Origin of the sequence: Pseudomonas sp. NFPP07 (genome assembly GCF_900115645.1) — a bacterium.
GTDB classification, from domain to species: Bacteria; Pseudomonadota; Gammaproteobacteria; order Pseudomonadales; family Pseudomonadaceae; genus Aquipseudomonas; species Aquipseudomonas chlororaphis.
On record NZ_FOXG01000003.1, the window covers coordinates 285,531 to 341,102 of the forward strand.

Consider the following 55,572-nt stretch of genomic DNA (forward strand, 5'->3'; position numbering starts at 1 on the left):
CCGGCGCCTGTTCGAAGTGCCCCAGGCCCAGGTTCAGCACCAGGGTGCTGGCCGCGTTGCCCACGGCAAAACCGATGTGCTTGAGCAGCAGGCCGTCGAATTCGACCAGCGCCTGATCGTGGTCTTCGCGACCGGCCAGGGCCATTTCCTTGAGCACGAACGGATGGCAGCGAATGGCGCCCTGGCCGAAGATCATCAGGTTGCGCGAGAGGATGTTGGCGCCTTCCACAGTGATGAAGATCGGCGCGCCTTGCCAGCTGCGGCCCAGGTAGTTGTTCGGGCCCATGATGATGGCCTTGCCGCCGTGCACGTCCATGGCGTGGCCGATGCACTCGCGGCCGCGCTCGGTCAGGTGGTACTTGAGAATCGCCGACAGCACCGAAGGCTTTTCCCCCAGGTCGACCGCATTGGCCGTGAGCATGCGCGCGCTGTCCATCAGCCAGGCGTTGCCGCCGATGCGGGCCAGGGCTTCCTGGATGCCTTCGAAGGCATTGAGCGGGACGTTGAACTGCTCACGTACCTGGGCATATTGGCCGGTCACCAGGCTGGTGAACTTGGCCGCGCCGGTGCCGACGGCCGGCAGGGAAATGGAGCGGCCGACCGACAGGCAGTTCATCAGCATCATCCAGCCCTTGCCGAGCATTTCCTGGCCGCCGATAAGGAAGTCCAGGGGAATGAACACGTCCTTGCCGGAGTTCGGGCCGTTCATGAAGGCAGCGCCGAGCGGCAGGTGGCGGCGGCCGATTTCCACGCCGGGGGTGTCGGTCGGAATCAGCGCCAGGCTGATCCCCAGGTCTTCATCGTCACCCAGCAGATGGTCCGGGTCGTAGGCCTTGAAGGCCAGGCCGAGGAGGGTGGCGACCGGGCCCAGGGTGATGTAGCGCTTTTCCCAGTTCAGGCGCAGGCCGATGGTTTCCTCGCCTTGCCACTGGCCTTTGCAGATCACCCCGGTATCGGGCATGGCGCCGGCGTCGGAACCGGCCAGCGGGCCGGTGAGGGCGAAACAGGGGATATCGTCGCCACGGGCCAGCCGCGGCAGGTAGTGGTTACGCTGTTCGTCGGTGCCGTAATGCAGCAGCAGCTCGGCCGGGCCGAGGGAGTTGGGGACCATCACGGTGGACGCCAGGTCGCCGCTACGGGTCGCCAGTTTCATCGCCACCTGGGAGTGGGCATAGGCGGAGAAGCCCTTGCCACCGAACTCCTTGGGGATGATCAGGGCAAAGAAGCCGTGTTGCTTGATGTGCTCCCAGGCGGCGGGCGGCAGGTCCATGGACTGGCCGATCTGCCAGTCGCTGACCATGGCGCACAGCTCTTCGGTGGGGCCGTCGATGAAGGCCTGTTCCTCTTCGCTCAACTGCGCTTTCGGGTAGGCCAACAGCTTGTCCCAGTCCGGACGGCCGCTGAACAGTTCGCCGTCCCACCAGACCGTGCCGGCATCGATGGCGTCGCGTTCGGTTTGCGACATCGGCGGCAGGACTTTCTGGAACCAGCTGAACAGCGGGGCGCTGAAGTACTTGCGGCGCAGGTCGGGCAGTAGCAAGGGCGCCGCCACCGCGGCCAGCAGTACCCAGAAGATCAGCAGCAGCCAGCCCGGTGCACGGCTGAAGGCGCCCATGGCCAGCAGGTAGACGGCCACCACGCCCAGGGCGGGCAGGGGCGCAATGCGGCGGTGGGCCAGGTAGGCAATACCGACCAGCAGAACCAGTATCCACAACAACAGCATATTTAATCCTCCGTGAAACCAGGGGCAAAATCACCCACAGAGCTTAGTCGGCATCCGACAAAAGGGGTGACAGGGCAGTGCGCTTGCAGCGGTAAGAAGAAGCGGACGCAGACGTCAGGCATCGGGTCAGCAGCGTGTCGATCTTGTCAGGCTCGAAGCGGCAGCCTCTGATATTTGGCCGAAACGTCGTTATCGCTGGGATGAGGCCGTCGCTAGACTCGGGACTTCACTCGGAGATCATCCCCATGCACGAGTACCTGAGTCCCAGCCGCTTCATCGATAGTGACCACCCCGCGGTGGTGGAGTTCGCGGAAACTCATCGTGGCGCCAGCAGCGATCCGCTGGAGCAGGCGGTAAGCCTCTATTACGCGGTGCGCGAGGCCGTGCGCTACAACCCCTACACCTTCAGTCGCGACCCCGAGACCCTGCGGGGCAGCCATGCCCTGGCTGCGGGCGAAAGTTACTGCGTGCCCAAGGCCACCCTGCTTGCTGGCTGCGCGCGGCATTGCGGGATCGCCGCGCGGATCGGCCTGGCGGACGTGCGCAATCACCTGTCGACCCCGCGTTTGCTGGAATTGCTGCGCAGTGACGTGTTTGCCATGCACGGCTATACCGAGCTGTACCTGCAAGGACGCTGGGTCAAGGCCACGCCGGCGTTCAACCGGAAACTCTGCGAGATGTACGATGTGGCGCCCCTGGAGTTCGATGGCCGCCACGACAGCGTATTCCACCCCTTCAACCGCCAGGGCGAGCAGATGATGGAATACGTGCTGGACCACGGACAATTCGCCGACGTCCCCGAGACCTTCTTCTTCAAACACCTGGAAAAGTGTTATCCGCATCTGTTCGCCGAGCAGATGCCGTTGCGGCTGGGCGACATGCAGAGTGATTTGAGTCAGGTCTGATCCGGCGTAGACTGCCTCGGCATTCATCACTGAGGAGCGGTCATGCTGAAGATCTGGGGTCGGAAAAACTCGTCGAATGTCAGGAAAGCATTGTGGTGCGCCGAAGAGCTCGGGCTGACCTACGAAGCGGTGGATGCCGGTGGTGCCTTCGGTGTGGTGGATACCCCGGAATATCGGGCGATGAATCCCAATGGTCGGATTCCGCTGATCGAAGACGATGGTTTCGTGTTGTGGGAGTCCAACACCATCGTGCGTTATCTCGCCGCGCGCCATGCCGCCGGTACGGCCTGGTACCCGAGCGATGTACAGGCGCGGGCCTCGGCCGAGAAGTGGATGGACTGGACCACCTCGACTTTCGCCGAACCCTTCCGGCACCTGTTCTGGGGTGTGCTGCGCACGCCGGCACAGCAGCAGGACTGGGACAAGATCAATGCCGCGCTGAACAGCTGCGGCGAACTGCTGGCCGTGGTCGACCAGGCCCTGGCCGAACATCCCTACCTGTCCGGCGAGGAAATCGGCATCGGCGATATCCCTCTGGGCAGCTTCATTTATGCCTGGTTCGAAATGCCCATCGAGCGCCCGCAATTGTCTAATCTGCAAGCCTGGTACGCCCGCCTGCAACAGCGTCCGGCCTACCGCAAGGCGGTGATGACCGCGTTGACTTAATACTGACTATCAATACGGGTGACTGTACTTGTGCGGCGTCGGCAAGCACCATTGGGTGTATCCGGCGCCGTTGCAATGCAGGCGGTCCGCCCTTACTTATAATGTTCTCCCTTCTTGGTGCGTAAATCCGATATGAGTTCCGCTCTGTCCATCCGGCAGCTAACCAAAACCTACGGCAACGGTTTCCAGGCCCTGAGTGGTATCGATCTGGATGTCGCCGAAGGTGACTTCTTCGCCTTGCTCGGCCCTAACGGTGCCGGCAAATCCACCACCATCGGCATCCTCTCGACCCTGGTCAACAAGACCAGCGGCACGGTGAATGTCTTCGGCCATGACCTGGACCGCGAGCCCGCCGCGCTCAAGCGCTGCATCGGCGTGGTGCCACAGGAATTCAACTTCAACCAGTTCGAGAAGACCTTCGACATCGTGGTGACCCAGGCCGGTTACTACGGTATCCCGACCAAGGTCGCCAAGGAGCGGGCCGAGCAGTACCTGACCCAGCTGGGCTTGTGGGACAAGCGCGATGTGCCGTCGCGCTCGCTGTCCGGCGGCATGAAGCGCCGCCTGATGATTGCCCGCGCCCTGGTGCACGAGCCGCGCCTGTTGATCCTCGACGAACCGACTGCCGGCGTGGACATCGAGCTGCGCCGTTCGATGTGGACCTTCCTCACCGAGCTGAACCAGAAAGGCATCACCATCATCCTCACCACCCATTACCTGGAGGAGGCTGAGCAGCTGTGCCGCAATATCGGCATCATCGACCACGGCACCATCGTCGAGAACACCAGCATGCGTCAGCTGCTCAGCCAGCTGCATGTGGAAACCTTCCTGCTCGACCTGAAGACCGACCTGAAGGTGGCGCCGCAACTGATCGGTTATCCAAGCAAACTGCTGGACAGCCACACCCTGGAAGTCCAGGTCGACAAAGCCGTGGGCATCACCGCGCTGTTCAGCCAGTTGGCCCAGCAGAACATCGAAGTGCTGAGCCTGCGTAACAAAACCAATCGCCTTGAGGAGCTGTTCGTGTCCCTGGTGGAGAAAAACCTGTCGAAGGTGGCGGTATGAGTTCCGAGCTACGGCCCAACCTTGTCGCGCTGAACACCATCGTCTATCGCGAAGTCCGGCGTTTTACCCGGATCTGGCCACAGACCCTGCTGCCGCCGGCGATCACCATGGTTCTGTACTTCGTGATCTTCGGCAACCTGATCGGCCGGCAGATCGGCGACATGGGTGGCTTCACCTACATGGAGTACATCGTGCCGGGCCTGATCATGATGTCGGTGATCACCAACTCCTACGGCAACGTGGTCTCGAGTTTCTTCGGCAGCAAGTTCCAGCGCTCCATCGAGGAGTTGATGGTGTCGCCGGTGTCGCCGCACACCATCCTCATCGGCTACACCCTGGGCGGTGTCCTGCGGGGGCTGGCGGTGGGGGTGATCGTGACGCTGCTGTCGCTGTTCTTCACCCACCTGCAGGTGCATCACCTGGGCATCACCTTGCTGGTGGTGGTCCTGACCGCGACGATCTTTTCGCTGTTGGGCTTTATCAACGCGGTGTTCGCGCGCAACTTCGACGATATCTCGATCATCCCGACCTTCGTGCTGACTCCACTGACCTACCTGGGCGGGGTGTTCTACTCCATCACCCTGCTGCCACCGTTCTGGCAGACGGTGTCGCTGGCCAACCCGGTGCTGCATATGGTCAACGCCTTCCGTTTCGGCATCCTCGGGGTTTCCGACATCCAGATCAGCGTGGCCATTACCTTCATGCTGGTGGCGACTGTGGTCCTGTACTTCGGTTGTGCCCGCCTGCTGGTCAGCGGTCGCGGTATGCGCCAGTAAGCCCGCGCAGATACAACAACGGCCTCCCTCGGGAGGCCGTTTGCGTTTCTACAGCCGGCTCTGCTTGCGGCGGCGCCATTGCCGGCTGACCCACCAGCGCCAGTACAGCATGGTCAGGCAATAGGCGAGGGCGCCCAGCACCAGGCCGGCCACCAGCGAGCCCAGCAGGAAAGGTTGCCAGAGGGTCGAGAGTTCGCCGCTGATCCATTCCCAGGTCAGCTCGTCGGGCAGGGTCCGGGCGGGTACGTTCATCAACCAGGCACCGATCTGGTAGGTGCAGAAGAACACCGGCGGCATGGTGATCGGGTTGGTCAGCCAGACCAGGCTCACGGCAATCGGCATGTTGCCGCGCACGGAAATGGCCAGCACGGCTGCCAGCAACATTTGCGCCGGGATCGGCATAAAGGCTGCGAACAGGCCGACCGCCATGGCGCGCGCCACGGAGTGCCGGTTGAGGTGCCAGAGGTTGGGGTCATGCAGCAACGTGCCAAGAAAGCGTAAGGACTTGTGTTCCCTGATGCTGGTCGGATCTGGCATGTAACGTTTGAATAGGCGCCGGGGCATAAGGCTTCTCGGTCAGTTCAAGCGGCAAGTATGCCCGGATTCTAGAAGGCGCCCATTCAGACTTTGTGACAAATGATAAAGCCGGCCCCCGGTCCGCTGAGCTAAGCCAGAGAGTGGGAACACTCAAAAACTGCTCAAGGACGGGCTTATGCGCACAGGGATGCTGGCGTTGGCGGCGGGGCTTTTGAGCCTGCGCTTTTTGCCGGCGCTGCCAGCGATCGGATGGCTGGCAGTGCTGCCGGTAGTGGCCTTGATGCTGTTGCCGTTTCGCACCTATCCATTGGCCCTTTTTCTGTTGGGCCTGGCGTGGGCCTGCATCAGCGCGCAATCGGCGCTGGATGATCGTTTGGCGGAACCACTCGACGGGCAGACTCGCTGGCTCGAAGGTCGAGTGGTGGGGCTGCCGCAGCAGGCCGAGGGGCTGGTGCGTTTCGAGCTGGAAGACGGGCGGGCGCGGCGCGGGCGAATCCCGCAACGCCTGCGCCTGGCCTGGTATGGCGGGCCGCCGGTGCACAGCGGCGAACGCTGGCGCCTGGCGGTGAAGCTCAAGCGACCTGCCGGCCTGGTCAATCTGCAGGCCTTCGATCACGAGGCCTGGTTGCTGGCCCAGCGCATCGGCGCCACGGGTACGGTCAAGGATGGGCAATTGCTGGCCGCCACCCGGGAGAGTTGGCGTGCGCGCATTCGCCAGCGCTTGCTGCAAGTCGATGCCCACGGGCGCGCCGGCGGCTTGGCGGCCCTGGTGCTGGGCGACGGCTCAGGGTTGAGCCAGGAAGACTGGAGTGTCTTGCAAGACACCGGGACCGTGCACCTGATGGTGATTTCCGGGCAGCACATCAGCTTGTTGGCCGCAGTGATGTACGCCCTGGTGGCGGGGTTGGCCCGCTACGGCCTGTGGCCCGGACGCAGGCCCTGGCTGCCCTGGGCCTGCGGGCTGGCATTCGCCTCGGCCCTGGGGTACGGGTTGCTGGCGGGGTTCGATGTGCCGGTGCGCCGTGCCTGTGTGATGGTGGCCCTGGTGCTGATCTGGCGCCTGCGCTTTCGCCACCTGGGCGCCTGGTGGCCGTTCTTGCTGGCATTGAATGCGGTGCTGTTGTTCGAGCCGCTGGCCAGCCTGCAGCCAGGGTTCTGGCTGTCCTTTACCGCGGTGGCGGTGCTGATCCTGATCTTCGGCGGGCGCCTGGGAGGCTGGCGCTGGTGGCAGTCCTGGACCCGTATTCAATGGTTGATCGCCATCGGCCTGTGCCCAGTGCTGCTGGCGCTGGGGTTGCCCATCAGTCTCAGCGGGCCGCTGGCCAATCTGCTGGCGGAACCCTGGATCAGCCTGCTGGTGCTGCCGCCGGCGTTGCTCGGCACTTTGTTGCTGGCGGTGCCTTACCTGGGCGAAGGCTTGCTCTGGCTGGCCGGTGGCTTGCTGGACCTGCTGTTCCGCGGCCTGACCCTGCTGGCTGCCCAGTGGCCGGCCTGGGTAGCGCCGGCCATACCGCTCTGGGCCTGGAGCATCAGCGCGCTGGGAGCCTTGCTGCTGTTGCTGCCTGCGGGCGTGCCGCTGCGTCCCTTGGGCTGGCCGATGCTGCTGTTGGTGGTGTTCCCACCGAAAAGCACGCTGCCATATGGCGAGGCGGAAGTCTGGCAGCTGGATGTCGGGCAGGGCCTGGCGGTGCTGGTACGGACTCGCGAGCATGCGATGCTGTATGACGCCGGTCCGCGTTTTGGCGATTCTGACCTGGGCGCGCGGGTAGTGCTGCCGTCCTTGCGCAAGCTGGGCGTCGCGCGCCTCGACCTGATGCTGCTCAGTCACGCCGATGCCGATCATGCCGGTGGCGCCGACGCCATCCAGCGCGGCTTGCCGGTGGCCAGGCTGGTCAGTGGCGATCCCGAGGGTTTGCCGGCCTATTTACCGGCAGAGCCTTGCGCCAGCGGCGAGCAGTGGCAATGGGACGGGGTGCGTTTTTCCCTGTGGCAATGGGCAGGTGCGCAGAACGGTAACCAGAAGTCCTGCGTGATGCAGGTCGAGGCCCAGGGCGAGCGTTTGCTGCTGACGGGGGATATCGATGCCCTGGCCGAACGCGCCTTGCTGGATACCCCGCTGGCCGTCGAGACCCACTGGTTGCAGGCGCCGCACCATGGCAGCCGCAGCTCGTCGTCCGCGGCCCTGCTCAAGGCCCTTGCGCCTTCGGCGGTGCTGATCTCCCGTGGGCACGGCAATGGGTTTGGGCATCCGCACCCGCAGGTCGTCGAACGTTATCGTCAGCAAGGGACCGCTATTTACGACAGTGCGGAGCAGGGAGCGCTGCGGCTGATGCTGGGCACTTACACCGAACCGACGAGCCTGCGGGCGCAGCGGCGCTTTTGGCGCAAATGGCCACTATCTCCTTAAATAACCGAGAGTTATTAAAGCCTGAAGGCATGCGACATCAGGTTCTTCGGTGCATTCGGCCCCTATGTTAGAGTGGCGCACTTTTTCGAGGGGACTGTCACTGTGTGGGAATTGGTCAAATCCGGCGGCTGGATGATGTTGCCGATCATTCTGAGTTCCATTGTCGCGGTCGGCATCATTGCCGAGCGTCTGTGGACCCTGCGGGCCAGCCGCGTTACCCCGCCTCATCTGCTGGGCCAGGTGTGGCGCTGGATCAAGGACAAACAGCTGAACAAGGACAAGCTCAAGGAACTGCGCGCCCATTCGCCCCTGGGCGAGATCCTGGCCGCCGGCCTCGCCAACTCCAAGCATGGCCGCGAGGTCATGAAAGAGTGCATCGAGGAAGCCGCCGCCCGGGTCATCCACGAACTGGAGCGCTACCTCAATGCCCTCGGTACCATCGCCGCCATGGCCCCGCTGCTGGGCTTGCTGGGTACGGTGCTGGGCATGATCGATATTTTCAGCTCGTTCATGGGCTCGGGGATGACCAGCAACGCCGCGGTGCTGGCCGGCGGTATCTCCAAGGCGCTGATCACCACCGCGTCCGGCCTGATGGTCGGTATCCCGGCAGTGTTCTTCCACCGTTTCCTGCAACGCCGGGTCGATGAGCTGGTGGTGGGCATGGAGCAGGAAGCCATCAAGCTGGTCGAAGTGGTGCAGGGCGACCGCGACGTCGATCTGGCCGAGGGCAAAGCGTGAAATTCCGCCGCAAGCCACGGGAAACCATCGATATCAACCTCGCGTCGTTGATCGACGTGGTGTTTATCCTGCTGCTGTTTTTCGTCGTGACCACCACCTTTACCCGGGAAACCCAGTTGCGCGTCGAGTTGCCGGAGGCCGTCAGCGGCTCGCCGGCCGAAGACCAGCAGACCAAGCAACTGGATATCGCCATCAGCGCCGACGGGGTGTTTTCGGTGAACAACCAGGTGCTGCCCAAGAGCGACCTGGCCAGCCTGATCGAAGCCTTGCAGAAGGAGTCGGCGGGTGACACCAACCTGCCGCTGTCCATCAGTGCCGACGGCAAGGCCCAGCACCAGGCCGTCATTACCGCGATGGACGCCGCCGGCAAGCTCGGTTTCAGCCATCTGCGCATGACCACCGTCGAGGCGGCGCCAGCACCCTGATGGCCATGTCCGATCGTTTGCTCGCTGCCTGGTACAACGGCCATCCCGCGCTGAAACTGCTGCAGCCCCTGGAGTGGCTCTATCGCCGGGTGGTGGTGCGCAAGCGCGAACGCTTCCTGGCCGGTGAGAGCCATGTTTACCAGCCGTCGGTGCCGCTGGTGGTGGTCGGCAATATCACCGTGGGCGGTACCGGCAAGACGCCGCTGATCCTGTGGCTGATCGAGCATTGCCGGCGCAGCGGGCTGCGGGTCGGCGTGGTCAGCCGTGGTTACGGCGCCAAGCCGCCGCAGTGGCCATGGCGGGTCACCGCCGAGCAGAGCGCCGCTGTCGCCGGCGACGAGCCTTTGCTGATCGTCCAGCGCAGCGGCGTGCCGCTGATGATCGACCCTGATCGCAGTCGCGCCGTGCGAGCCCTGCTGGCCGCCGAGCCGCTGGATCTGATTCTCTCCGACGACGGCATGCAGCATTACCGCATGGCCCGCGATCTCGAGCTGGTGCTGATCGACGCCGCGCGCGGGCTGGGCAACCGGCGTTGCCTGCCGGCCGGGCCGCTGCGCGAGCCGGTCGAGCGCCTGCAAAGCGTCGACGCAGTGCTCTACAACGGCGCCAGCGACGATCGCGAGGATGGCTTCGCCTTTCGCCTGCTGCCCACCGCCCTGGTCAATCTGCAAAGCGGCGAACGTCGCGGGCTTGAGCACTTCGCGCCGGGGCAGGCATTGCACGCGGTGGCCGGTATCGGCAATCCGCAACGTTTCTTCACTACCCTTGAAACGCTACACTGGCAGCCTGTCCCGCATGCTTTCGCCGACCACGCCGAATACAGTGCGCAGGCGCTGAGTTTCACTCCGGCGCTGCCGCTGGTCATGACCGAAAAGGATGCGGTGAAGTGCCGTGCCTTCGCGGCTCCCGACTGGTGGTACCTGGCGGTGGATGCTGTGCCATCCCCGGCCTTCGTGGCCTGGTTCGATACGCAGCTGATGCGCCTGTTGCCCGCTCGTCTTCTGCCTTAACGCTTCTATCCAGGGAATTCTCATGGACACCAAATTGCTCGATATCCTCGCTTGCCCGATCTGCAAGGGACCGCTCAAGCTCAGCGCCGACAAGACCGAGCTGATCAGCAAGGGCGCCGGCCTGGCCTATCCGATTCGCGATGGCATCCCGGTCATGCTGGAAAGCGAAGCCCGCACCCTCAGCACCGACGAGCGCCTGGATAAATGACCACAGCCTTTACCGTTGTCATTCCAGCCCGATTCGCCTCCACCCGCCTGCCGGGTAAACCGCTGCACTTGATCGCCGGCAAGCCGATGATCCAGCACGTCTGGGAACAGGCCTGCAAGAGCGCCGCCCAGCGCGTGGTGGTGGCGACCGACGACGCGCGAATCGTCGAGGCCTGCCAGGGCTTCGGCGCCGAAGCGGTGCTGACCCGCGAGGACCACAACTCCGGTACCGATCGCCTGGCGGAAGTCGCCAGCCAATTGGGCCTGGCCGCGGATGCCATCGTGGTCAATGTCCAGGGCGACGAGCCGCTGATCCCGCCGGCGGTGATCGATCAGGTGGCCGCCAACCTGGCCGCCCACACCGAAGCGAGCATGGCCACCCTGGCCGAGCCGATCGAAGACGTCGAGACCCTGTTCAACCCGAACGTGGTCAAGGTGGTCAGCGACATCAATGGTCTGGCGTTGACCTTCAGCCGCGCCACCTTGCCGTGGGCGCGCGATGCTTTTGCGAAGAATCGCGACCTGCTGCCGGAAGGCGTGCCGTATCGCCGCCATATCGGCATCTATGCCTACCGCGCCGGCTTCCTGCATGACTTCGTCAACTGGGGCCCGTGCTGGCTGGAGAACACCGAGTCACTGGAGCAGTTGCGGGCCTTGTGGCACGGCGTGCGTATCCATGTCGCCGATGCCCTGGAAGCGCCGCCTGGTGGTATCGATACCGCCGAAGACCTTGAGCGCGTTCGTCGCCTGCTGGAGGCCTGATGCGGGTTTTGTTTGTCTGCCTGGGCAATATCTGCCGTTCGCCGACGGCGGAGGGCGTACTGCGCCACAAGTTACGTGAAGCGGGGCTGGCCGACCGGGTCGAAGTCGCGTCCGCAGGGACTGGCGAATGGCACATCGGCAAGGCGCCGGACAAGCGCAGCCAGCGCGCGGCGCTGTTGCGTGGCTACGACCTGTCGGCCCAGCGCGCGCAGCAAGTCAGCAGCGCGGATTTTGCTCGCTACGACCTGATCCTGGCCATGGACGAGAGCAACCTGCGCAATCTCAAGGCGCTGCAGCCGGCCCAGGGCAAGGCCGAGCTGGACCTGTTCCTGCGCCGCTACGAGGCGGCGTTGGACGAGGTGCCGGATCCTTACTACGACGGTGAGCAAGGTTTCGAGCAGGTGCTGGACCTGATCGAGTACGCCAGCGATCGGCTGGTGATCGAGCTGAAGGGGCGGCTATGAGCTTGCATCTGCAGTCCCAGGTTTCCCTCAAGCCTTTCAACACCTTCGGCGTCGATGCGCGCGCGCAGCTGTTCGCCGAGGCCCACAGCGACGCCGACGTGCGTGAGGCGCTGGCCTATTCGGAGCAGTACCAACTGCCGCTGCTGGTGATTGGCGGCGGCAGCAACTTGCTGCTGACCGCGGATATTCCAGCGCTGGTCTTGCGCATGAGTACCTGTGGCATTCGTCTGCTGAGCGACGATGGCCAGCAGGTAGTAGTCGAAGCCGAAGCGGGTGAAACCTGGCATCCCTTCGTGCAGTGGACCTTGCAACAGGGCTTGTGCGGCCTGGAAAACCTCAGCCTGATTCCGGGGACCGTGGGCGCCGCACCGATGCAGAACATCGGTGCCTACGGGGTCGAGATCAAGGATGTGTTCGCCGGCCTGACCGCTCTGGATCGGCAGAGCGGTGAGTTGCGCGACTTCAGCCTGGAAGAGTGTCAGTTCGCCTACCGCGACAGCCTGTTCAAGCGAGAGGCCGGCCGCTGGCTGATTCTGCGGGTGCGTTTTGCCCTGGCCCGCAGCGAGCATCTGCACCTGGAATATGGCCCGGTGCGCCAGCGCTTGAGCGAGCAGGGCATCGAGCAGCCGACGGCCAGCGATGTCAGCCGCGCCATTTGCAGCATCCGCAGCGAAAAACTGCCGGACCCGGCGGTACTGGGCAATGCCGGCAGTTTCTTCAAGAACCCGGTGGTGTCCGCTGCTCTGGCGGCCGAGATCAGGCAGCAGCATGCGGGGCTGGTGGGTTATCCACAGGCGGACGGGCAGGTGAAGCTGGCCGCTGGCTGGTTGATCGAACAGGCGGGCTGGAAGGGCTTTCGCGATGGCGATGCCGGGGTGCATCGTTTGCAGTCGCTGGTGCTGGTCAACTATGGCGGTGCCACGGGCTTGCAGCTGTTAAGCCTGGCACGAAGGATCCAGCAGGATATTGCCGAGCGCTTCCATGTTCAGCTGGAGATGGAGCCCAATCTCTATTGAGCCCGTTGAGCTAAGCTCAAAGCTCGCCAGCAAAGCCTTGCACGGGTTCACACCCTGCAAGGCTTTTTTGTTAATTGCGGCTTAACTTAGCCTGCTAACAATGCAACTATTTGTACCCCAAAGGCCCGGTGAAGACTCCCCGTCTTCATAAGAGAGCCCATTAGCCTGAGTCGATCTGCTCCTGCAAGTCGTTGTGCTCAACGGCAGATTGCTCGACCCCATAAACGGAAAATATGCGGGCGTGCCCATGATTACCCTGAAACTCAACGGTCAAGATCACCCACTGGATGTCACCGAGGACATGCCGCTGCTCTGGGCTATCCGCGACGTGGCGGGCTACAACGGCACCAAGTTCGGTTGCGGCATGGGCCTGTGCGGCGCGTGCACCATCCATATCGACGGCGCCCCGGCGCGCAGTTGCATCACGCCGATCGGCTCGGTGGTCGGGCAGGACGTCAGCACCATCGACAACCTGCACAGCGACCCGGTCGGCAAAGTCGTGCAGCAGGCGTGGCTGGACAGCGCGGTGGCCCAGTGCGGCTACTGCCAGGGCGGGCAGATCATGTCGGCCACCGCCTTGCTCAAGGTCAACCCCAACCCCAGCGACGAACAGATCGAAGCCGCCATGGTCGGCAACATCTGCCGTTGCGGCACCTACAACCGGATCAAGACGGCGATCCGCCAGGCCTCCACCCACCTGAAGGAGGCCAAGGCATGAGCCAGCTGCCGAATGATTTTGCCTTGAGCAACCTCAGCCGCCGCGGTTTTCTCAAAGGCGTCGGCGCCACCGGCGCATTGGTGCTGGCGGCCAGCTGGGGCTGGCAGGACGCTTTCGCCGAAGAGAAGAAGTTCGGTGCCGACGGCATGCCCAACGGCTGGGTCGATGACCCCAAGGTGTACGTGAGTATCGCCGCCGACGGCAGCGTGACCGTGCTCTGCAACCGTTCGGAAATGGGCCAGGGTGTGCGTACCAGCCTGAGCATGGTGGTCGCTGACGAACTGGAGGCCGACTGGGCGCTGGTGAAGGTCAGGCAGGCGCCGGGCGACGAGGCGCTGTTCGGTAACCAGGACACCGACGGTTCGCGCAGCATGCGCCATTGGTACGAGCCGATGCGGCGCTGCGGTGCGGCGGCGCGGACCATGCTCGAGCAGGTGGCGGCCGAACAATGGAAAGTCCCGCTGGCCGAGTGCCGGGCCCAGTTGCATAAAGTGGTCCACCAGCCGAGCGGCCGTGAACTGGGCTACGGCGCCCTGGCCGCCGCGGCGAGCGCCCTGGCGGTGCCGGCCCGCGACAGCCTGCGGCTGAAGCAACCGAGCGAATTCCGCTACATCGGCAAGGAGGGCACCCGCGCCATCGATGGTGCGGATATCGTCAATGGCCAGGCGGTCTACGGCGCCGACGTGCATTTCGACGGCATGCTCTTCGCGACGGTTGCACGCCCACGGGTCTATGGCGGCAAGGTCAAATCCTTCGATGGCAGCGCGGCGCTGAAGGTGCCGGGCGTGATCAAGGTGGTGCAGATCGAAAGCCGCCCGCTACCTTCCGAGTTCCAGCCGCTGGGCGGCGTGGCAGTGATCGCCAGCAATACCTGGGCGGCAATCAAGGGCCGCGATGCGTTGAAGATCGAGTGGGACGATGGCGTCAACGCCGGCTACGACTCGATTGCCTACCGCAAGGAGCTGGAAGCCGCGGCGCTCAAGCCCGGCAAGGTAGTGCGCAGCACTGGCAATATCGACGACGCCATGAGCAGCGCCGACAGCAGCCTGGAGGCCTCCTACTACCTGCCGCACCTGGCGCAGGCGCCGATGGAGCCGATGGTCGCCGTGGCGCGCTTCCAGGGCGGCCAGTGCGAAGCCTGGGCTCCGAGCCAGGCGCCACAGGTGACCCGCGAACGTATCGCCGAGCGCCTGGGCATTCCCTTCGACAAGGTGACGGTCAACATCACCTTGCTCGGCGGTGGCTTCGGGCGTAAATCCAAGCCCGACTTCATCCTCGAGGCGGCGATCCTCGCCAAGGAAATGCCGGGCAAGGCGGTACGGGTGCAATGGACCCGCGAAGACGACATTCACAACTCCTACTTCCACACCGTGTCGGCGGAATACCTCAAGGCCAGCCTGAACAAGGACGGCATGCCGTCCGGCTGGCTGCACCGCACCGTGGCACCGAGCATCACTGCGCTGTTCGCCCCGGGCATGAACCATGAGGCGGCCTTCGAGCTGGGCATGGGCTTTACCAACCTGGCCTATGCGATTCCCAACGTGCGCCTGGAAAACCCCGAGGCCGCTGCGCATACCCGGGTTGGCTGGTATCGCTCGGTGTCGAACATCCCCCACGGTTTCGCCATCCAGAGCTTTGTCGACGAACTGGCGCACAAGGCGGGTCAGGACCCATTGAAGTACCAGCTCAAGCTGCTGGGGCCGGATCGTCAGATCGACCCACGGACCTTGAGCGAAGAATGGAACTACGGCGAGTCGCCGGAGCGTTACCCGATCGACACCGCGCGCATGCGCGGCGTGCTGGAGACCGCGGCCAAGGCGGCGGGCTGGGGACGCAGTCTGCCCAAGGGCCGCGGCCTGGGGCTGGCGGTGCACTACAGCTTCGTCACCTATGTGGCGGCGGTGATCGAGGTCGAGGTCAAGGATGATGGCACCCTGATCGTGCACAAGGCCGATATCGCCGTGGACTGCGGTCCGCAGATCAATCCCGAGCGTATCCGCTCGCAGTTCGAGGGCGCCTGTGTGATGGGCCTGGGCAATGCGGTGGTGGGTGAGATCAGCTTCAAGGACGGCAAGGTCCAGCAGGACAACTTCCATATGTATGAAGTGGCGCGCATGTCCCTGGCGCCGAAAGAAGTCGCCGTGCATCTGGTGACGCCACCAGGCGATGTGCCGCTGGGTGGTGTCGGTGAGCCGGGCGTGCCGCCGATCGCGCCGGCCCTGTGTAATGCGATCTTTGCCGCCACCGGCAAGCGCATCCGCAACCTGCCAGTGCGTTACCAGCTGCAAGGCTGGCAACAAGCGAGCAAGGCCTGATGGACAGCGTTGATCTGAATGTCCTGCGCAGCGTGCTGGAATGGCGCCGCGCGGGGCAGCGCGTGACCTTGTACAGCGTGGTCCAGACCTGGGGCAGCGCGCCGCGGCCACCGGGGGCCATGCTGGCCTTGCGTGAAGACGGCATGGTGATTGGCTCGGTCTCGGGCGGTTGTATCGAGGACGACCTGATCGCCCGTTTGCACGATGGCCGCCTGCCTCTGGACGGGCCGCCGGTGCAACTGGTGACCTATGGCGTGACCCGCGAGGAGGCCGCGCGTTTTGGCCTGCCGTGCGGCGGCACCCTACGCCTGATCGAGGAGCGGGTTGGCGATCCGGCCTGGGTCGCGGAACTGCTGGCTCGTTGCGAGGCGCATGAAATCGTCGCCCGGGAGTTGAACCTGAGCAGCGGTGAAGTGCTGCTGAAACCGGCCAGCAAGACCGACGTGCTGAGTTTCGATGACACCACCCTGCGGGCGATCTATGGCCCGCGTTGGCGGCTGTTGCTGATCGGCGCCGGGCAGTTGTCGCGGTATGTAGCGGAAATGGCGCGGTTGCTGGACTTCGAAGTACTGATCTGCGATCCGCGCAAGGAGTTTGTCTACGGTTGGGAAGAGCAGCACGGACGTTTTGTACCGGGAATGCCGGACGATGCGGTGCTGAATATCGAGACCGACGAGCGTACGGCCATTGTCGCGCTGACCCATGACCCCCGGCTGGATGACATGGCGCTGTTGACCGCGCTCAATTCCCGGGCGTTTTACGTCGGGGCGCTGGGCTCTCGGGTCAATAGTCAGAAGCGTCGGGAGAATCTGGCCCAGCTGGGGCTGGAGCCGCAGGCCATCGAACGCTTGCACGGGCCCATCGGCCTGCATATCGGCAGTCATACACCGGCGGAGATTGCCCTGTCGGTGATGTCGGAGATCGTTGCCATCAAGAACGGCATCGACCTGTTGCAGAAAAAGCCGCCCCAAGTGGCTGCGCAGGTGAGCGCGTGAGCGAGTCGCTGTGCGCGGTCATCCTGGCCGCGGGGCAGGGCAGTCGTTTCCGACAGGCGGCGGGGGGCGGGCAAGACAAGTTGCTGGCTCCATGCCTGGGACGAGATGCGGTGATCAGGCCGGTAGTCGAGCAGGTCCTGAGGAGCTTGCCCGCATTGCTGGCCCGTAGAGTCCTGGTGACAACGCCGGACCGTACCGAGGTGATTGCCTTGGCTGAAGCCTATGGCTGCCAGGTGGTGCTTCTGGATTCGCCGGGCATGGGCGACAGCCTCGCGGCCGCCGTCGCAGCCTGTGCCGATACCAGTGGCTGGCTGGTGGTGCTGGGGGATATGCCCTTTATCCTGCCGTCGAGTATCGAGAGCGTGGTGCGGGAACTGGGCGAGCAAATGATCCGGGTGCCTGTTTATAAGGGGGCCTATGGTCACCCGGTGGCTTTTGGCGCGGCCTTTGGTCAGGCGTTGCAGGGCCTTTCCGGGGATCGGGGAGCCAGGCCATTGTTTGCCGCGGGGCAGGTTGTCGAGGTGGAACTGGCGGATGCTGGCGTGTTGTGGGACGTGGATGTGCCGCAGGCGTTGGTTTTTACCGATTGAGATCGCTGGGCTCGCTTTCGCGGCGAAGATGTTGATCGAAGAATTGCAGGCATAAAAAAAGCCCCGCCTGGGTGACCAGGCGGGGCTTTTTATCGGGCTAGGAATCAGACGAGGGGTTTAGGCTCGTGCTCTTCTTCCTGGGCCTTGGGCTTGTGCTCTACCACTTCTTCGACGGAGCGCGGGGCTTCGTCGGCGGCAGGCGCAGGTTGCTCGATGATCGGTTCGGCAGCAGGAGCTGCCTCGACCACCTCGGCAACCACCGGCGCAGGCTCGGCGGCCACTACGGCTTCTGCCGGAGCTTCAGCGGCGGCAGCGGCAGCCAGCTCGGCTTCCTTCTGCAGACGCTCGGCTTCGCGCTTGCGACGACGCACTTCACGCGGGTCGTTTGGCGCGCGACCGGTGCTGGTCAGGGCGCTGGCCGGAGCGGCCTCGACAACCGGTGCAGCCACTTCGGCGGCAGGTGCCTCAACCGGCGCTTCCGGTGCGGCAGCCACAGGCTCGGCAACTACAGGTTCAGCAGCCACGACTGCTTCAGCCACAACTTCTGCGACTGGCGCAGGCGCTTCGGCAATGATCGCCTCGGCGGCACGCTCGAAGGCACTAGGCGCTTCCTGGGTTGGTTCTGCCGCTGGTGCTTCGGCGACTGGCGCTTCGACCACTGGCTCGGCAACGACTGCAGGTTGTTCTGCAACAATTGCAGGTTGCGCAGCCTGTTCTTCGTGCTGTTCTTCACGAACCTGGGCGACTTCAACAGCAGGTGCTGCTGGAATCTCTACCGCAGTGGTGGCCTCGACGACCGGTGCTTCGACGGTCGGTGCGGCTTCCTGGACGGCGGCGGTGGCACGTTCGGCCTGCTCGTGAGCCTGGGCTTCGGCCGGGGCGCTGATCACGGTGCTGGCAACGGCAGCGGTTACCGCCAGGCCTGCGGCCAGATCGGCGCTGCTTGGCTCTTCGCTGTTTTCTTCCGAACCTTCGATCACATTGCCGTTGGCGTCACGCTGACGCTCGCGACGGTTGCTGCGACGACGCTGGCCACGGGAGCGGCGGCGTGGACGATCGCCCTCGGCGTTCTCCTGACCGTCTTCCTGCAGTTGCTCTTCGTTCGGCAGCAGCTCTTCTTCAGCTACGGCAGCGGCCTGTTCGGCGCGAGGTTGGCGCTCTTCACGCGGTGGGCGCGGTTGACGCTCTTCGCGTGGCTGACGAGCCGGGCGTTCTTCGGCGGCAGCGACAGCGGCAGGAGCAGCGTCCAGCGGTTCGCGCAGTTCACGCACGCGTTCTTCACGCTCGCCGCGTGGCTTGCGGTCTTCACGTGGTGGGCGTGGTTGACGCTCTTCGCGTGGCGGACGTGGCGCGCGCTCTTCGCGAGCGGTGGCCTGGACTTCCTCGCGAGCCTCGCGAACTTCACGTGGCTGACGCTCTTCGCGGGCTTCGCGCGGTGCGCGCTCTTCACGAGGGGCGCGTTCTTCGCGTGGCTTGCGCTCTTCGTCGCGGCGACCGTTGCGATTGCGGCTCTGCTGACGACCGTTACGGCGTTCTTCGTTGCGTGCAGGACGCTCGGTGGCCGGTTTTTCAACCACGACCGGAGCGGCTGGCTCTTCCTTGGTGGCGAACAGGCTGACCAGGGACTTCACCAGGCCCTTGAACAGGCTTGGCTCGGCAACGGCGGCCGGAGCGGCAACCGGGGCGGCGACCACTTCGGTTGGAACCGGTGCATTGGCACGGGCTGGAGCGGTCTTGACGGCGGCTTCCTGGCGAACCAGGGTGCGGGTCGCGGCGGCTGGCTGGACTTCTTCGGCCTCGGCAGCGGCAGCGGCGATTTCGTAGCTGGACTGGTTGATGCCGGCTTCCGGGCTGTCATCACGCAGACGCTGGACTTCGAAGTGCGGCGTTTCGAGATGGTCGTTCGGCAGAATGACGATACGAGCACGGGTGCGCAGTTCGATCTTGGTGATCGAATTGCGTTTTTCGTTGAGCAGGAAGGCAGCAACCGGAATCGGCACTTGGGCGCGAACTTCGGCGGTGCGATCTTTCAGGGCTTCTTCTTCGATCAGGCGCAGGATCGCCAGCGACAGCGATTCGACGTCGCGGATGATGCCGGTGCCGTTGCAGCGTGGGCAGACGATGCCGCTGCTTTCGCCGAGGGATGGACGCAGGCGCTGGCGGGACATTTCCAGCAGGCCGAAGCGCGAGATGCGACCGACCTGGACGCGAGCGCGGTCGGCTTCCAGGCATTCGCGGACTTTCTCTTCCACGGCGCGCTGGTTCTTGGCCGGGGTCATGTCGATGAAGTCGATGACGATCAGGCCGCCGATGTCACGCAGGCGCAGCTGGCGAGCGATTTCTTCCGCTGCTTCCAGGTTGGTCTGCAGGGCGGTTTCTTCGATGTCGCTGCCTTTGGTGGCGCGCGCCGAGTTGATGTCGATGGACACCAGGGCTTCGGTCGGATCGATAACGATGGAGCCGCCGGAAGGCAGTTCGACGACGCGCTGGAAGGCGGTTTCGATCTGGCTTTCGATCTGGAAACGGTTGAACAGCGGAACGCTGTCTTCATACAGCTTGATCTTGCTGGCGTACTGCGGCATCACCTGGCGGATGAAGGTCAGGGCTTCGTCCTGGGCTTCAACGCTGTCGATCAGCACTTCGCCGATGTCCTGGCGCAGGTAGTCGCGGATGGCGCGGATGATCACGTTGCTTTCCTGGTAGATCAGGAAAGGCGCCGCGCGGTCCAGCGAGGCTTCTTTGATGGCGGTCCAGAGTTGCAGCAGGTAGTCGAGGTCCCACTGCATTTCTTCGCTGCTGCGGCCCAGGCCGGCAGTGCGGACGATCAGGCCCATGTCGGCAGGGGCGACCAGGCCGTTCAAGGCTTCGCGCAGTTCGTTGCGCTCTTCGCCTTCGATGCGACGGGAGATGCCGCCGGCACGCGGGTTGTTCGGCATCAGCACCAGGTAACGACCGGCCAGGCTGATGAAGGTGGTCAGGGCAGCGCCCTTGTTGCCACGTTCTTCTTTTTCGACCTGAACGATGACTTCCTGGCCTTCGCTCAGGACGTCCTTGATATTGACGCGGCCTTCGGGAGCTTTCTTGAAGTATTCGCGGGAGATTTCTTTGAGGGGCAGGAAGCCGTGGCGCTCAGAGCCGAAATCGACAAAGGCAGCCTCGAGGCTTGGTTCGATGCGAGTGATACGGCCTTTATAGATGTTGGCCTTCTTCTGCTCGCGTGCACCGGATTCGATGTCCAGGTCGTAGAGGCGTTGGCCATCTACCAGTGCAACACGCAACTCTTCGGGTTGAGTTGCGTTAATCAGCATTCTTTTCATGTAGTACCGTCGGTTTCCGGGCTGCCGGAAACGGCGTTCGGCACACACGACTTCTCACGGTCGGTGTCAGGTGCGTCAGGAGCGGTTGGCCGCTCCAGTGTCTAGCGAAATCCGGCCAGTTGGGGCGAACTCGCGACTCACGCGTCCTGCTTGCTGGGGTGACAAAAGGCACCTCTTAAGCAAAAGCTCAATCAGGAGGAGGAATCAACCGGCGACTGTGGACGAGATGAAGCGTCTTGATAAAGCCTAATGCTACACAGTCCGACGGTTGTGCATCTCCACCCTACACGTATCCCTGATAATTCGGGTGCTGCCGCGCGCAGAATCCGCAGCGGGTTGGCATTTACCGTGAGCTCCGAAAGGGGAGCTCACGCATCATGGCTAATTTAGGCGGTGTTTCCGAAGCGCTCGCTCGGGTTCGTTCGTAGCTGACTGCACTTTGTGAACTGGCCGTGAATATTTGCTCGAAAGGCGAGTGGAAACTCTGCTTTTCGGCGTGCTTCAGGCCTCATGTCACCTGCGCTTGTTACAACTGCAAAACTCCACCGTTCGTAGCGAAAGCCCCGTAGGACGGCCTCGCATCCTGGTGAATTGCGTTGGTCAGGGCCGGCTGTTGGCCGTTGGTCCGCTGTCCAGGCCGCTTTTGGCGGCGTTCGCGACTATAGCAGTAATCATTAAGTGCTTCAATTCCATAAAAAATTGTTATCATTTGCGCCATGACGACTACTGCCCCCTCGACCCCAGGCGTTCAACTGCTTGAGGTCTCGCCGGAATATGCCGGCCAACGAATCGACAATTTCCTCCTCGCTCGGCTCAAAGGCGTGCCCAAGACCTTGATTTACCGCATTTTGCGCAAAGGCGAAGTGCGGGTGAACAAGGGGCGGATCAAGCCCGAATACAAGCTGCAGGCAGGCGATATCGTGCGCGTGCCGCCGGTGCGCGTGCCGGAGCGTGACGAACCCGTGCCCGTGGCGCAGGGTTTGTTGCAGCGCCTGGAAGCTTCGATTGTCTATGAAGACAAAGCCTTGATCGTGATCAACAAGCCCGCCGGCATCGCTGTGCATGGCGGCAGCGGTCTGAATTTTGGGGTGATCGAAGCCTTTCGTCAGTTGCGCCCGGACGCCAAGGAGTTGGAGCTGGTCCATCGCCTCGACCGCGATACTTCCGGCCTGCTGATGATCGCCAAGAAACGCAGCATGCTGCGTCATTTGCATGAAGCCTTGCGCGGCGATGGTGTCGACAAGCGCTACATGGCGCTGGTGCGCGGCAACTGGGCGACCTCGATCAAGCAGGTCCGTGCGCCGCTGCTCAAGAGCAACCTGCGTTCCGGCGAGCGCATGGTCGAAGTGAATGAAGAGGGCAAGGAGGCCTTGACCGTGTTCAAGGTGCTGCGTCGCTTCGGTGACTTCGCCACCATGGTCGAAGCCAAGCCGGTGACCGGTCGTACTCACCAGATCCGTGTGCATACCCTGCATGCCGGGCATTGCATTGCCGGCGACAGCAAGTATGGCGATGACGATTTCACCAAGGAAATCCGCGATCTGGGCGGTAAGCGCCTGTTTCTGCATGCCTATATGCTGACCGTGCCGCTGCCCGATGGCGGCGAGCTGAAATTGCAGGCGCCGGTGGATGAAATGTGGGCCAAGACCGTGGAGCGCCTGAGTGCACCCTGATTACAAACTGCTGATCTTTGATTGGGACGGCACCCTGGCAGACTCCATTGGTCGGATAGTCGAGGCCATGCATGTGGCCTCCGATCGCTCGGGGTTTGCCCGGTGCGACGATTTTGCGGTCAAGGGCATTATCGGCCTGGGATTGCCGGAGGCGATCCGCACGCTGTATCCGCACATCAGCGATGCCGAGCTGGTAGATTTTCGCCAGCACTATGCCGATCACTACATCGCTCTCGAGGCCGAGCCTTCTCCATTGTTTGCCGGGGTGGTGCAGTCTCTCGAAGCTTTCCGGCGCGAGGGATATCATCTGGCGGTAGCGACCGGTAAGGCGCGTCGTGGTCTGGATCGGGTGTTGAAGGCGCATGGCTGGGAAGATTATTTCGACATCACCCGCGCTGCCGACGAAACCGCGAGCAAGCCTCATCCGCTGATGCTTGAGCAGATCCTGGCGCATTGCGAGGTGCGCCCCGAGCAGGCGTTGATGGTCGGTGATTCCTCTTTCGACCTGCTGATGGCGCGTAATGCAGGCATGGCATCGGTTGCGGTCGGTTATGGCGCGCAATCGCTGGAAGCCTTGCAGGCTTACGAGCCGCGCCTGTCTATCGATAGTTTTCCTCAATTGCATGCCTGGCTTGGCTGGCGGGGCAATTGAGTCTTTTGGGGTAAAAGCATGAGCGACGAATGGAAGGCGCCGAGTAAATCGGCTGCCGACAGTGCTGACGACAAGAGCTGGAAATTGCTGGAAAAGACCCTGTTGGCCGGTGTGCAAGAACAGCGGCGTTCGCGGCGCTGGGGGATTTTCTTCAAACTCCTGACCTTTGTTTATCTGCTTGTGGCCCTGGCGCTGTTTACGCCGTTGATGGATATGGAAAAAACCGCCACCCGCGGGGCTGGTTACACGGCATTGATCGAGGTGGCGGGCGTGATCGCGGACAAGGAGTCGGCGAGCGCCGACAACATCGTGACCGGCTTGCGTGCGGCTTTCGAGGACTCGAAGGTCAAAGGCATTGTGCTGCGTATCAACAGTCCTGGCGGTAGCCCGGTGCAGTCGGGTTATGTCTATGACGAAATCCGTCGCCTGCGTGGCTTGCATCCGGATATCAAGGTGTATGCAGTGATTTCCGACCTGGGAGCTTCCGGCGCCTACTACATTGCCAGCGCCGCCGATCAGATCTATGCCGACAAGGCGAGCCTGGTCGGTTCTATCGGGGTCACGGCGGCCGGTTATGGTTTCGTCGGTACCATGGAGAAGCTGGGTGTGGAGCGTCGTACCTACACCTCGGGTGAGCACAAGTCGTTCCTGGACCCGTTCCAGCCGCAGAAGCCCGAGGAAACCCAGTTCTGGCAGGGCGTGCTGGATACCACTCATCGCCAGTTCATCGCCAGCGTCAAGCAGGGGCGTGGCGAGCGTCTCAAGGACAAGGATCATCCGGAGCTGTTCTCCGGCCTGGTCTGGTCCGGCGAGCAGGCACTGCAACTGGGCTTGATCGATGGGTTGGGGAGTGCCAGCTCGGTTGCCCGGGATGTGGTCGGCGAGAAGGAGTTGGTGGATTTCACCGTGCAGGAGTCGCCTTTCGATCGCTTCTCGAAAAAGCTGGGTGCCAGTGTTGCCGAGCATTTGGCCATGTGGATGGGCTTTCAGGGGCCGACACTGCGTTGATTGCGCTGTTTTAAAAAGAGCCGGCCTTATGGCCGGCTTTTTTAGTGTGGGTGGTCAGGGGATTTCTACGCTTTCGGCGAGCAGCATGTCTACCAGGCGGATCAGCGGCAGGCCGATCAGGCTGCTGGCGTCGCTGCCCTCGGTGCTGCGGAACAGGCTGATGCCCAGGCCCTCGGCCTTGAAGCTGCCGGCACAGTCATAAGGCTGTTCGGCGTGCAAGTAGCGTTCGATGCGGGCAGGGCTCAGCTCGCGCATATGCACGGTGAAGGGTACACAGTCGACCTGGCAGTGGCTGCTCTTGCTGTTGAGCAGGGCCAGGCCGGTGAGAAAGGTCACGCTGGCGCCGCTGGCGGCGAGCAATTGCTCGCGCGCCTTTTCGAAAGTGTGGGGCTTGCCGATGATGCGCTCGCCGAGCACCGCGACCTGGTCCGAGCCAATGATCAAGTGTCCCGGGTGGGTGGCGGCCAGCGCTCGGGCTTTCTCTTCGGCGAGGCGTTTGACCAGGTCGCTGGCGGATTCTCCGGGGCGGTGGCTTTCGTCGATATCTGGAGAGCTGCAGGTAAATGGCAGGCGCAGGCGGGTGAGCAATTCGCGCCGGTAGGCCGAGCTTGAGGCAAGTAATAAAGGCAGCATGCGCATCTCCTGAGGCTGGCCGCGAATTCTAGCGGGGCTTGCAAGTGACGGACAGGGCTGAATTTCCTTTGACATGGCCGGGGGCATCCCTATAATGCTGCGCCTATGTTGAATGACCCGATTCCACCTCACGTTGACCCGCGCAAATTGGCTGACCGTGGCACCACCCTTCAAGGTGAACTGCTGCTGGCCGATTTGAAGAGACTCTGCGACCCGCTTTCCGACGATGTCGGTACGGTGCAGGCTAAATTCGTTTTTGAACGAGATGAACGTAAATCTGTGGTGATCCACAGCTTTATCGACACTGAAGTCAAAATGGTTTGCCAGCGTTGTCTTGAGCTGGTCACCCTGCCGATCCACAGCGAATGCAGTTACGCTGTGGTGAAGGAGGGTGCGAATACCCAGTCGTTGCCGAAAGGTTATGACGTGCTGGAACTGGGCGAAGATCCTTTGGATCTGCAGGCTTTGATCGAGGAGGAGCTTTTGCTCGCCTTGCCCATCGTGCCTGCTCATCATCCGGAAGAATGCCAGCAGCCGGCGGGTCTCGATGAGCCCGAACCGAGCGAGGACGAGGTAACGCGGTCCAACCCGTTCAGTGTATTGGCGCAGTTAAAGCGTGACCCAAACGTTTAGGAGTTAATCAATTATGGCTGTTCAGCAGAACAAAAAATCCCGCTCTGCCCGTGACATGCGTCGTTCGCACGACGCTCTCGAGGCTAGCACCCTGTCCGTAGAAAAGACCACTGGTGAAGTTCACCTGCGTCACCACGTATCGCCAGAAGGCGTATACCGTGGTCGTAAAGTGATCGACAAGGGCGCTGACGAGTAATCCTTGTCCGCTCAAGTCATCGCGATTGACGCAATGGGCGGGGACTTCGGTCCCCGCAGCATTGTTCAGGCCAGCCTTGCTTGCCTGTCTGCCACCCCCTCGCTGCACCTGGCCCTTGTCGGCCAACCTTTCCTTCTAGAAGAACTGATTTCCGGTCATTCGGCTGTGGATCGCGCGCGCCTGACGGTTGTGCCCGCCGCAGAAGTCATTGGCATGGATGAAAAACCTTCCCAGGCTCTGCGTGGCAAGCCGGACTCCTCCATGCGAGTGGCGTTAGAGCTGCTGCGTGATGGCAAGGCCCAGGCCTGTGTCAGCGCCGGCAATACCGGTGCGCTGATGGCGTTGTCGCGTTATGTGTTGAAAACCCTTCCGGGCATCGATCGTCCGGCGATGGTGGCGGCTATTCCAACCCAGCGCGGCTATTGCCAGCTGCTGGATCTGGGGGCAAACGTCGATTGCAGCGCCGAGCACCTGTTCCAGTTCGCGGTCATGGGCTCGGTGGCAGCCGAGACGTTGGGGGTCGTTCGTCCGCGAGTGGCGTTGCTCAATATCGGTACTGAAGACATCAAGGGCAATCAGCAGGTCAAGCTGGCAGCTAGCCTGCTGCAGAATGCCCGGGGTCTGAATTACATCGGTTTTGTCGAGGGCGACGGATTGTATCGCGGCGAGGCGGATGTGGTGGTATGCGACGGTTTTGTCGGCAATATCCTGCTCAAGTCCAGCGAGGGGCTGGCGACCATGATTGCCGCGCGTATCGAATCCCTGTTTAAGCAAAACGCGGTTTCCCGTGTGGTCGGTGCTCTGGCGCTGCCGCTGATGCGGCGTCTGCAGGCCGATCTGGCGCCGGCGCGACACAATGGCGCGAGTTTTCTCGGCTTGCAGGGAATAGTCGTGAAAAGCCACGGTTCGGCAGGGGTTCAGGGTTTCCAGAGTGCGATTCAACGGGCGTTGATCGAGATCCAGGAAAACCTCCCGGAGCGCCTGCATGGGCGGCTCGAAGATCTGTTGCTTTAGGCGTTTGCACTCGGAAATGCTTAAATGTGACCGCTCAGTTCAATTGGCCATCCAACTCTCAGTTTCTTGCGTCCACCACGGTGGGGCGTCAATTCTCCGACGACAAGATCATTAGGGGCTTGTTACATGTCTGCATCCCTCGCATTCGTCTTTCCTGGACAGGGCTCGCAGTCCCTCGGCATGTTGGCCGAGTTGGGCGCGCAGTACCCGTTGATCCTCGAAACCTTCAAAGAAGCTTCCGATGCTCTGGGCTACGATCTCTGGGCCTTGACCCAAGAGGGTCCCGAAGAGCTGCTCAATCAAACCGACAAAACCCAGCCAGCCATTCTGACCGCCTCCATCGCCCTGTGGCGTCTGTGGCTGGCGGAAGGCGGTGCGCGCCCGGCATTCGTCGCCGGCCACAGCCTGGGTGAATACAGCGCGCTGGTTGCCGCTGGCAGCCTGACTCTGGGCGAAGCCGTGAAGCTGGTAGAGCGTCGCGGCCAGTTGATGCAAGAAGCCGTTCCTGCGGGGCAGGGCGGTATGGCGGCGATTCTCGGCCTGGAAGATGCCGATGTGCTGGCCGCTTGTGCCGAAGCCGCACAAGGCGAAGTGGTCAGCGCGGTCAATTTCAACTCCCCGGGCCAGGTGGTGATCGCCGGCGCCAAGGCCGCTGTCGAGCGCGCCATCGAGGGTTGCAAGGCGCGTGGCGCCAAGCGCGCCATGCCATTGCCTGTCAGCGTGCCATCACACTGCGAGCTGATGCGTCCGGCTGCCGAGCGTTTCGCCGAGTCGATTGCCGCCATCAACTGGCAGGCGCCACAGATTCCGTTGGTACAGAATGTCAGCGCCGATGTGGCGCCGGATCTCGAAACCCTCAAGCGCGACCTGCTGGAGCAGTTGTACAAGCCGGTGCGTTGGGTGGAGTCGGTGCAGACCCTGGCCGCCAAGGGCGCTACCCAGCTGGTCGAGTGCGGTCCGGGCAAGGTCCTGGCGGGTCTCAACAAGCGCTGCGCCGAAGGCGTATCGACCTCTAACCTGAACACCCCAGATGCCTTCGCTGCCGCTCGCGCAGCGTTGGTCTGAATTAGGAGAAGCCTGCATGAGTCTGCAAGGTAAAGTTGCATTGGTTACCGGCGCCAGCCGCGGTATTGGCCAGGCCATCGCGCTTGAACTGGGTCGCCTGGGCGCGATCGTTGTGGGTACCGCAACTTCCGCTTCGGGTGCCGAGGGTATTGCTGCCACCTTGAAGGAAAACGGCATTCAGGGCGCAGGCCTTGAGCTCAATGTCACCAGCGACGAGTCCGTTGCTGCTGTACTGTCCAGCATTCAGGAGCAGTTCGGCGCGCCGGCGATCCTGGTGAACAACGCCGGTATTACCCGTGACAACCTGATGATGCGCATGAAAGACGACGAGTGGTACGACGTGATCGATACCAACCTGAACAGTCTGTATCGCCTGTCCAAAGGCGTTCTGCGCGGCATGACCAAGGCTCGCTGGGGTCGAATCATCAGTATTGGTTCGGTGGTGGGTGCCATGGGCAACGCTGGCCAAGTAAACTACGCCACCGCCAAGGCGGGTCTGGAAGGTTTCAGCCGTGCTCTGGCGCGTGAGGTTGGCTCGCGGTCGATTACCGTGAACTCGGTGACTCCGGGTTTCATCGATACCGACATGACCCGCGACTTGCCTGAAGCGCAGCGTGAAGCGCTGCAAACACAAATTCCGCTGGGTCGTCTGGGGCAGGCTCAAGAGATCGCGCAAGTGGTCGCTTTTCTTGCATCCGACGGTGCGGCATACGTGACCGGGGCTACAATCCCGGTGAACGGCGGGATGTACATGTGAGTTAAATGTGACGGATTGCTTCAAAAAAATGTCATACGAGCTGTCTAAAATCCGTTATAAAGCTGCAATCAATTTATAGGCAGGTGGCCAAAGGGTTTGAGGAGTGAAGCTTTCAGTTGAAAAGCTGAAAAGCCTTTCTATACACTTACCCACTGGCCAGCTGCCTGAATTTGTCCATTAGGAGTGAAAACAAGGTATGAGCACCATCGAAGAGCGCGTCAAGAAAATCGTTGCTGAGCAACTGGGCGTTAAAGAAGAAGAAGTTGTTAACACCGCTTCCTTCGTTGAAGACCTGGGTGCCGACTCCCTTGACACCGTTGAGCTGGTGATGGCTCTGGAAGAGGAATTCGAGACCGAAATCCCTGACGAAGAAGCTGAAAAGATCACTACCGTTCAAGCAGCTATCGACTACGTTACCAGCCACCAGGCTTAATCGTATTTAGTCGTCTTTTGCTGTCATGGAAAAACCGCACTGCCGTTACGGCGTGCGGTTTTTTCTTTAGGCCTGATGCAAAGTGTCGTCATTAGAAAAAAGGAGAGTGCTGTGTCGCGTAGACGCGTCGTAGTCACCGGTATGGGTATGTTGTCGCCACTGGGTACGGATGTTCCGAGCAGCTGGCAGGGCATTCTGGCTGGCCGCAGTGGCATTGGTCTGATCGAACACACCGACCTTTCTGCCTATTCCACCCGTTTTGGCGGCTCGGTAAAGGGCTTCAATGTCGAGGAATACCTGTCGGTCAAAGAGGCCCGCAAGCTCGACCTGTTCATTCAATACGGCTTGGCGGCCGGTTTTCAGGCAGTGCGTAATGCTGGCCTGGAAGTGACCGATGCCAACCGCGAGCGAATCGGCGTTGCCATGGGTTCGGGTATTGGCGGTTTGACCAATATCGAGGAAACCAGCCGCACGCTGCATGATTCCGGCCCGCGTCGAATCTCTCCATTCTTCGTGCCTGGCTCGATCATCAATATGATTTCCGGATTCCTGTCCATCCATCTGGGTGCCCAGGGGCCGAACTACGCCATTTCCACGGCCTGCACCACAGGTACCCACTGCATTGGTATGGCAGCCCGCAATATTGCTTTTGGCGAAGCTGACGTGATGATCGCCGGTGGCGCTGAAATGGCCGCTTGCGGCCTGGGCATGGGCGGCTTTGGCGCATCCCGCGCACTGTCGACCCGCAATGACGAGCCAACCCGTGCCAGCCGTCCTTGGGACAAGGGGCGTGATGGCTTCGTGCTGTCCGACGGTGCCGGCGCGCTGGTGCTCGAAGAGCTGGAGCACGCCAAGGCCCGTGGCGCGACCATCTATGCCGAACTGATCGGTTTTGGCATGAGCGGCGACGCCTACCACATGACTTCGCCACCCGCCGATGGCGCCGGCGCGGCGCGTTGCATCGCCAATGCGCTGCGTGACGCCAAGCTGAACGTCGAGCAGGTGCAGTACATCAATGCCCACGGTACTTCGACACCTGCCGGTGACCTGGCGGAAGCCGAGGCGATCAAGACGGTGTTCGGCGATCACGCCTACAAGCTGGCGATCAGTTCCACCAAGTCCATGACCGGCCATCTGCTGGGTGCCGCGGGTGCCATCGAGGCCATCTTCAGCGTGCTGGCGATCAACAGCCAGGCAGCGCCACCGACCATCAACCTCGATGAGCCGGACGAAGGTTGCGACCTGGATTTCGTGCCGCACACCGCGCGCAACATGGACATCGACGTGGTGCTGTCCAACTCCTTCGGGTTCGGCGGTACCAACGGCTCCCTGGTGTTCCGCCGGTTCGCCGGCTGATGGACAGCTGGGTCGACGGTCAGCCGGCTGACGTACTGTCGCTCAAGGACCGCGGCCTGGCTTATGGCGATGGTCTGTTCGAGACCATCGCGGTGAAGGCGGGCCAGCCCTTGTTGCTGGAGCGGCACTTGCTGCGTCTGGCCGAGGGCTGTTCGCGCCTGGCCATCGCTGCCGATCAAGCGTTGATCCGCAGCGAGCTCACCGCCTACGCCTCGCTGCTGGGGGAGGGCGTGCTCAAGCTGATCCTCACCCGGGGTGATAGCCAGCGCGGTTATGCCGCCGACCCGCGGGCGCAGCCGCGGCGAATCCTCCAGGGAAATGCGCCGGCCGCTTATCCGGCGGCGTATGCCGAGCAGGGGGTTCGACTGTTCCCTTGCACCACCCGCCTGTCCGAGCAGCCCTTGCTCGCCGGCCTCAAGCACCTCAACCGACTGGAGCAGGTTCTTGCCCGTTCCGAGTGGCAGGACGGCGAGCATGCCGAAGGCCTGATGCTCGACGTTTCCGGGCGGGTGATCGAGGGTGTGTTCAGCAATCTGTTCCTGGTGCGCGACGGTGCCTTGTTCACGGCCGATCTGAGCCGTTGCGGGGTCGCCGGAGTGATGCGCGCTGAAATATTGTTTCAGGCCGCGTCGTTGGCTATCCCCATGGAAATCGCCGACATCAGTCTCGAACAGTTGCAACAGGCCGACGAAGTCTTTGTCTGCAACAGTGTCTATGGCATTTGGCCGGTGCTTGCCTGTGGCGCACTGCGCTGGTCGGCCGGACCGCTCACCCGTAAACTGCAACGCATTGCCCGCACGCTACTGGATGCCTGATTTGTGAGACGTAAACTATTGCTTCTGCTGGAGACCGGACTGGTTCTGGCAGGTCTGGCGCTGGGCGCCTCGGCCTGGAAGTTGAACTCGGCGCTGGAGCAGCCTCTCAACCTGACCCAAGAGCAATTGCTCGACGTGCCGGCTGGCTCGACGCCAGGCGGTACCTTCAACCGTATGGAAGCCAATGGCGTTCTCAAGGACGCGTTCTGGCTGCGCCTGTACTGGCGCTTCAACATGGAAGGACAACCACTGCACAGCGGCGAATACCGCATGACCCCAGGGATGACCGCGCATGGCCTGATCGGGGTCTGGCAGCGTGGTGAGGTGGTGCAGTACAGCCTGACCCTGGTGGAAGGCTGGACTTTCCGTCAGGTGCGCGCGGCGTTGGCCAAGCATGACAAGCTCGAGCAGACCCTGAATGGGTTGAGTGACAGTGAAGTCATGGAAAAGCTCGGTCACGGCGGAGTTTTCCCCGAAGGCCGGTTCTTTCCCGATACCTACCGTTTCGTGCGCGGGATGACCGATGCCGAACTGCTGGAAAAAGCCTACAACCGCCTGGACGAGGTGCTGGCCAAGGAATGGAACAAGCGCTCGGCCGATGTGCCTTATACCGAGCCCTATCAGGCGCTAATCATGGCCTCGCTGGTGGAGAAGGAAACCGGCGTGCCCCAGGAGCGCGGACAGATTGCCGGGGTATTTGTGCGCCGCATGCAGGTGGGGATGTTGCTGCAAACCGATCCGACGGTGATCTATGGTCTGGGCGAACGTTACAACGGTAAGTTGACCCGCGCCCTGCTGAAGGAAGCGACCCCCTACAACACCTACGTGATCAGTGGCTTGCCGCCGACGCCGATCGCCATGGTCGGCCGCGAGGCGATTCATGCCGCGCTCAACCCGGTGCCGGGCAGCAGTCTGTATTTCGTGGCGCGTGGCGATGGCAGCCATGTGTTCTCCGACGATCTGGAGGCGCACAACAATGCCGTGCGCGAGTTCCAGCTCAAGCGTCGCGCCGATTATCGTTCCAGCCCGGCACCGACGGGCAGCCCGGCGGCTTCCGAAACTCCGGAGTCGACCCCGGCGGCGTCACCCGATACGGCGCCCGAGGCAGTTCCGCAGGAGTCCCCTGAAGAGTCTTCTCAGGAGGCTCCCCAAGTGAGCCCGGAAGTATCGCCGCAAGCACCGCTCGAAACTCCCGTCGAGCCCGAGCCGAAAAGCCCGCAATGACTTTGATTAAGGACTGCCTGTGACTGGCTTGTTTATTACTCTGGAAGGCCCGGAAGGCGCGGGTAAGAGCACTAACCGCGAATACCTGGCCGAGCGCCTGCGCGCCGCTGGCATCGAGGTGTTGCTGACTCGCGAGCCGGGCGGTACGCCCTTGGCCGAGCGGATCCGCGAGGTGCTGCTGACCCCCGGCGACGAGGTCATGAATCCCGATACCGAGCTGTTGCTGGTGTTCGCCGCGCGCGCCCAACATCTGGCGGAGGTGATTCGTCCGGCGCTGGCCCGTGGCGCGGTGGTGTTGTGCGACCGTTTTACCGATTCCACCTACGCCTATCAGGGCGGTGGTCGTGGTTTGTCCGTGGAGCGCATCGCGACCCTGGAGCAGTTCGTTCAGGGTGAGCTGCGACCCGACCTGACCCTGGTGTTCGACCTGCCGGTCGAAGTGGGTCTGGCCCGCGCCAGCGCCCGTGGCCGCCTGGACCGTTTCGAGCTGGAAGGCCGGGTGTTCTTCGATGCGGTACGCCAGGCCTACCTGAAGCGCGCGGCGGCCGATCCGGCGCGTTACCTGTTGGTGGATGCGGCGCAGCCGCTGTCCCAGGTCCAGCAAGCACTGGACGTACTGTTGCCGAAATTGCTGGAGCTGCACCGTGGCTGAGGCCTTTCCCTGGCAGGACGAACTCTGGCAGCAGCTGGCGGGCCGAGCGCAGCATGCCCATGCCTATCTGCTCCATGGCCCGGCGGGCATCGGCAAGCGTGCGCTGGCCGAGCGCCTGATGGCGCGCCTGCTGTGCCAACGTCCGGCCGGGCTGGATGCCTGCGGGCAATGCAAGTCGTGCTTGCTGCTGCAGGCCGGCAGCCATCCGGACAACTACGTGCTGGAGCCGGAGGAAGCGGACAAGGCGATCAAGGTCGACCAGGTGCGCGAGCTGGTCAGCTTCGTGGTGCAGACCGCGCAACTGGGCGGGCGCAAGGTGGTGCTGATCGAGCCGGTGGAGTCGATGAACATCAACGCTTCCAACGCGTTGCTGAAAAGCCTCGAAGAACCGTCCGGCGATACGGTGTTGCTGCTGGTCAGCCACCAGCCGAGCCGTTTGCTGCCGACCATCAAGAGTCGCTGCGTGCAGCAGGCCTGTCCTCTGCCCAGCGAGGCCATGAGCCTGCAATGGCTGAGCAAGGCGCTGCCGGACTGTTCGGAAGAGGAGCGGGTCGAGCTGTTGACCCTGGCGGCCGGTTCGCCCCTGGCGGCTGTCAGCCTGCAAGCCCAGGGCGCGCGCGAGCAGCGGGCGCAGGTGGTCGACGGGGTGAAGAAGTTGCTCAAGCAGCAGCAATCGCCGACCCAACTGGCCGAAGGCTGGAATGCGATACCCTTGCTGTTGCTGTTCGATTGGTTCTGCGACTGGTCGAGCCTGATCCTGCGCTATCAGCTGACGCAGGACGAGGAGGGGCTGGGATTGGCCGATATGCGCAAAGTGGTGCAGTACCTCGCGCAGAAGTCCTCCCAGGCCAAGGTTCTGGAGATCCAGGACTGGATCCTTGCGCAGCGCCAGAAGGTGTTGAACAAGGCCAACCTCAATCGGGTGCTGTTGCTCGAAGCCTTGCTGGTGCAGTGGGCCGCACTGCCTGCCCGCAACTGACGGCGGCGCCTGGAAACAAACCGAATCGCCGGCTGCTGCTCGGGCCGGCCTGTTCATTGACCGAATGTGGTTGTCGCTTCTTATGCTTGTAGATTCCCATTGTCACCTCGATCGCCTCGACCTCGCCGCGCACGACGGCTCCCTGGATGCCGCCCTGGATGCGGCTCGTCAGCGCGGTGTCGGGCATTTCCTGTGCATTGGCGTCAGCGCCGACAATGCGGCCGACGTCAAGGCGCTGGCTGAGCGTTATGACGACGTCGATTGCTCGGTGGGTATCCATCCCCTGGATGTCCAGCCCGGCGCCGCGCCAGCCCTCGACTGGCTGCTGCGGGAGCTGAATCACCCGCGGGTGGTGGCCATCGGCGAGACCGGCCTGGATTACCACTACGAGCCGGAAGCGGCGCAGTTGCAGCAGGAATCCTTCCGCCTGCACCTGCAAGCCGCCCAGCAGACCGGCAAGCCGGTGATCGTCCACACCCGTGGCGCGCGCGCCGATACGCTGACCCTGCTGCGTGAAGCCGCGTTACCGCAAGCCGGGGTCCTGCACTGCTTTACCGAAGACTGGGACATGGCCAAGGCCGCGCTGGACCTGGGTTTCTACATTTCCCTGTCCGGGATTGTCACTTTCCGCAATGCCGATGCACTGCGGGACGTGGCGCGCCAGGTGCCGGCCGACCGTTTGCTGGTGGAAACCGATTCGCCGTACCTGGCGCCGATTCCTTATCGCGGCAAGCCCAACCTGCCGCAGTACGTGCGTGAAGTCGCCGAGTTCCTGGCCATGCTGCGTGGGGAGCCGTACGAGCGTTTTGCCGAACAGACCACCGAGAACTTCAAGCGTCTGTTCCCGCTGGCGCACGTCAAGGGCTGAATCGCAGGCAAAAAAAACCCGGGTTCTGGGGGGTGAATCCGGGTTAAGACCATTAGGAGTAAAACAAAGGCACACCATCCCTTGGTACCTTCATCGGCGCTTCACTTGGGGGAGATGTCACGCCGACATTTCAAGTATTGATCACTATTGAATTCAGTCCAGTTGGCCTTGCTCGTTTCTTAAACAAATTTGGAATACGAGCGCTTCGCTTGAGTTCTCATTGCCGGGCGATGTCAGCCACAATGGCGAGAGTCTCGTCGATCACGCGCTTTTCGGTATAGAAATGCGGTGAAAGTCTAACCCCGGGGCCACGGGGAATACACACCACCTGCTGCTGTTGCAGCGCCTCATGAACTGCCTGATTATCGATGCCATCGATACTGAACGAAAAAATTCCGCCGCGTCGGGCGGGGTTGAGTGGGGTGTGCAGGCGTACGCCGGGGATAGCATTCAGGCCATCCTGGAGCCACTGGACCCGTTCGGCGATCAAGGTCGCCACGTGTTCCATGCCCACTTCTTCCAATAACGACAGGCTTGCTTCCAGGGCCATGGCGCCGAGCATGTTCGGGCTGCCGCACTCGAAGCGCCGCGCGCTCTTGGCCGGTTCCCATGCGTTGCGGCTGTAATCGCCCATGTGTTCCAGCATGTGCCAGCCGAACTCATGGAGCTTGAGCTGCGCGCGCAGCTCGCTGCGGCAATAGAACACGCCGAGGCCTTCAGGCCCCAGCATCCATTTGTGGCCGTCGGCCATGGCGAAGTCGCATTGATAGGCCTGGACATCGAAGGGTTGGGCGCCCAGTTGCTGGATCGCGTCGATGCAGAACAGCACGTTCTGTTGTTTGCAGCCGGCGCCCAGGCGCTGCAGATCCAGGCGCAGGCCGCTGGCGAACTGCACCGCGCTGATCGCCATCAGCCGGGTGCGCGGCCCGCAGGCGGCCAGCAGGGCGCCTTCCGGGTCGTCGCCCTTGAGGCTGACCTGCAGCACTTCCACGCCCTGGCTGGCCAGGGCTTCCCAGACGACGCGGTTGGAGGGGAATTCCTCGTCGCTGATGACGATCTGGTCACCTTGTTCCCAGGGCAGACCAAAGGCGACGAATGAGAGCGCTTCCGAAGTATTTTTGACCAGTGCGATGTCATCCGTTGACGGTGCATTTAGCAGGCGCATCAGGCGTTCGCGCAGGCGTTGTTCAAGGGCCATCCAGTCCGGATAGTCCCGCGCACCCAGTAAAACGTTCTCTTTGGCGAAGCGCGCCACGGCTTCGGCGGCCCGATTCGGCCAGGGGGCGACAGCTGCGTGATTCAAATAACGCAGGCCCGGGGCCTGTACAAATTCATCAAGAAACATAGTCATGGTCGGATGATCCGTGCATTTTGGCGCAATTTAGGCATAATACGCGGCTTCGATTTTGACCCCGACAGACCTTTTCTTATGCAGAAAGAACCTCGTAAGGTCCGTGAGTTTCGTCGCCGTGAGCAAGAAATTCTCGATACCGCGCTCAAGCTGTTCCTCGATCAAGGTGAAGACAGCGTCACCGTCGAGATGATCGCTGATGCCGTTGGTATCGGCAAAGGGACCATCTACAAGCACTTCAAGTCCAAGGCGGAGATTTATCTGCGCCTGATGCTCGATTATGAGCGCGACCTGAACGAGCTGCTGCACTCTGCCGATGTCGACAAGGATAAGGAAGCCCTGTCCCGGGCCTACTTCGAATTCCGCATGCGTGATCCACAGCGTTACCGGCTGTTCGATCGCCTGGAAGAGAAGGTGGTCAAGGGCAACCAGGTGCCGGAAATGGTCGAGGAGCTGCACAAGATCCGTGCTTCCAACTTCGAACGCCTGACCTTGTTGATCAAGGGCCGCATCAGCGAAGGCAAGCTCGAAGACGTACCGCCTTACTTCCACTACTGTGCGGCCTGGGCGCTGGTGCATGGCGCGGTGGCGCTGTATCACTCGCCGTTCTGGAGCAACGTGCTGGAAGACCAGGAAGGCTTCTTCCAGTTCCTGATGGACATCGGCGTGCGCATGGGCAACAAGCGCAAGCGCGACCCCGAGAGCTCCGGCAGCTGATTCATTCGGTGGCCTTATGGCGCCATGATTTCTCTATATGGCGCAGTGTCCCAGGAATATACTCAGGCATGGGACTTGCCAAAACCTGATTTTTGAGTCAGGTTTTGGTCGGTTCACTCTTCCTTCGCCGGAGTCATCCATGATCGTTGACCGTCAAGGCAGGCGTTTTCGCAATCTGCGTATCAGCCTGACTTCTGCCTGCAACTACGCCTGTACCTACTGCGTGCCCAACGGCAAGCGGCTGGTGGCTGCCCAGGACGAGTTGTCGGCCGAGGCCATGGCGCGCGGCGTGGCCTATCTGATCGAGGCAGCAGGCATCGAACGCTTGCGGATCACCGGCGGCGAGCCCCTGGTCAGTCCGAAACTCGAAGCCTTCATGGCGGCGGTGGGGCAAATGGGGCTGGAAGACATCAGCCTGACCACCAATGGCCAATTGCTCGCACGCAAGCTGCCGTTGCTGGTGGATGCCGGTATCCGGCGCATCAACGTTTCCCTCGATACCCTGGACGCCTCGGCTTTCCGCGGCATTGCGCGTGGCGGCGATCTGGCGACCGTGCTCGACGGCATGGACCAGGCTCGCGCGGCGGGCATGAAAATCAAGGTCAATATGGTGCCGCTGCGCGGGCAGAACCTGGACCAGGTAATGCCGCTGCTCGACTACTGCCTGGAGCGTGGCTATGAACTGCGTTTTATCGAGCTGATGCGCATGGGCCACCTGGCCAGCGATTCCAACGCTTTCCTGCAGCAGTTCGTCAGCCTGCAGCAGCTGCTGAGCCTGATCGGCGAGCGCTACGAATACCTGCAGGCCGATGCGCCGGTGGACGCCACCGCAGTGCGCTATGAAATTCCGGGGCAGGGCCATTTCGGCGTGATCGCCAACGAAAGCGTACCGTTCTGCCGGACCTGCTCGCGCCTGCGGCTGTCGTCCACCGGCTGGCTGCACGGTTGCCTGTCGTCGAGTAACCGGCATTACGTCGGAGATCTGCTGGACAAGCCGCGCCACCAAGCCTTGCCGGCCTTGCAGCGCCTGCTGGTCAAAGCCTTGGGCGACAAGCAGGATGTGGCGTTCTCCGGTGGTGCGACGGTGATGAAAATCATCGGCGGCTAAGCGTTCTCCCTGATCCCGCCTCTCTGTAGCCGCTGCCGCAGGCTGCGATCGAGGGCGTAGCCCTCGCCAATCCAGACGCCCCCATTTCTCTCCAGCCAATAGCCTTCACAAGGTTTGTGGCTGCTGCGCAGCCATTCGCAGCCTGCGGCAGCGGCTACAGGCGCCCGAGCTGGCGCGGAAGCTGCATCTCGTGGCCATTCGCCGGTTTTCCGTCACCGGCTTCTGGAGGGAAGGATGCGTAGCCTGGTTTTGCTGCTGGCTTTTTTGGGGCTCGGCGGCTGCATGAATGTCAGCGATATGGGCGAGGGCGTTCGCTATCACATGAGCGATGCGGGTTTTCTCGATCACAGTAATACCCAGCGCTCCAACTCGTTCCGCGTTCAGCCGGACTCGTTCATTTTCATCGCCCAGGGCGCCTTTGCGCCGCCGGGTAGCGCTTACCCGCGCCCCAACGTGGTGGCCGAGGAAGCCTTCAAGGGCTTTATCGAATACTTCCCCATGGTCCGCCGCGCCCGGGCGCCGGAAGGCCTGGACCAGGCCATGGCCGAGGCCCGTGAGGTGGGTGCGCATTACCTGCTGTACACCCGTTTCGCCAAGGCAGACGACCGTATCGGCAACTCCGATGAGTGGTTCGACCAGGAAGCCGTGGATCGCCTGGGGATCGACAACGGCGTGATTCAGATCATGCTGATCGAGACCAGTACCCAGTATCTGATCGACACCGCGCGGATTCGCAGTCGTGGCGGTTTACTGACGTTCCATGACAAAAAGCCGGAAGACCTGCTTGGCCCGCCGCTCGAACAATACGCCCGCAGCCTGTTAGGCTTGAGCGATTAAGCCAAGCACGAGGAGAGCAGCATGAGTGGTCCGGGCAAAGCCAACGATCTGTTGGCGCAGATTCCCAAGGCGCAGAAAGGCTTGCCGCCGGTCCACCTGTGGAATCCCGACTTCTGCGGCGATATCGACATGCGTATCGCCCGCGACGGCACCTGGTACTACCTGGGCACCCCCATTGGCCGCAAACCCATGGTCAAGCTGTTCTCCACCATCATTCGTCGCGACGGCGATGACTATTTCCTGATCACCCCGGTGGAAAAGGTCGGCATCAAGGTCGATGACGCGCCCTTTGTCGCCGTCACCCTGGAGGTCGAAGGGGAAGGCGAGGCCCAGGTCCTGCGCTTTACCACCAACGTCGACGAGCAGGTCAGCGCCGGCAGCGAGCATCCGCTGCGAGTGGTGATCGACCCGCAGACCCAGGAGCCGGCGCCTTACGTTCACGTGCGCAGCAACCTGGAAGCACTGGTGCACCGCAACGTGTTCTACCAACTGGTGGAGCTGGCGGTGAGCCGTCCGATCGACGGTCAGAACTGGCTGGGCGTCTGGAGCGGCGGGGTGTTCTTCCCGATCGGCCTGGAGCCCTGAGCTGCGAAATACCTTGTTTCCCGCATAAATATCTTGCGACGAAGATCCTGTTTCGGGTATCAATTTGTACATGATTAGACATGTTCGATTTGACAAGAAAAAACGCGTGGTCGATGAGCTGATCCGACGCATCGAAAGCGGCCTCATGGAGGACGGTTTCCTGCTGCCGGGCGAGCATCAGTTGGCCCAGGAGTTCTCGGTGAGTCGTGGCACCTTGCGCGAGGCCCTGGCCGAACTCAAACGCCGCAACTACATCGCCACCCAGAGCGGGGTCGGCTCCATCGTCACCTATGACGGTGTGGTGCTGGACCAGCAGAGCGGCTGGGCCCAGGCCCTGGCAGACACCGGTGCGCTGATCAACACCGAGCTGCTGCGCCTGGAAGCGGTGCAGCGTCCCGACCTGCTCAGTCGCTTCGGCACTGACCAGTTCATTGCCCTGGACCGGCGCCGGCGCTCTACCGACGGCACCGTGGTTTCCCTTGAACGTTCCCTGATGCCTGCCACCGGAGGCCTGGAAAGCCTGCCGCGGGTAGGGCTGATCGATGATTCCCTGACCATTACCCTGGCCGCCTACGGCTATATCGGCGAGCGCGGCGATCAATGGATCGGCGCCGAGCCGCTGAACGAAGAACAGGCGCACCTGCTGGGGCGTCCGGTCGGCAGCGTCTTCCTCAAGGCCCTGCGGACCACCTATGACCGTCGCGGACGCTTCATGGAGCAGGTAGAAAGTTTCCTCGACCCGGTGCACTTTCGCCTGCACCTGCAATTCGGGGCGCAGAAATGATCCCGCTGGATCGCGCTCTGGGCGCCTTTTACGGGCTGGCCCTGGGCGATGCCCTGGGCATGCCGACTCAATCCTTGAGCCGGCAGCAGATCAAGCAGCGTTTCGGCGCCATCCATCGCCTGGAAGACGCCGGCCCGGATCAGCCGATTGCCGCCAACATGCCCAAGGGCTCGATCACCGACGACACCGAGCAGGCGATCCTGGTCGGCGACCTGCTGGTCGCGGGCAAGGGCCGGATCGAACCGGCGGCGCTGGCCCACAGCCTGATCGAGTGGGAAGCGGCGATGCAGGCCAAGGGCTCCCAGGACCTTTTGGGCCCTTCGACCAAGCGCGCCATCGAGATGATCCTCGCCGGCCATACCGCGGAAGAGGCCGGGCGCTACGGCACCACCAACGGCGCGGCGATGCGCATCACCCCGGTGGGCATCGCGGCGAACGTCGACGATGTCCAGGGCTTCATCCGCGCGGTGGTGGAAGCTTGCCAGGTCACCCATAACACTACGCTGGGTATCTCCAGCGCGGCGGCGGTAGCGGCGGTAGTGTCCGCCGGGATCAATGGCGTGCCGCTGGGCGACGCCTTGCAGATCGGCGTGCAGATCGCCCTGGAAGCGGAGCGGCATGGTCACTGGGTGGCTGGCGGGCGTATTGCCACGCGCATCAGTTGGGCGCGCACCCTCAGCGTCGAAAGCGACAAGGCGCTGCTGGCCGATCTGCTGTACGACGTGATCGGCACCTCCGTCGCGTCCCAGGAATCGGTGGTGGTGTCCTTCGCCCTGGCGCACCAGGTGGCCATCGGTGAACTGCAGGCGTTCGAGGCGCTGTGCATGGCCGCGAGCCTTGGGGGCGACACCGATACCATTGCCGCCATCCTCGGCGCGATGCTCGGTGCCTGCCAGGGGATGGAGTGCTGGCCGGCCGCCTTGATCGAGCAGATCAAGCAGGTCAACGACCTGGATCTCGAACCTCTGGTGCAGGGGCTGCTGGCCCTGCGTTAAAGACTGGCTGCCTGGCCAAGGCTCCCACCACCTGTGCGCGAGCCGTCGCTGAAGCATTTTTGCCATGGATAGCAGGAAACGGCGAGGAGTGCCGGGATGTCTGATCGACTTCCGAAATTGCCGACAATCACAACAAGGGCAACAGGAGCTTTTTCATGAGTGCATCGAACCCCGGGCAAAGCGCCGGGCAACTGGAAACCCGTGGCATCGAGCCGGTGCCGGAAGGCGAGTGCAACGGCCATCCGCTGCAATTGTTCTGGGTCTGGTTCGCCGCCAATATCAGCATTCTCGGCTTGCCGCTGGGGGCGACCCTGGTGGCCTTTCGTGGCCTGTCGATCTGGCAGACGATCATCGTCGCCATCCTCGGCGCCGCCGGTTCGTTCGCGGTGGTGGGGATCATCTCCATCGCCGGTCGTCGCGGGCGGGCGCCGAGCCTGACGCTGTCGCGGGCGATCTTCGGCGTGCGCGGCAATATCGGCCCGACCCTGGTGTCGCTGATGTCGCGCCTGGGCTGGGAAACCGTCAATACCACCACCGCCGCCTTCGTCCTGCTGTCGCTGTGTTCGATTCTGTTCGGTTCGCCGGTGGCAGCCAAAAGCGCGCCGCTGCTGACCCTGCTGTTCATCGGCATTTTCGTGCTGCTGACCCTGGCCGTCTCCGGCCTCGGCCACGCGACCCTCTTGGTGATCCAGAAGTGGGCCACCTATGTATTCGGCGCGCTGAACCTGCTGGTAGGCGGCTTCCTCTGCGCCACCATCGACTGGAGCGCGGTGTTCAACGCCACCCCGGCGCCGTTGAGCGCGATGATCATCGGTGTCGGCACCATGGCCGCGGGCACCGGTATCGGCTGGGCCAACGCCGGCGCCGACATGTCGCGTTACCAGCATCGCAGCGTCAAGGCCGCGCGCCTGGTGGCGTCGGCGGCCTTCGGTGCCGGCATTCCGCTGGTGCTGCTGATTACCCTGGGCGGCCTGCTGTCGGTGGGCAACGATGACCTGGCCTCGGCCACCGACCCGATCGTGGCGATTCGCGACATGCTGCCGACCTGGATGGCGGTGCCGTACCTGATCACCGCTTTCGGCGGCCTGCTGCTGTCGAACAACCTGTCGGTGTACTCGGCCGGCCTGACCACCCTGACCCTGGGGCTCAAGGTCAAGCGGGTGTACGCGGTGGTGGTGGACATCGTGGCGATCTTCGCCGGCTCGATCTACTTCATGTTGATCGCCGAGAGTTTCTACGGGCCATTCATCACCTTCATTTCGCTGCTGGCGGTACCCATCACCGCCTGGGTCGGGATCTTCGTGGTCGACCTGATCCACCGACACTACTACAGCCCCAAGGACCTGCTGGACGTCAGCCCGAGCAGTGCCTACTGGTATCGCGGCGGAGTCGAATGGCGGGCCTTCGGTGCCTGGGCGCTGGCCATAGTGCTGGGTTTCAGCTTCACCACCATCGGCACCACCGCCGAAAACATCTGGTTCGCCGGGCCGCTGGCCGATTCCTGGCTGGGCCATAACGGCCTGGGCTGGATCGTCACCTTCCTGGTGGCCGGTGGTGTGTATGCGGTGCTGGGCGGGGCCAGGGACCGCCGCGGCGCTTTTGTCGAGAATGCCAATGCCTAGAATGCTGCACACCGGCCAGGTGATGGTCGATCTGGTGATGTCCGTGGAGCGCCTGCCGAGTTCCGGCGGCGATGTGCTGGCGCAATCCGCCAGTTTCGAGGCCGGCGGCGGCTTCAACGTGATGGCTGCCGCCCAGCGTAACGGCTTGCCGGTGCTGTACCTGGGGCGACACGGCAACGGTCGCTTCGGGGATCTGGCACGTGAGGCGATGCGCGCCGAGGGCATCCGGATCGCTCTCGAGGCCAGCCACACCGAGGACACCGGCCTGTGCGTGGCGCTGACCGAAGCCACGGCCGAACGCAGCTTCATTTCCTACATCGGGGTGGAAGGCCAGCTGTCGGCCGAGGACCTGGACGGTGTCGCGGTGCAGGCCGATGACTTTGTCTATGTCAGCGGCTACAGCCTGCTGCATGCCGGCAAGGCCGAGGCTTTGCTGGACTGGCTGCTGGCCTTGCCGCAGGGGATCCAGGTGGTGTTCGATCCGGGCCCGCTGGTGGAATCGCCGGACTCCGAGGCCATGCGCCGGCTGCTGCCGCGTATCGATCTCTGGACCAGCAACAGCGTCGAGGCCTTGCGCTTCACCGGGACCTCGACCATCGCCGAAGCCCTGCGACGCCTGCATGACGGACTGTCGCAGGAGGTGTTGCTGGTGGTCAGGGACGGGCCGCAGGGTTGCTGGGTCAGCCAGCATGGCCATGGCGCCCATGTGCCGGGCTTCAAGGTCCGGGCGGTGGACAGCAACGGCGCTGGCGATGCCCATGCCGGAGTCTTTGTCGCAGCGCTGGCGCAGGGGCTGGAGCCGCTGCAGGCGGCGCGCCGTGCCAACGCCGCGGCGGCCCTGGCGGTGACCCGCTGGGGGCCGGCCACCGCGCCGGGTGCAGCGGAGGTGGATGCGCTGGTCAATGCGGATAGCATCCGCGCCTAGGCGTTTGCCGACTGAACGAGAGCGATCGCGAGCAAGCTCGTTCCTGCCGGGAGTAGGCCTGCTCGCGATCCATGGTTTATCCCGCCTTGCGCAATGCCTCGATCAGTTCCTGCTTGCTCATGGTCGAGCGGCCACGAATGTTCTTCGTTCGGGCCTCCTTCAGCAGGCTGTCCTTCGTCTGGGTACTCAGCGACGTCGTGCTGTTGCGGGCATGTCCTTCACGGCTGGCGACGGCACGCCTGGCCGAGGACTGGCGCGCGGCGGTTTTTTCCGAGGCCGGTGTGCGTTGCCCGGAGCCGCCAGCCCGTTCCCCTCCACCGGACTGCTTGTTCACCGTGGCCCAGGCGCGCGCTTCGGCCTCGTCCTTGGGCACGCCCTTGGCTTCGTAGCCGGCTTCGATATGCGCGGCCTTGCGCTTCTGTTCGGCGGTGTATTTGGCTTTGCTTCCACGAGGCATGAGGGCTCTCCTTTGGCAATGGATACCTGAAGTTGGGGCGGGGAAAAGGCCGATAAGTGCCCGGGAATCGACGAATGGGGCTCTGGATACCCTGCCAGAGGGTGTGATCGCTATCACAGAAGCGCGGCATTTCGCGCAAGAGGGGCAGGCCAGGGCGGCCCGAGGTTTGCCAGGACGGGGGAAGTCTCGCACAATGCCTGCCCCGGAAATGGATGCGTCTGACAAATTTTCAGGCCTTTTCGCGAGTTACTCATGGATGATTCTTACGCCCCAGATCAGGGGCGGCCGATCGACACGGCACACCTGCCGTCAATCCCCTGTTGTGCCCATCCAACCCCGTCACCGGTCTGTCGCTGCCGTGCGGTTGGTCGTGGCCTGTTTTTAAAGGAATGAACCAATGAATACCCGGATGTTTTTGGCTGCGGCCCTGTTGGGCGGCACCGTGCTGTTGGCCGGTTGTGGCGACAAGAGTGAAAAGGTCAGCCAGCCCGTCGCGCAGGTCGATACCCGGCAACAGGAAATAGAGAAATACAACCAGTACGTCGGTGCGGCGAACAGCATCAGCGAATCCTTCCAGACCTTCCTTCAGCGTTACCAGCAGTACGAGGTGCCGGCCCTGGCGGGCAAGGCGCCGATCACTGCCTTCAGCATTGGCAACGATATCCTCATCGATCGCCTGAGCCGGGCCCTGGATGATGCCCTGGCCATCGATACGCCAATCCCGGAAGTGGATCAGGCGGCCCAGGCCTTTTCCGCGGCCCTGAAAACCCTCTCGCCCTTGAGCCATGAACTGCAGAACTACGCCACTTCCAAGGGCTACCTGAGCGACAACGGCGAGCTGGCCCGTCGCCAGAGCCAGGCCTACCTGGCCGCCCTGACCGCAGTCAGCGAGAAGGAGCAGGGCTTCTACGCCGGCCTTGGGGCGCGTGACCTGGCGCTGACCAAGCAGGCATTCGATGAGGCGCCGAAAGACACCGCGGCCTACTACCGTGCCGGGTTGATCTACTACGGCAAACTCAACACCGCCGATGCCGAGACGCTGTTCGCCGAACCGAACGATCCGCAGGCCCTGGCGGCCTTCGAGAAGTCCCTGGCACTGGTGGCCGACGCGGCCGCGGGCTGGAATGGCAAGGTCAGCGCCCAGGCCGCAGAGAGCGGCAAGTCGTGCGGTGGCGGCATGCTGGAAATCAATGAGTTCATCGGCCAGTCGCGTTCGATCGTCCGCGACGTCAAGGACGGGGTGTACAAGCGCGCTCCCGAGGACGCAATGAAGAACCTGCCGGCACACATGCAGAGTTCGAGCATCGTCCGCTCGGCCAACCGCTATAACCGCACCTACGGCAACATGATCAATCGCTTCAACCATCCGACCTGCTGAGTCGGCGCTGACGGCACCCGCGTCGTAACGCGGGTGCCGGTGGGCGCGAACGAACGCCCCGGTCTTCGATCAGGCGTCCAGCTTGCGGGCCGCTTCCACTCCGGAAGCGGTCAGCTTGATCGGCAGGTTCAGGGCATGTTCGCCCGCCGGGTTGAGGGTGACATGGCCCTCCTTGATCAAACCGCGTTCCTGCAACATTGCCAGGGTACTGGCCACGACTCTTTCGCCGCGATAGTTATCCAGCACCTCCTTGCCCAGGCCGTTGGGGTGGGCGTGCAGCAAGCGGGTGAGCACTTCTTTTTCCAGCTCTTTGTCGACGTTCATGCGGACCTCTGTGTGGGGGGAAGGTACGTGCTTGGCTCATTGATCGGTGCCGTGGCCTTCGGAGCCTGTGCCGCCGGTGGTGGTTTTCGGCTTGCTGTCCGGCGGGTCGGTGTCCAGGGTGCCGGCGCGGCCGGTGTCGTTGCCCTGGATGCGCGGATCGGTACCCGTGGCGGGGGGCAGGGTGCTTTCATCCACCTGCGGCGGGTTGATATTGATGTTCGGCGAGCCTTGGGTGGCGGGGGACTTTGGCCGCTCCACCGGATCGGTCGGGCCGCTGGCGCCGGCGAAGGCCGCCGAGGACAACAGCCCGGCCAGGGCGAGGAGCGTCAGCCTGGATTTGATCATGATGTCGCCTCCATTCGTTTTTAGAGTCGCTACCTGATCTTGGGCTGCCGGCGATTTTGATTGGTGCCTGATGAACGACGAACGGTTCAGGCGTTCTGCGCGACCTCTTCGGGTTTCAGCCCGCGCCAGACCAGGCGCCCGACGCTGATCAGCCAGTTCAGCAGGGCGATGCCCAGCACCGTGAGCATCAGCGCCGACATGCCCTGTTCGACGATGATCCGCCCGGCCAGCAGCGGAAAGCCGAACACCCCGATGAAGTAGGCCAGGCTGAACAGCAGCAAGGCTTGCGAGGTGTCGCCGGGCGGTGCTTCGTTGGCGGCCAGGCCATTGATCACCGAGTACGTCAGGCCGTAGCCGACCCCCAGCACCACGGCGGCCAGCAGATAACTCACCGCGTCATCGACCATCAGCTGGAACATCAGGATCGACCCCAGCATCAGTCCCGAAAGCAGGCATGCCGCGCGATAGGCGTCGCGCTTGACCACGAAGCCGGCGATCAGCAGGCGGCTGCCGATGGCGGCCGCCATGAAGCCGAGAAAGAACAGCGAATAGTCCAGCGAGCGGGAGGCCGCGTAGCTGGTCTGGAAACTCGACAGGCCGCCGAATACGCAGCCGCCGAGACCGACCATGAGGATCGGGAACAAGGCCTTGGACGAGAGCACCCGGGCGCTGCTGGCCCAACTGATTTTCGCCGCGCCGGTCCCCAGATGGCTGGGGTGTCTTTTCAGCATCGTGCCCAGGCGCCAGAAGATCAGCACGCCGATCAGGCTGGCGGCCGCGGCAAGCAGAAACGCCATGCTCAACGGGTAGCCCAGGGCATTGGCCAGTCGCCCCAGCAACGGGCCCGAGCCGATGCCGCTCATCATGCTGCCCGACAACAGGGCGAAGAACCGGGCCCGCTGCGCCGGCGCCACCATCATCGCCACGATGATCGGCCCCAGGGTGTAGAACACGCCCCAGCCCAGGCCCAGGGTCAGGCCGAAAAACAGCAGGGCATCGCCGAAGCCCGGCGCCAGGGCAAAGCCCAGGCTGGCGACCACCAGCAGGCAACCGAACAGGGCAATCGAGCGCGCGGCGCCCAGCAGATCCGACAGGTGCCCGGAGAAGATCACGGCGAAAAAGGTGCTGAGCATGGCGACCGAAATCACGCTGCCGGCATCGTGCTCATTGCCACCGCGCGAGCCGATCAGCAGCGAGAGCAGGAAGGTCGAGCCATAGGACAGCGACAGCAGGTAGCTGGCGACGCAGAACAGCCCGAACAGCCTGGCTGGAACCATGGGGGGTGGAGTAGCGCTGGACATGCGCAGGCCTCGTTCTTGTTGGATTCATGAGGCGCCGTTCTACCATGGGCGGCTGTCGCGTTAGTTGTGATCTTGCAGGCTTCAGGATTAGCCCGCAGCGGAGTAAGTCAGCCACCGATCTCGTCGATGAATTCGTCCATGAAGCGCTTCAGGCGGGCATGGCGCACCTGCGCCAGGCGCGCGCCGGTCACGGTCTGGAAACCCTCGGCCAGGTGCAGCAGCTTGGTGTGGAAGTGGTCGAGGGTGAAGTTCAGGTCGTCGTAGCCGCGGTGTTCGGCGTGCGGGTCGTGGGGGTCGTAGAAAGCTCGGTTCAACCGGCCGCCGACATAGAAGGTGCGGGCCACGCCGAGAGCGCCCAGGGCGTCGAGACGGTCGGCGTCCTGCAGGATCTTCGCCTCCAGGGTGTCGGCCTGGATGGCGGCGGAAAAACTGTGGGCTTCGATGGCGTGGGCCACCGCGGCGATCTTCGCTTCGGGCCAGCCCAGTCGGTGCAGCAGGGCCGAGGCCTTTTCCGCCGACAGGCGCGAGGCCTGGGCGCGCAGCGGCGAGCTCTTTTCCACGGCGACGCAATCGTGCAGCAGGGTGGCGGCCAGCAGCACTTGCAGATCGCCGCCGTCTTCCCGGGCGATGCGCCGCACATTGGCCCACACCCGCTGCAGGTGCGACAGGTCGTGGGCGCCGTCGTCGACGGGCTCCAGCGCGTGGGGCAGCAGGGTGTTGGCGAGATCGGGCAGGGGAGCAAAAGCGTCGGAAGTCATTTCAGCCAGGCAGTAAAAATACAGGCGCACACTGTAGCCGCTGCCGCAGGCTGCGATAAGGCCCGCTGGACCTTCGGGCGTCGATAAAAGTGCCGTGCGCTTCGCGACCGATCGCCGGCAGCGGCAGCGGCTACAGGTATCGGGCAATTCCGACATGGACAATCACCCGTCACGACCTCCAGGCATATCCCTGTGAAATACCCGTGCATGTCCTTCCCCTGTCGATTTAATATGGCCGCCTGCCTTCCAACCGAGACCCGCCGATGTCCGTCGAAATCCGTCCAGCCGTGCCCAGCGATGCACCGCAAATCCTTGCCTTCATCAGGGAGTTGGCCGATTACGAACGTGCTCGTCATGAGGTCATCGCCAGCGTCGCCGACATCGAACACAGCCTGTTCAGCGAGGGCGCCACGGCCCACGGCCTGATCTGCCTGCGCGACGGCGTGCCGATCGGTTTCGCGGTGTTTTTCTTCAGCTATTCCACTTGGCTGGGCAGCAATTGCCTGTACCTGGAAGACCTCTACATCACCCCCGCACAACGCGGCGGCGGCGCTGGTAAACAGCTGCTGCGGCACCTGGCGCGGATCGCCTGCGACAACGGTTGCGGGCGCTTCGAGTGGAGCGTGCTGGAGTGGAACGAACCGGCGATCCAGTTCTATAAATCCCTGGGCGCCCAGCCCCAGGAAGAGTGGGTGAGGTACCGCATGGATGGCGATGTGCTGCGCGCGTTCGCCCAGGGCTGACCGGCCGCTTTACCCAACACCGACTGCCGCCCCGGCAACAAGTGACCCACAAGGCCGCCGCTGGCGCAGGGCCTTCGCTGAACTCAAATTCCCCCGTTTCGATGCCCCCAGGGGGCATCGCCTCTGGTCGGCTTAGCTTCGACCTCCTCTGATATATCCGGCGCAGCACGCGCCTAGCCCCCCTGATTAACATCCGCCCGGCCTGCCGACGCCAAGCCCTGTAGCCGCTGCCGAGCTCGCGAGGCTGCGAACGGCCTGGGCGGCATTCCGACGCAGCGGACGCCAGGTCTTGAGATCGCTGGAGGACCTTCGGTCCTATCGCAGCCTGCGGCAGCGGCTACAGGGGGTAATCCCAAAATATGGGAATGATATTTATATATTGAGATTTTATTCGGGTCGGGTTTATAGTCGCCGCCATCAGCTCTTACGCACTCACTGCCAAAAACAACTCACAGGTGAAGCGATGCAGGCGCAATTGATCGCGCTCGATTGGGGAACCACCTCCCTTCGTGCTTACAAACTCGCAGCAGGCGGCCAGGTGCTGGAACAGCGTGCGTTGACCTCGGGGGTCATGCAGTTGCCGAAGGTGGCGCGGATGATTGCCGGCCAGCGCTGCGACGATGGTTTTGAACTGGCCTTCGATGAGGCCTGCGGCGACTGGCTCGACGCGCAACCGGGACTGCCGGTGATTGCCTGCGGCATGGTCGGCAGCGCCCAGGGCTGGCGCGAGGCCAGTTACTGCGAGACCCCGGCGGATGTCGCCCAGCTCGGGCAGGCCCTGGTGACCTTGCGCAGTCGGCGCGGGGTGGACGTGCATATCGTGCCGGGGGTGATCCAGCGTTCGCGCTTGCCGAACGTGATGCGGGGCGAAGAAACCCAGGTGCTGGGGGCGCTGCCGCAGCTGCCGGACGGGGCAGGGAACGACGTGCTGATCGGCCTGCCCGGCAGTCATTCCAAATGGGTGCAGGTGGCCGATGGCTGCATCGTCCATTTCGACACCTTCATGACCGGCGAGCTGTTCGCCGTGCTCAGTCAACACAGCATTCTCGGCCGCACCCAGGAGCGGGGCGCGGCATTCGATGTCGAGGCCTTCGACCGCGGCGTGCAGGTGGCCTTGTCCGCCGAGGGCGAGATCGGCCCGCTGTCGACCCTGTTCAGCGCCCGCAGCCTGGGGTTGACCGGCGAACTCAGCAGTCGCGCCCAGCCGGACTATCTGTCGGGCCTGCTGATCGGCCATGAACTTTGCGCACTGGCCTCTGTGCAGCGGCGCCGGCGCCACAGCGACCCATTGCCGTCGATCGTGCTGATCGGCAATTCCCAGCTTTGCGCCCGTTACAGCCGGGCCTTGTCCGCCTGCGGTTTTCCCCGGGCAATCCTGGCCGAGCAGGCCACCGAACGCGGTCTATGGCACCTGGCCGAAGCGGCCGGGCTGCTGGCGCGCGTCCCTTGCGCTCACCCTTGAAAAGAGGTCCGACATGCTCAAGCAAGCACTGGCACATAACGGCCTGATCGCCATTCTCCGGGGGCTGCGTCCGCCAGAAGCGGCGGCCATAGGCGAGGTGCTGTATCAGGCGGGGTTTCGGGTTATCGAGGTGCCGCTCAATTCGCCGCAACCCTTTGACAGCATCCGCATCCTGCGCGACGCCTTGCCCGCCGATTGCCTGATCGGCGCCGGCACGGTGCTGACCCCGGAGCAGGTCGGGCAGGTCAAGGCCGCGGGTGGCCAGGTGATCGTCATGCCCCACAGCGATCCCAAGGTGCTGCGCGCGGCCAGGGCCGTCGGCCTCTATCTGTCGCCCGGCGTGGCCACGCCGACCGAGGCCTTTGCCGCGCTGGCCGAAGGCGCCGACGTGCTCAAGCTGTTTCCCGCCGAGCAGATGGGCCCGGCGGTGGTCAAGGCCTGGCTCGCGGTATTACCGGCCGGCAGCGTGTTGCTGCCGGTGGGCGGGATCACCCCGGACAACATGCAGGTGTTCGTCGACGCCGGGGTCAAGGGCTTCGGCCTCGGTTCCGGGTTGTTCAAGCCAGGGATGAGCGCCGCCGAGGTGGCGACCCGCGCCAAGGCCTATGTCGCCGCCTGGAATGCGCTGCGTTAAGACTTTTTGGCGCCCTCGGCGCTGCATCCGACAAGAGAGACAAGAAGATGAAAATCACCAAGTTGACCACCTTTATCGTTCCGCCGCGCTGGTGCTTTCTCAAGGTCGAGACCGACGAGGGTGTCACCGGCTGGGGCGAGCCCGTGGTCGAAGGGCGGGCGCACACGGTGGCCGCCGCTGTGGACGAACTGGCCGATTACCTGATCGGCAAGGACCCGCGCAATATCGAGGACATCTGGACCGTGCTTTACCGCGGCGGCTTCTACCGCGGCGGCGCTATCCACATGAGTGCCCTGGCCGGGATCGACCAGGCGCTGTGGGACATCAAGGGCAAGGCCCTGGGGGTGTCGGTCAGCGACCTGCTGGGCGGCCAGGTGCGGGACAAGATCCGCGTCTATTCGTGGATCGGCGGCGACCGTCCGGCCGACACTGCGCGTGCCGCCAAAGAGGCGGTGGCGCGTGGTTTTACCGCGGTGAAGATGAACGGCACCGAGGAGCTGCAGTTCCTCGACACCTTCGACAAGGTCGACCTGGCCCTGGCCAACGTCGCCGCTGTGCGTGACGCGGTGGGCCCCAATGTCGGGATCGGCGTCGACTTCCATGGCCGGGTGCACAAGCCCATGGCCAAGGTGCTGATGAAGGAACTCGATCCCTACAAACTGATGTTTATCGAAGAGCCGGTGCTCAGCGAAAACTACGAGGCCCTCAAGGAACTGGCGCCGCTGACCAACACGCCGATCGCCCTGGGCGAGCGGCTGTTCTCGCGCTGGGATTTCAAGCGGGTGCTCAGCGAAGGTTACGTCGACATCATCCAGCCGGACGCTTCCCATGCCGGCGGTATCACCGAAACCCGCAAGATCGCCAACATGGCCGAAGCCTACGACGTGGCCCTGGCCCTGCATTGCCCGCTGGGGCCGATTGCCCTGGCCGCCTGCCTGCAACTGGACGCGGCCTGCTACAACGCCTTCATCCAGGAGCAGAGCCTGGGCATCCATTACAACGAAAGCAACGACCTGCTGGATTACGTCAAGGACCCGCGCGTCTTCGACTACCAGCAAGGCATGGTGAAGATTCCCAACGGCCCGGGCCTGGGCATCGAGATCAACGAGGAATACGTCATCGAGCGCGCGGCCATCGGCCACCGCTGGCGCAACCCGATCTGGCGCCACGCCGACGGCAGCTTCGCCGAATGGTGAGTTGATTCATTGCTTGTAGGAGCGAGCTTGCTCGCGATGCAGGCGACAGGGGCTGACTTCTTATCGCTGTGAAGCAACCGACGCCATCGCGAGCAAGCTCGCTCCTACAGGTACAGAGAAACATTGCCCTCAATAACCATAAGAAGAGGCATTCCCATGCAACCGCAGACCTTCATCGGGCAGGCGTCGCTGGTCGCGCCGAGCCGCAAGCGTTTTTTCATCATGGTGCTGTTGTTCATCACGGTGGTGATCAACTACCTGGACCGCAGCAACCTGTCGATCGCCGCGCCGGCCTTGACCCGCGACCTGGGCATCGACCCGATCCACGTCGGGCTGATTTTCTCGGCCTTCGGCTGGACCTACGCCGCCATGCAGATCCCCGGTGGCTGGCTGGTGGACCGCGTACCGCCGCGCATTCTCTACACGGCGGCACTGCTGCTGTGGTCGCTGGCGACGGTGATGCTCGGCTTCGCCGCCAGCTTCATCGCTCTGTTCGTCCTGCGCATGGCGGTGGGCGCGCTGGAGGCGCCGGCCTATCCGATCAACAGCCGGGTGGTGACCACCTGGTTTCCCGAGCGCGAGCGCGCCACGGCCATCGGCTTTTACACTTCCGGGCAGTTTGTCGGGCTGGCTTTTCTCACCCCGGTGCTGGCCTGGCTGCAACATGTCTTTGGCTGGCATATGGTGTTTGTCGTCACCGGTGCGGTGGGCATTCTGTGGGCGGCGATCTGGTACGCGGTGTATCGCGAACCACGGGATTTCAAGGGCGCCAACCCGGCGGAAATCGACCTGATTCGCCAGGGTGGCGGCCTGGTGGATATCCAGCGTGAGACGGCCAGGAGCAAGGCGCGTTTCAGCTGGACCGACCTGGGGATTGTCCTGAGCAAGCGCAAGCTGTGGGGCATCTATCTGGGGCAGTTCTGCCTCAATTCGACCCTGTGGTTTTTCCTCACCTGGTTCCCCACTTACCTGGTGAAGTACCGCGGCATGGATTTCATCAAGTCCGGCCTGCTGGCGTCGCTGCCGTTCCTCGCGGCCTTTGTCGGCGTGCTGTGTTCCGGGTTCTTCTCCGACTGGCTGATCCGGCGCGGCGCCTCGGTGGGTTTTGCCCGCAAGCTGCCGATCATTGGCGGGCTGCTGATTTCCACCTCGATCATCGGTGCCAATTTCGTCGAGTCGACACCGCTGGTGATCGCCTTCCTGGCGCTGGCGTTCTTCGGCAATGGCCTGGCCTCGATCACCTGGTCGCTGGTCTCGACCCTGGCGCCGGCGCGGTTGCTGGGGCTGACCGGCGGGGTGTTCAACTTCATCGGCAACCTGTCGGCGATCGCCACGCCGATCGTCATCGGCTTCCTGGCCAGCGGCGACTCCTTTGCCCCGGCCATTACCTACATTGCCGTGCTGGCGCTGGCGGGGGCCCTGTCCTACGTGCTGCTGGTGGGCAAGGTCGAGCGTATCGAGTTGTAGTGGCGGGGGGCGGGCGACCATAATGCCGCCCGTTCTCACCCTCGGAAGGCTGGATATGCAGGACGACGCAGCAAAGACCGCCAAGGATGCCGCCCCCACCGGTACCCAGACATTGCTCCGTGGCCTGGCGGTGGTGCAGGCCGTGGCCAGCGGTGCCCGCGACCTCAAGGAAATCGCCCGGCTGATCGGCACCACCCGCAGCACCACCCATCGCCTGGCCAGTTGCCTGGTGGACGAGCGCTATTTGAGGGTGATGCCGCAGGTCGGCTACCTGTTGGGGCCGAAGCTGATCGAGCTGGGTTTCCAGGCCCGCGAGGCCTTGCCGTTGGTGACCCTGGCCAGGCCGTTTCTCGACCAGCTGTCGGCGTTGACCGGCGACACCATTCACCTGGCGATCCGCGAAGACGACGATGTGCTGTACCTGCACAAGAACCCGGGGCGCAACGGCCCGGAAATGCGCTCGCGGGTCGGCCATCGCATGCCGCTGGCGCGCACCGGGATCGGCAAGGCGCTGCTGCTCGATAGCACGCCCCAGGAGTGGCAGCGCTTATATGAAGCGAGCCTGCCGGCGGGCGGCAGGAATGCGCTCTGGCCGCAGCACGAAGAGCCGACCTGGGAGCAGTTCCAGCAGCGCATGCAGGACTATGTGGCGGGGGGGTATGCCTTCGATCTGGAGGACAACGAACCGTCGATCCGTTGCGTGGCGGCGCCGGTCCGCGATGCCAGCGGCCAGATCGTCGCCGGTATCAGCATCGCCAGCACCGTGCCGTACATGCCGCTGGAAAAAATGGCCGAACTGATCCCGGTGATCAAGCAGGCCGCCGCTGGCATCTCCGCCGAACTCGGCGGCTGACTCAGGCTTCCATAGGCGAAGCTTGCCCGCGATGGCATTTTTCCAGGTCCATCGCCATCGCGGGCAAGCCTCCTACGGGACTGCGTTTATTGCTTGAGGGTGGCCATGTCGATGACGAAGCGGTATTTCACATCGCCGGCGATCATCCGCGCGTAAGCCTCGTTGATCTGGCGGATGTCGAGCATTTCGATGTCGCAGGTGATGTTGTGCTCGGCGCAGAAATCCAGCACTTCCTGGGTTTCGGCGATGCCGCCGATCAGCGAGCCGGCCAGCACGCGACGGCCCAGCACCAGCTTGGCCGCGTGTACGGGCGGGTCCACCGGTTCGATCAAGCCGACCAGGATGTGTACGCCGTCAAAACGCAGGGTATCCAGGTAGGGGTTGAGGTCGTGTTGCACCGGGATGGTGTCCAGCAGGAAGTCGAAGCGGCCGGCCGCGGCCTTCATCTGCTCGGCATCGGTGGAGACGATCACATGATCGGCGCCCTGGCGACGGGCTTCCTCGGCCTTGCTCGCCGAACGGGTGAACAGGGTCACTTCTGCGCCCAGGGCCTTGGCGAACTTGATGCCCATGTGGCCCAGGCCACCCATGCCGAGAATGCCCACCTTGTCGCCGGCCTTCACCCCGTAATGCTTGAGCGGCGAGTAGGTGGTGATGCCCGCGCAGAGGATCGGCGCGGCGCTGGCCAGGTCGAGTTTCTCGGGAATGCGCACGACAAAGTGCTCGCTGACCACGATGCTGTCGGAGTACCCGCCCATGGTGTTGCTGCCGTCGACCCGGTCCGGAGTGGCGTAGGTCATGGTCGGGCCTTCCAGGCAGTATTGCTCCAGGTTCGCGGCGCAGGCTTCGCAATGCCGACAGGAGTCGACCATGCAGCCGACGCCGACCAGATCGCCCACCTTGTGCCTGGTCACTTGGGCGCCGACCGCGGTGACCTTGCCGACGATTTCGTGGCCCGGCATCAGCGGGTACACGGCGATGCCCCATTCATTGCGGGCCTGGTGGATATCGGAGTGGCAGACGCCGCAGTAGAGAATCTCGATCGCCACGTCATCCGGGCGCGGGCTGCGGCGCTGAAAGCTCATGGGGGCGAGGGGCGTGGTGGCGGACTGGGCGGCGTAACCGATGGCTGTGTA

Annotated in this window: 57 protein-coding genes (2 of these 57 running past the window's edge); 46 read left to right on the forward strand and 11 right to left on the reverse strand. The window is 63.2% G+C overall.

From position 1 onward, the window contains the following. Window positions 1-1,723, reverse strand: partial view of an acyl-CoA dehydrogenase gene (locus BM019_RS09425; protein WP_092418111.1) — the 5' portion only. Its footprint begins 725 nt before the window's first position; the window shows 1,723 of its 2,448 coding nt (coding positions 1-1,723); the start codon lies at window positions 1,721-1,723; its stop codon lies off the left edge, out of view. Between the two features lie 245 nt (window positions 1,724-1,968). On the opposite strand from BM019_RS09425, the gene BM019_RS09430 reads away from it, so the two are divergent. From BM019_RS09430 to BM019_RS09445, 4 genes are all read left to right on the forward strand, one after another. Next, entirely contained in the window at window positions 1,969-2,628 is a 660-nt protein-coding gene (locus tag BM019_RS09430) for a transglutaminase-like domain-containing protein (protein ID WP_092418112.1), read from the forward strand. A gap of 42 nt (window positions 2,629-2,670) precedes the next feature. After that, window positions 2,671-3,294 (forward strand): glutathione S-transferase family protein, encoded by a 624-nt coding sequence (locus BM019_RS09435; RefSeq protein ID WP_009042835.1) that lies wholly within the window; start codon window positions 2,671-2,673, stop codon window positions 3,292-3,294. A 132-nt stretch (window positions 3,295-3,426) separates the two neighbouring features. Beyond that, window positions 3,427-4,359: an ABC transporter ATP-binding protein gene (locus tag BM019_RS09440; protein ID WP_007931649.1), complete on the forward strand. Its 933-nt coding sequence runs from the start codon at window positions 3,427-3,429 to the stop codon at window positions 4,357-4,359. Continuing rightward, on the forward strand, window positions 4,356-5,135 hold the full coding sequence (locus BM019_RS09445) for an ABC transporter permease (protein WP_007931651.1): 780 nt from the start codon (window positions 4,356-4,358) through the stop codon (window positions 5,133-5,135). The genes BM019_RS09440 and BM019_RS09445 overlap by 4 nt, the downstream gene beginning before the upstream one ends. Before the next feature lie 48 nt (window positions 5,136-5,183). Here the strand turns inward: BM019_RS09445 and BM019_RS09450 are convergent, their stop codons facing one another. Continuing rightward, window positions 5,184-5,699, reverse strand: a complete 516-nt coding sequence (locus tag BM019_RS09450) for a DUF2062 domain-containing protein (RefSeq protein WP_007931653.1) — start codon at window positions 5,697-5,699, stop codon at window positions 5,184-5,186. A 148-nt stretch (window positions 5,700-5,847) separates the two neighbouring features. Here BM019_RS09450 and BM019_RS09455 point away from each other — a divergent pair, with 148 nt between their 5' ends. The 12 genes from BM019_RS09455 to BM019_RS09510 all read left to right on the forward strand — a co-directional run bounded on the left by BM019_RS09455 (window position 5,848) and on the right by BM019_RS09510 (window position 17,319). Then, window positions 5,848-8,079, forward strand: coding sequence for a DNA internalization-related competence protein ComEC/Rec2 (locus tag BM019_RS09455; RefSeq protein ID WP_092418113.1), 2,232 nt, complete (start codon window positions 5,848-5,850; stop codon window positions 8,077-8,079). 102 nt (window positions 8,080-8,181) lie between these two features. Then, window positions 8,182-8,817 carry a MotA/TolQ/ExbB proton channel family protein gene (locus BM019_RS09460; protein ID WP_007931657.1) on the forward strand — a complete coding sequence of 212 codons (636 nt, stop codon included), beginning with the start codon at window positions 8,182-8,184 and terminating at the stop codon, window positions 8,815-8,817. Beyond that, entirely contained in the window at window positions 8,814-9,242 is a 429-nt protein-coding gene (locus BM019_RS09465) for an ExbD/TolR family protein (protein WP_007931660.1), read from the forward strand. Before BM019_RS09460 ends, BM019_RS09465 begins: the two co-directional genes overlap by 4 nt. Further along, window positions 9,242-10,252, forward strand: a complete 1,011-nt coding sequence (gene lpxK / locus BM019_RS09470) for a tetraacyldisaccharide 4'-kinase (protein WP_092418114.1) — start codon at window positions 9,242-9,244, stop codon at window positions 10,250-10,252. Before BM019_RS09465 ends, lpxK begins: the two co-directional genes overlap by 1 nt. 22 nt (window positions 10,253-10,274) lie before the next feature. After that, the gene (locus BM019_RS09475) at window positions 10,275-10,460 is read left to right on the forward strand and encodes a Trm112 family protein (protein WP_007931663.1); all 186 of its coding nucleotides are present in this window, start codon (window positions 10,275-10,277) and stop codon (window positions 10,458-10,460) included. After that, on the forward strand, window positions 10,457-11,221 hold the full coding sequence (gene kdsB / locus BM019_RS09480) for a 3-deoxy-manno-octulosonate cytidylyltransferase (RefSeq protein ID WP_009042838.1): 765 nt from the start codon (window positions 10,457-10,459) through the stop codon (window positions 11,219-11,221). The genes BM019_RS09475 and kdsB overlap by 4 nt, the downstream gene beginning before the upstream one ends. Next, a complete protein-coding gene (locus tag BM019_RS09485; RefSeq protein WP_092418115.1) occupies window positions 11,221-11,685 on the forward strand; it encodes a low molecular weight protein-tyrosine-phosphatase in 465 nt (154 codons plus the stop codon). The genes kdsB and BM019_RS09485 overlap by 1 nt, the downstream gene beginning before the upstream one ends. Then, complete coding sequence (murB, locus tag BM019_RS09490) at window positions 11,682-12,701, forward strand: UDP-N-acetylmuramate dehydrogenase (protein WP_092418116.1); 1,020 nt, start codon at window positions 11,682-11,684, stop codon at window positions 12,699-12,701. Before BM019_RS09485 ends, murB begins: the two co-directional genes overlap by 4 nt. Window positions 12,702-12,948: 247 nt before the next feature. After that, complete coding sequence (locus BM019_RS09495; RefSeq protein ID WP_062823186.1) at window positions 12,949-13,419, forward strand: (2Fe-2S)-binding protein; 471 nt, start codon at window positions 12,949-12,951, stop codon at window positions 13,417-13,419. Beyond that, complete coding sequence (locus BM019_RS09500; protein ID WP_092418117.1) at window positions 13,416-15,734, forward strand: xanthine dehydrogenase family protein molybdopterin-binding subunit; 2,319 nt, start codon at window positions 13,416-13,418, stop codon at window positions 15,732-15,734. The genes BM019_RS09495 and BM019_RS09500 overlap by 4 nt, the downstream gene beginning before the upstream one ends. Further along, a complete protein-coding gene (locus BM019_RS09505) occupies window positions 15,734-16,729 on the forward strand; it encodes an XdhC family protein (RefSeq protein WP_092418118.1) in 996 nt (331 codons plus the stop codon). The genes BM019_RS09500 and BM019_RS09505 overlap by 1 nt, the downstream gene beginning before the upstream one ends. Continuing rightward, on the forward strand, window positions 16,726-17,319 hold the full coding sequence (locus BM019_RS09510) for a nucleotidyltransferase family protein (RefSeq protein ID WP_092418119.1): 594 nt from the start codon (window positions 16,726-16,728) through the stop codon (window positions 17,317-17,319). The genes BM019_RS09505 and BM019_RS09510 overlap by 4 nt, the downstream gene beginning before the upstream one ends. A 104-nt stretch (window positions 17,320-17,423) precedes the next feature. Here the strand turns inward: BM019_RS09510 and rne are convergent, their stop codons facing one another. Then, window positions 17,424-20,636 (reverse strand): ribonuclease E, encoded by a 3,213-nt coding sequence (rne, locus tag BM019_RS09515; protein WP_092418120.1) that lies wholly within the window; start codon window positions 20,634-20,636, stop codon window positions 17,424-17,426. A 716-nt stretch (window positions 20,637-21,352) separates the two neighbouring features. Here rne and rluC point away from each other — a divergent pair. From rluC to sppA, 3 genes are read left to right on the forward strand one after another with little or no spacing between them, the layout of a single operon-like run. Then, on the forward strand, window positions 21,353-22,309 hold the full coding sequence (gene rluC, locus BM019_RS09520; protein ID WP_007928042.1) for a 23S rRNA pseudouridine(955/2504/2580) synthase RluC: 957 nt from the start codon (window positions 21,353-21,355) through the stop codon (window positions 22,307-22,309). After that, complete coding sequence (locus BM019_RS09525; RefSeq protein WP_092418121.1) at window positions 22,299-22,961, forward strand: HAD-IA family hydrolase; 663 nt, start codon at window positions 22,299-22,301, stop codon at window positions 22,959-22,961. Before rluC ends, BM019_RS09525 begins: the two co-directional genes overlap by 11 nt. An 18-nt stretch (window positions 22,962-22,979) precedes the next feature. Then, window positions 22,980-23,969: a signal peptide peptidase SppA gene (sppA, locus tag BM019_RS09530; protein WP_007928048.1), complete on the forward strand. Its 990-nt coding sequence runs from the start codon at window positions 22,980-22,982 to the stop codon at window positions 23,967-23,969. Between the two features lie 54 nt (window positions 23,970-24,023). On the opposite strand, the gene BM019_RS09535 is transcribed toward sppA, so the two are convergent. Then, window positions 24,024-24,602, reverse strand: coding sequence for a Maf family protein (locus tag BM019_RS09535; RefSeq protein WP_092418122.1), 579 nt, complete (start codon window positions 24,600-24,602; stop codon window positions 24,024-24,026). Between the two features lie 105 nt (window positions 24,603-24,707). Here BM019_RS09535 and BM019_RS09540 point away from each other — a divergent pair, with 105 nt between their 5' ends. The 12 genes from BM019_RS09540 to BM019_RS09595 all read left to right on the forward strand — a co-directional run bounded on the left by BM019_RS09540 (window position 24,708) and on the right by BM019_RS09595 (window position 34,594). Next, on the forward strand, window positions 24,708-25,235 hold the full coding sequence (locus BM019_RS09540; protein WP_007928051.1) for a YceD family protein: 528 nt from the start codon (window positions 24,708-24,710) through the stop codon (window positions 25,233-25,235). Between the two features lie 13 nt (window positions 25,236-25,248). After that, a complete protein-coding gene (gene rpmF, locus BM019_RS09545; RefSeq protein WP_003179396.1) occupies window positions 25,249-25,431 on the forward strand; it encodes a 50S ribosomal protein L32 in 183 nt (60 codons plus the stop codon). Between the two features lie 3 nt (window positions 25,432-25,434). Beyond that, window positions 25,435-26,445 (forward strand): phosphate acyltransferase PlsX, encoded by a 1,011-nt coding sequence (plsX, locus tag BM019_RS09550; RefSeq protein ID WP_009042849.1) that lies wholly within the window; start codon window positions 25,435-25,437, stop codon window positions 26,443-26,445. Between the two features lie 126 nt (window positions 26,446-26,571). Next, window positions 26,572-27,510 carry an ACP S-malonyltransferase gene (fabD, locus tag BM019_RS09555; protein ID WP_009047834.1) on the forward strand — a complete coding sequence of 313 codons (939 nt, stop codon included), beginning with the start codon at window positions 26,572-26,574 and terminating at the stop codon, window positions 27,508-27,510. A gap of 16 nt (window positions 27,511-27,526) precedes the next feature. Beyond that, a complete protein-coding gene (fabG, locus tag BM019_RS09560) occupies window positions 27,527-28,267 on the forward strand; it encodes a 3-oxoacyl-ACP reductase FabG (protein ID WP_092418123.1) in 741 nt (246 codons plus the stop codon). 196 nt (window positions 28,268-28,463) lie between these two features. Continuing rightward, entirely contained in the window at window positions 28,464-28,700 is a 237-nt protein-coding gene (gene acpP / locus BM019_RS09565) for an acyl carrier protein (protein WP_003175607.1), read from the forward strand. Between the two features lie 111 nt (window positions 28,701-28,811). Beyond that, entirely contained in the window at window positions 28,812-30,056 is a 1,245-nt protein-coding gene (gene fabF / locus BM019_RS09570) for a beta-ketoacyl-ACP synthase II (RefSeq protein ID WP_092418124.1), read from the forward strand. Beyond that, entirely contained in the window at window positions 30,056-30,871 is an 816-nt protein-coding gene (gene pabC / locus BM019_RS09575; RefSeq protein WP_092418125.1) for an aminodeoxychorismate lyase, read from the forward strand. Before fabF ends, pabC begins: the two co-directional genes overlap by 1 nt. A gap of 3 nt (window positions 30,872-30,874) precedes the next feature. Continuing rightward, complete coding sequence (gene mltG / locus BM019_RS09580) at window positions 30,875-32,095, forward strand: endolytic transglycosylase MltG (RefSeq protein ID WP_092418126.1); 1,221 nt, start codon at window positions 30,875-30,877, stop codon at window positions 32,093-32,095. 19 nt (window positions 32,096-32,114) lie between these two features. After that, complete coding sequence (gene tmk / locus BM019_RS09585) at window positions 32,115-32,747, forward strand: dTMP kinase (protein WP_092418127.1); 633 nt, start codon at window positions 32,115-32,117, stop codon at window positions 32,745-32,747. Then, on the forward strand, window positions 32,740-33,726 hold the full coding sequence (locus BM019_RS09590; RefSeq protein ID WP_009042853.1) for a DNA polymerase III subunit delta': 987 nt from the start codon (window positions 32,740-32,742) through the stop codon (window positions 33,724-33,726). Before tmk ends, BM019_RS09590 begins: the two co-directional genes overlap by 8 nt. 82 nt (window positions 33,727-33,808) lie before the next feature. After that, entirely contained in the window at window positions 33,809-34,594 is a 786-nt protein-coding gene (locus BM019_RS09595) for a TatD family hydrolase (protein WP_009042854.1), read from the forward strand. 217 nt (window positions 34,595-34,811) lie between these two features. Here the strand turns inward: BM019_RS09595 and BM019_RS09600 are convergent, their stop codons facing one another. Further along, window positions 34,812-35,945, reverse strand: coding sequence for an aminotransferase class V-fold PLP-dependent enzyme (locus BM019_RS09600; RefSeq protein ID WP_092418128.1), 1,134 nt, complete (start codon window positions 35,943-35,945; stop codon window positions 34,812-34,814). 78 nt (window positions 35,946-36,023) lie between these two features. Between BM019_RS09600 and BM019_RS09605 the strand changes: the two genes are divergently transcribed. The 8 genes from BM019_RS09605 to BM019_RS09640 all read left to right on the forward strand — a co-directional run bounded on the left by BM019_RS09605 (window position 36,024) and on the right by BM019_RS09640 (window position 43,518). Beyond that, window positions 36,024-36,662, forward strand: a complete 639-nt coding sequence (locus BM019_RS09605) for a TetR/AcrR family transcriptional regulator (protein WP_009042856.1) — start codon at window positions 36,024-36,026, stop codon at window positions 36,660-36,662. A gap of 139 nt (window positions 36,663-36,801) precedes the next feature. Beyond that, window positions 36,802-37,770, forward strand: coding sequence for a GTP 3',8-cyclase MoaA (locus BM019_RS09610; protein ID WP_007928078.1), 969 nt, complete (start codon window positions 36,802-36,804; stop codon window positions 37,768-37,770). Between the two features lie 234 nt (window positions 37,771-38,004). Beyond that, window positions 38,005-38,607, forward strand: a complete 603-nt coding sequence (locus BM019_RS09615) for a DUF4823 domain-containing protein (protein ID WP_007928079.1) — start codon at window positions 38,005-38,007, stop codon at window positions 38,605-38,607. A gap of 21 nt (window positions 38,608-38,628) precedes the next feature. Then, window positions 38,629-39,192, forward strand: a complete 564-nt coding sequence (locus BM019_RS09620) for a DUF1285 domain-containing protein (RefSeq protein WP_085530238.1) — start codon at window positions 38,629-38,631, stop codon at window positions 39,190-39,192. 70 nt (window positions 39,193-39,262) lie between these two features. Then, window positions 39,263-39,976, forward strand: coding sequence for a GntR family transcriptional regulator (locus BM019_RS09625; protein WP_092418129.1), 714 nt, complete (start codon window positions 39,263-39,265; stop codon window positions 39,974-39,976). Beyond that, window positions 39,973-40,971, forward strand: a complete 999-nt coding sequence (locus tag BM019_RS09630) for an ADP-ribosylglycohydrolase family protein (RefSeq protein ID WP_087088731.1) — start codon at window positions 39,973-39,975, stop codon at window positions 40,969-40,971. Before BM019_RS09625 ends, BM019_RS09630 begins: the two co-directional genes overlap by 4 nt. Window positions 40,972-41,126: 155 nt before the next feature. Further along, a complete protein-coding gene (locus BM019_RS09635; RefSeq protein ID WP_092418130.1) occupies window positions 41,127-42,593 on the forward strand; it encodes a purine-cytosine permease family protein in 1,467 nt (488 codons plus the stop codon). Continuing rightward, a complete protein-coding gene (locus BM019_RS09640) occupies window positions 42,586-43,518 on the forward strand; it encodes a PfkB family carbohydrate kinase (protein WP_092418131.1) in 933 nt (310 codons plus the stop codon). Before BM019_RS09635 ends, BM019_RS09640 begins: the two co-directional genes overlap by 8 nt. A gap of 76 nt (window positions 43,519-43,594) precedes the next feature. On the opposite strand, the gene BM019_RS09645 is transcribed toward BM019_RS09640, so the two are convergent. Further along, window positions 43,595-43,975 (reverse strand): Rho termination factor N-terminal domain-containing protein, encoded by a 381-nt coding sequence (locus BM019_RS09645; RefSeq protein ID WP_053260217.1) that lies wholly within the window; start codon window positions 43,973-43,975, stop codon window positions 43,595-43,597. 397 nt (window positions 43,976-44,372) lie between these two features. Between BM019_RS09645 and BM019_RS09650 the strand changes: the two genes are divergently transcribed. Beyond that, window positions 44,373-45,353 (forward strand): DUF3829 domain-containing protein, encoded by a 981-nt coding sequence (locus BM019_RS09650; protein WP_092418132.1) that lies wholly within the window; start codon window positions 44,373-44,375, stop codon window positions 45,351-45,353. A 69-nt stretch (window positions 45,354-45,422) separates the two neighbouring features. Here BM019_RS09650 and BM019_RS09655 read toward each other — a convergent pair whose 3' ends face one another. From BM019_RS09655 to BM019_RS09670, 4 genes are all read right to left on the reverse strand, one after another. Then, the gene (locus tag BM019_RS09655; protein ID WP_009042865.1) at window positions 45,423-45,677 is read right to left on the reverse strand and encodes a hypothetical protein; all 255 of its coding nucleotides are present in this window, start codon (window positions 45,675-45,677) and stop codon (window positions 45,423-45,425) included. Between the two features lie 36 nt (window positions 45,678-45,713). Next, window positions 45,714-46,022, reverse strand: a complete 309-nt coding sequence (locus BM019_RS09660) for a hypothetical protein (protein ID WP_009042866.1) — start codon at window positions 46,020-46,022, stop codon at window positions 45,714-45,716. An 86-nt stretch (window positions 46,023-46,108) separates the two neighbouring features. Next, window positions 46,109-47,323, reverse strand: a complete 1,215-nt coding sequence (locus BM019_RS09665) for an MFS transporter (RefSeq protein WP_092418133.1) — start codon at window positions 47,321-47,323, stop codon at window positions 46,109-46,111. A gap of 107 nt (window positions 47,324-47,430) precedes the next feature. After that, complete coding sequence (locus BM019_RS09670; RefSeq protein ID WP_092418248.1) at window positions 47,431-48,081, reverse strand: HD domain-containing protein; 651 nt, start codon at window positions 48,079-48,081, stop codon at window positions 47,431-47,433. Between the two features lie 263 nt (window positions 48,082-48,344). Here BM019_RS09670 and BM019_RS09675 point away from each other — a divergent pair, with 263 nt between their 5' ends. From BM019_RS09675 to BM019_RS09700, 6 genes are all read left to right on the forward strand, one after another. Beyond that, complete coding sequence (locus BM019_RS09675) at window positions 48,345-48,824, forward strand: GNAT family N-acetyltransferase (protein WP_009042869.1); 480 nt, start codon at window positions 48,345-48,347, stop codon at window positions 48,822-48,824. Window positions 48,825-49,287: 463 nt separating this feature from the next. Next, window positions 49,288-50,286 (forward strand): 2-dehydro-3-deoxygalactonokinase, encoded by a 999-nt coding sequence (locus BM019_RS09680; RefSeq protein ID WP_092418134.1) that lies wholly within the window; start codon window positions 49,288-49,290, stop codon window positions 50,284-50,286. 13 nt (window positions 50,287-50,299) lie between these two features. Beyond that, the gene (locus BM019_RS09685; protein WP_092418135.1) at window positions 50,300-50,920 is read left to right on the forward strand and encodes a 2-dehydro-3-deoxy-6-phosphogalactonate aldolase; all 621 of its coding nucleotides are present in this window, start codon (window positions 50,300-50,302) and stop codon (window positions 50,918-50,920) included. A 47-nt stretch (window positions 50,921-50,967) separates the two neighbouring features. After that, window positions 50,968-52,116, forward strand: a complete 1,149-nt coding sequence (gene dgoD, locus BM019_RS09690; RefSeq protein ID WP_009042872.1) for a galactonate dehydratase — start codon at window positions 50,968-50,970, stop codon at window positions 52,114-52,116. Between the two features lie 156 nt (window positions 52,117-52,272). Next, window positions 52,273-53,583, forward strand: coding sequence for an MFS transporter (locus tag BM019_RS09695; RefSeq protein ID WP_092418136.1), 1,311 nt, complete (start codon window positions 52,273-52,275; stop codon window positions 53,581-53,583). 55 nt (window positions 53,584-53,638) lie between these two features. Next, entirely contained in the window at window positions 53,639-54,436 is a 798-nt protein-coding gene (locus BM019_RS09700; protein WP_092418137.1) for an IclR family transcriptional regulator, read from the forward strand. 86 nt (window positions 54,437-54,522) lie between these two features. Here the strand turns inward: BM019_RS09700 and BM019_RS09705 are convergent, their stop codons facing one another. After that, window positions 54,523-55,572 carry the 3' portion of an NAD(P)-dependent alcohol dehydrogenase gene (locus BM019_RS09705; protein WP_085530247.1) on the reverse strand. It continues 3 nt past the right edge of the window, so the window shows 1,050 of its 1,053 coding nt (coding positions 4-1,053); its start codon lies beyond the right edge, outside the window; the stop codon is at window positions 54,523-54,525.

Bases quoted from the DNA above. Each gene is read 5' to 3' on its own strand.
- BM019_RS09535 (WP_092418122.1), bottom strand. From the start codon at position 24,602: ATGCTGCCTTTATTACTTGCCTCAAGCTCGGCCTACCGGCGCGAATTG.
- BM019_RS09505 (WP_092418118.1), top strand. From the start codon at position 15,734: ATGGACAGCGTTGATCTGAATGTCCTGCGCAGCGTGCTGGAATGGCGC.
- BM019_RS09595 (WP_009042854.1), top strand. From the start codon at position 33,809: ATGCTTGTAGATTCCCATTGTCACCTCGATCGCCTCGACCTCGCCGCG.
- BM019_RS09685 (WP_092418135.1), top strand. From the start codon at position 50,300: ATGCTCAAGCAAGCACTGGCACATAACGGCCTGATCGCCATTCTCCGG.
- lpxK (WP_092418114.1), top strand. From the start codon at position 9,242: ATGGCCATGTCCGATCGTTTGCTCGCTGCCTGGTACAACGGCCATCCC.
- murB (WP_092418116.1), top strand. From the start codon at position 11,682: ATGAGCTTGCATCTGCAGTCCCAGGTTTCCCTCAAGCCTTTCAACACC.
- BM019_RS09640 (WP_092418131.1), top strand. From the start codon at position 42,586: ATGCCTAGAATGCTGCACACCGGCCAGGTGATGGTCGATCTGGTGATG.
- BM019_RS09430 (WP_092418112.1), top strand. From the start codon at position 1,969: ATGCACGAGTACCTGAGTCCCAGCCGCTTCATCGATAGTGACCACCCC.
- BM019_RS09455 (WP_092418113.1), top strand. From the start codon at position 5,848: ATGCGCACAGGGATGCTGGCGTTGGCGGCGGGGCTTTTGAGCCTGCGC.
- pabC (WP_092418125.1), top strand. From the start codon at position 30,056: ATGGACAGCTGGGTCGACGGTCAGCCGGCTGACGTACTGTCGCTCAAG.
- BM019_RS09670 (WP_092418248.1), bottom strand. From the start codon at position 48,081: ATGACTTCCGACGCTTTTGCTCCCCTGCCCGATCTCGCCAACACCCTG.
- BM019_RS09620 (WP_085530238.1), top strand. From the start codon at position 38,629: ATGAGTGGTCCGGGCAAAGCCAACGATCTGTTGGCGCAGATTCCCAAG.
- BM019_RS09695 (WP_092418136.1), top strand. From the start codon at position 52,273: ATGCAACCGCAGACCTTCATCGGGCAGGCGTCGCTGGTCGCGCCGAGC.
- BM019_RS09665 (WP_092418133.1), bottom strand. From the start codon at position 47,323: ATGTCCAGCGCTACTCCACCCCCCATGGTTCCAGCCAGGCTGTTCGGG.
- dgoD (WP_009042872.1), top strand. From the start codon at position 50,968: ATGAAAATCACCAAGTTGACCACCTTTATCGTTCCGCCGCGCTGGTGC.
- BM019_RS09500 (WP_092418117.1), top strand. From the start codon at position 13,416: ATGAGCCAGCTGCCGAATGATTTTGCCTTGAGCAACCTCAGCCGCCGC.
- BM019_RS09660 (WP_009042866.1), bottom strand. From the start codon at position 46,022: ATGATCAAATCCAGGCTGACGCTCCTCGCCCTGGCCGGGCTGTTGTCC.
- rpmF (WP_003179396.1), top strand. From the start codon at position 25,249: ATGGCTGTTCAGCAGAACAAAAAATCCCGCTCTGCCCGTGACATGCGT.
- BM019_RS09680 (WP_092418134.1), top strand. From the start codon at position 49,288: ATGCAGGCGCAATTGATCGCGCTCGATTGGGGAACCACCTCCCTTCGT.
- BM019_RS09450 (WP_007931653.1), bottom strand. From the start codon at position 5,699: ATGCCCCGGCGCCTATTCAAACGTTACATGCCAGATCCGACCAGCATC.
- acpP (WP_003175607.1), top strand. From the start codon at position 28,464: ATGAGCACCATCGAAGAGCGCGTCAAGAAAATCGTTGCTGAGCAACTG.
- rluC (WP_007928042.1), top strand. From the start codon at position 21,353: ATGACGACTACTGCCCCCTCGACCCCAGGCGTTCAACTGCTTGAGGTC.
- BM019_RS09475 (WP_007931663.1), top strand. From the start codon at position 10,275: ATGGACACCAAATTGCTCGATATCCTCGCTTGCCCGATCTGCAAGGGA.
- rne (WP_092418120.1), bottom strand. From the start codon at position 20,636: ATGAAAAGAATGCTGATTAACGCAACTCAACCCGAAGAGTTGCGTGTT.
- kdsB (WP_009042838.1), top strand. From the start codon at position 10,457: ATGACCACAGCCTTTACCGTTGTCATTCCAGCCCGATTCGCCTCCACC.
- BM019_RS09675 (WP_009042869.1), top strand. From the start codon at position 48,345: ATGTCCGTCGAAATCCGTCCAGCCGTGCCCAGCGATGCACCGCAAATC.
- BM019_RS09630 (WP_087088731.1), top strand. From the start codon at position 39,973: ATGATCCCGCTGGATCGCGCTCTGGGCGCCTTTTACGGGCTGGCCCTG.
- fabG (WP_092418123.1), top strand. From the start codon at position 27,527: ATGAGTCTGCAAGGTAAAGTTGCATTGGTTACCGGCGCCAGCCGCGGT.
- BM019_RS09605 (WP_009042856.1), top strand. From the start codon at position 36,024: ATGCAGAAAGAACCTCGTAAGGTCCGTGAGTTTCGTCGCCGTGAGCAA.
- BM019_RS09650 (WP_092418132.1), top strand. From the start codon at position 44,373: ATGAATACCCGGATGTTTTTGGCTGCGGCCCTGTTGGGCGGCACCGTG.
- BM019_RS09610 (WP_007928078.1), top strand. From the start codon at position 36,802: ATGATCGTTGACCGTCAAGGCAGGCGTTTTCGCAATCTGCGTATCAGC.
- BM019_RS09635 (WP_092418130.1), top strand. From the start codon at position 41,127: ATGAGTGCATCGAACCCCGGGCAAAGCGCCGGGCAACTGGAAACCCGT.
- BM019_RS09485 (WP_092418115.1), top strand. From the start codon at position 11,221: ATGCGGGTTTTGTTTGTCTGCCTGGGCAATATCTGCCGTTCGCCGACG.
- BM019_RS09445 (WP_007931651.1), top strand. From the start codon at position 4,356: ATGAGTTCCGAGCTACGGCCCAACCTTGTCGCGCTGAACACCATCGTC.
- BM019_RS09645 (WP_053260217.1), bottom strand. From the start codon at position 43,975: ATGCCTCGTGGAAGCAAAGCCAAATACACCGCCGAACAGAAGCGCAAG.
- BM019_RS09435 (WP_009042835.1), top strand. From the start codon at position 2,671: ATGCTGAAGATCTGGGGTCGGAAAAACTCGTCGAATGTCAGGAAAGCA.
- BM019_RS09440 (WP_007931649.1), top strand. From the start codon at position 3,427: ATGAGTTCCGCTCTGTCCATCCGGCAGCTAACCAAAACCTACGGCAAC.
- fabD (WP_009047834.1), top strand. From the start codon at position 26,572: ATGTCTGCATCCCTCGCATTCGTCTTTCCTGGACAGGGCTCGCAGTCC.
- BM019_RS09625 (WP_092418129.1), top strand. From the start codon at position 39,263: ATGATTAGACATGTTCGATTTGACAAGAAAAAACGCGTGGTCGATGAG.
- BM019_RS09655 (WP_009042865.1), bottom strand. From the start codon at position 45,677: ATGAACGTCGACAAAGAGCTGGAAAAAGAAGTGCTCACCCGCTTGCTG.
- BM019_RS09600 (WP_092418128.1), bottom strand. From the start codon at position 35,945: ATGACTATGTTTCTTGATGAATTTGTACAGGCCCCGGGCCTGCGTTAT.
- sppA (WP_007928048.1), top strand. From the start codon at position 22,980: ATGAGCGACGAATGGAAGGCGCCGAGTAAATCGGCTGCCGACAGTGCT.
- BM019_RS09700 (WP_092418137.1), top strand. From the start codon at position 53,639: ATGCAGGACGACGCAGCAAAGACCGCCAAGGATGCCGCCCCCACCGGT.
- BM019_RS09615 (WP_007928079.1), top strand. From the start codon at position 38,005: ATGCGTAGCCTGGTTTTGCTGCTGGCTTTTTTGGGGCTCGGCGGCTGC.
- BM019_RS09495 (WP_062823186.1), top strand. From the start codon at position 12,949: ATGATTACCCTGAAACTCAACGGTCAAGATCACCCACTGGATGTCACC.
- BM019_RS09540 (WP_007928051.1), top strand. From the start codon at position 24,708: ATGTTGAATGACCCGATTCCACCTCACGTTGACCCGCGCAAATTGGCT.